General features: G+C 61.7%; 53 protein-coding genes and 1 tRNA gene (2 of these 54 only partly in view). 14 read left to right on the forward strand and 40 right to left on the reverse strand.

Translation table 11 applies throughout. The annotated features are described in order from the left end of the window. The 9 genes from HS961_RS18420 to HS961_RS18460 form a co-directional block, all read right to left on the reverse strand. Nucleotides 1–614: the 5' portion of an efflux RND transporter periplasmic adaptor subunit gene (locus HS961_RS18420; RefSeq protein WP_182324479.1), read on the reverse strand. Its footprint begins 565 nt before the window's first position; 614 of the gene's 1,179 nt are visible here — the first part of the coding sequence; the start codon lies at nucleotides 612–614; its stop codon lies beyond the left edge, outside the window. Nucleotides 615–711: 97 nt separating this feature from the next. Next, nucleotides 712–1,059: a DUF3325 domain-containing protein gene (locus HS961_RS18425; RefSeq protein WP_182324481.1), complete on the reverse strand. Its 348-nt coding sequence runs from the start codon at nucleotides 1,057–1,059 to the stop codon at nucleotides 712–714. After that, nucleotides 1,056–2,756 carry a PepSY-associated TM helix domain-containing protein gene (locus tag HS961_RS18430; RefSeq protein WP_182324483.1) on the reverse strand — a complete coding sequence of 567 codons (1,701 nt, stop codon included), beginning with the start codon at nucleotides 2,754–2,756 and terminating at the stop codon, nucleotides 1,056–1,058. The genes HS961_RS18425 and HS961_RS18430 overlap by 4 nt, the downstream gene beginning before the upstream one ends. 1 nt (nucleotide 2,757) lies before the next feature. Continuing rightward, nucleotides 2,758–3,051, reverse strand: a complete 294-nt coding sequence (locus HS961_RS18435; RefSeq protein WP_238347653.1) for a DUF3649 domain-containing protein — start codon at nucleotides 3,049–3,051, stop codon at nucleotides 2,758–2,760. A 203-nt stretch (nucleotides 3,052–3,254) separates the two neighbouring features. Next, nucleotides 3,255–5,741 (reverse strand): TonB-dependent siderophore receptor, encoded by a 2,487-nt coding sequence (locus HS961_RS18440; RefSeq protein WP_182324487.1) that lies wholly within the window; start codon nucleotides 5,739–5,741, stop codon nucleotides 3,255–3,257. A gap of 136 nt (nucleotides 5,742–5,877) precedes the next feature. After that, nucleotides 5,878–7,239 (reverse strand): sigma-70 family RNA polymerase sigma factor, encoded by a 1,362-nt coding sequence (locus tag HS961_RS18445; RefSeq protein WP_182324489.1) that lies wholly within the window; start codon nucleotides 7,237–7,239, stop codon nucleotides 5,878–5,880. A gap of 97 nt (nucleotides 7,240–7,336) precedes the next feature. Beyond that, a complete protein-coding gene (locus HS961_RS18450) occupies nucleotides 7,337–9,652 on the reverse strand; it encodes a TonB-dependent siderophore receptor (RefSeq protein WP_182328332.1) in 2,316 nt (771 codons plus the stop codon). Nucleotides 9,653–9,916: 264 nt separating this feature from the next. Then, on the reverse strand, nucleotides 9,917–10,924 hold the full coding sequence (locus HS961_RS18455; RefSeq protein ID WP_182324491.1) for a FecR domain-containing protein: 1,008 nt from the start codon (nucleotides 10,922–10,924) through the stop codon (nucleotides 9,917–9,919). Then, nucleotides 10,921–11,430, reverse strand: coding sequence for a sigma-70 family RNA polymerase sigma factor (locus HS961_RS18460; protein ID WP_182324492.1), 510 nt, complete (start codon nucleotides 11,428–11,430; stop codon nucleotides 10,921–10,923). Before HS961_RS18460 ends, HS961_RS18455 begins: the two co-directional genes overlap by 4 nt. 194 nt (nucleotides 11,431–11,624) lie before the next feature. On the opposite strand from HS961_RS18460, the gene HS961_RS18465 reads away from it, so the two are divergent. Then, a complete protein-coding gene (locus HS961_RS18465; protein ID WP_182324493.1) occupies nucleotides 11,625–12,521 on the forward strand; it encodes a LysR family transcriptional regulator in 897 nt (298 codons plus the stop codon). An 86-nt stretch (nucleotides 12,522–12,607) separates the two neighbouring features. On the opposite strand, the gene HS961_RS18470 is transcribed toward HS961_RS18465, so the two are convergent. After that, a complete protein-coding gene (locus HS961_RS18470; protein ID WP_182324494.1) occupies nucleotides 12,608–14,260 on the reverse strand; it encodes a ParB-like protein in 1,653 nt (550 codons plus the stop codon). A 316-nt stretch (nucleotides 14,261–14,576) separates the two neighbouring features. Between HS961_RS18470 and HS961_RS18475 the strand changes: the two genes are divergently transcribed. The 3 genes from HS961_RS18475 to HS961_RS18485 all read left to right on the forward strand — a co-directional run bounded on the left by HS961_RS18475 (nucleotide 14,577) and on the right by HS961_RS18485 (nucleotide 19,687). Then, nucleotides 14,577–15,704 (forward strand): NADH:flavin oxidoreductase/NADH oxidase, encoded by a 1,128-nt coding sequence (locus HS961_RS18475; protein WP_182324495.1) that lies wholly within the window; start codon nucleotides 14,577–14,579, stop codon nucleotides 15,702–15,704. Nucleotides 15,705–16,277: 573 nt separating this feature from the next. After that, on the forward strand, nucleotides 16,278–17,963 hold the full coding sequence (gene aspT, locus HS961_RS18480) for an aspartate-alanine antiporter (RefSeq protein WP_182324496.1): 1,686 nt from the start codon (nucleotides 16,278–16,280) through the stop codon (nucleotides 17,961–17,963). Between the two features lie 122 nt (nucleotides 17,964–18,085). Then, nucleotides 18,086–19,687 (forward strand): bifunctional aspartate transaminase/aspartate 4-decarboxylase, encoded by a 1,602-nt coding sequence (locus tag HS961_RS18485; protein WP_182324497.1) that lies wholly within the window; start codon nucleotides 18,086–18,088, stop codon nucleotides 19,685–19,687. 98 nt (nucleotides 19,688–19,785) lie between these two features. Here HS961_RS18485 and HS961_RS18490 read toward each other — a convergent pair whose 3' ends face one another. The 6 genes from HS961_RS18490 to HS961_RS18515 all read right to left on the reverse strand — a co-directional run bounded on the left by HS961_RS18490 (nucleotide 19,786) and on the right by HS961_RS18515 (nucleotide 25,797). Continuing rightward, nucleotides 19,786–22,194: a DNA polymerase II gene (locus HS961_RS18490; protein ID WP_182324498.1), complete on the reverse strand. Its 2,409-nt coding sequence runs from the start codon at nucleotides 22,192–22,194 to the stop codon at nucleotides 19,786–19,788. A gap of 792 nt (nucleotides 22,195–22,986) precedes the next feature. Then, entirely contained in the window at nucleotides 22,987–23,382 is a 396-nt protein-coding gene (locus HS961_RS18495) for a hypothetical protein (protein ID WP_182324500.1), read from the reverse strand. A gap of 154 nt (nucleotides 23,383–23,536) precedes the next feature. Continuing rightward, on the reverse strand, nucleotides 23,537–23,971 hold the full coding sequence (locus HS961_RS18500) for a hypothetical protein (protein ID WP_182324501.1): 435 nt from the start codon (nucleotides 23,969–23,971) through the stop codon (nucleotides 23,537–23,539). A 26-nt stretch (nucleotides 23,972–23,997) separates the two neighbouring features. Further along, entirely contained in the window at nucleotides 23,998–24,201 is a 204-nt protein-coding gene (locus tag HS961_RS18505; RefSeq protein ID WP_182324503.1) for a hypothetical protein, read from the reverse strand. A 348-nt stretch (nucleotides 24,202–24,549) separates the two neighbouring features. Next, nucleotides 24,550–24,981, reverse strand: coding sequence for a hypothetical protein (locus HS961_RS18510; RefSeq protein WP_182324505.1), 432 nt, complete (start codon nucleotides 24,979–24,981; stop codon nucleotides 24,550–24,552). A 24-nt stretch (nucleotides 24,982–25,005) separates the two neighbouring features. After that, complete coding sequence (locus tag HS961_RS18515) at nucleotides 25,006–25,797, reverse strand: M35 family metallo-endopeptidase (RefSeq protein ID WP_182324507.1); 792 nt, start codon at nucleotides 25,795–25,797, stop codon at nucleotides 25,006–25,008. A 730-nt stretch (nucleotides 25,798–26,527) separates the two neighbouring features. Between HS961_RS18515 and HS961_RS18520 the strand changes: the two genes are divergently transcribed. Beyond that, nucleotides 26,528–26,695 (forward strand): hypothetical protein, encoded by a 168-nt coding sequence (locus tag HS961_RS18520; protein ID WP_182324509.1) that lies wholly within the window; start codon nucleotides 26,528–26,530, stop codon nucleotides 26,693–26,695. Between the two features lie 77 nt (nucleotides 26,696–26,772). Next, nucleotides 26,773–27,741: an acyl-CoA desaturase gene (locus tag HS961_RS18525; RefSeq protein WP_182324511.1), complete on the forward strand. Its 969-nt coding sequence runs from the start codon at nucleotides 26,773–26,775 to the stop codon at nucleotides 27,739–27,741. 190 nt (nucleotides 27,742–27,931) lie between these two features. Here the strand turns inward: HS961_RS18525 and HS961_RS18530 are convergent. From HS961_RS18530 to thrS, 9 genes are all read right to left on the reverse strand, one after another. Continuing rightward, nucleotides 27,932–28,008 (reverse strand) — tRNA-Pro (locus HS961_RS18530). Nucleotides 28,009–28,026: 18 nt separating this feature from the next. Continuing rightward, nucleotides 28,027–28,458 (reverse strand): MerR family transcriptional regulator, encoded by a 432-nt coding sequence (locus HS961_RS18535; protein WP_182324513.1) that lies wholly within the window; start codon nucleotides 28,456–28,458, stop codon nucleotides 28,027–28,029. Nucleotides 28,459–28,570: 112 nt separating this feature from the next. After that, a complete protein-coding gene (locus tag HS961_RS18540; protein ID WP_182324515.1) occupies nucleotides 28,571–28,897 on the reverse strand; it encodes an integration host factor subunit alpha in 327 nt (108 codons plus the stop codon). 22 nt (nucleotides 28,898–28,919) lie between these two features. Next, entirely contained in the window at nucleotides 28,920–31,373 is a 2,454-nt protein-coding gene (gene pheT, locus HS961_RS18545) for a phenylalanine--tRNA ligase subunit beta (RefSeq protein ID WP_182324517.1), read from the reverse strand. A 150-nt stretch (nucleotides 31,374–31,523) separates the two neighbouring features. After that, nucleotides 31,524–32,579, reverse strand: a complete 1,056-nt coding sequence (pheS, locus tag HS961_RS18550) for a phenylalanine--tRNA ligase subunit alpha (protein ID WP_182324519.1) — start codon at nucleotides 32,577–32,579, stop codon at nucleotides 31,524–31,526. Nucleotides 32,580–32,722: 143 nt separating this feature from the next. After that, nucleotides 32,723–33,082, reverse strand: a complete 360-nt coding sequence (gene rplT / locus HS961_RS18555; RefSeq protein WP_021025157.1) for a 50S ribosomal protein L20 — start codon at nucleotides 33,080–33,082, stop codon at nucleotides 32,723–32,725. A 26-nt stretch (nucleotides 33,083–33,108) separates the two neighbouring features. Then, entirely contained in the window at nucleotides 33,109–33,312 is a 204-nt protein-coding gene (rpmI, locus tag HS961_RS18560) for a 50S ribosomal protein L35 (RefSeq protein WP_182324521.1), read from the reverse strand. A gap of 245 nt (nucleotides 33,313–33,557) precedes the next feature. Beyond that, the gene (gene infC, locus HS961_RS18565) at nucleotides 33,558–34,178 is read right to left on the reverse strand and encodes a translation initiation factor IF-3 (protein WP_182324523.1); all 621 of its coding nucleotides are present in this window, start codon (nucleotides 34,176–34,178) and stop codon (nucleotides 33,558–33,560) included. 84 nt (nucleotides 34,179–34,262) lie between these two features. Further along, nucleotides 34,263–36,194 (reverse strand): threonine--tRNA ligase, encoded by a 1,932-nt coding sequence (gene thrS / locus HS961_RS18570; protein WP_182324525.1) that lies wholly within the window; start codon nucleotides 36,192–36,194, stop codon nucleotides 34,263–34,265. A 320-nt stretch (nucleotides 36,195–36,514) separates the two neighbouring features. Here thrS and HS961_RS18575 point away from each other — a divergent pair, with 320 nt between their 5' ends. Beyond that, the gene (locus HS961_RS18575) at nucleotides 36,515–37,267 is read left to right on the forward strand and encodes a hypothetical protein (protein WP_238347654.1); all 753 of its coding nucleotides are present in this window, start codon (nucleotides 36,515–36,517) and stop codon (nucleotides 37,265–37,267) included. A gap of 171 nt (nucleotides 37,268–37,438) precedes the next feature. Here the strand turns inward: HS961_RS18575 and HS961_RS18580 are convergent, their stop codons facing one another. Next, nucleotides 37,439–37,924, reverse strand: coding sequence for an Lrp/AsnC family transcriptional regulator (locus HS961_RS18580; RefSeq protein WP_182324528.1), 486 nt, complete (start codon nucleotides 37,922–37,924; stop codon nucleotides 37,439–37,441). A 101-nt stretch (nucleotides 37,925–38,025) separates the two neighbouring features. Between HS961_RS18580 and HS961_RS18585 the strand changes: the two genes are divergently transcribed. After that, nucleotides 38,026–38,937, forward strand: coding sequence for an EamA family transporter (locus tag HS961_RS18585; RefSeq protein ID WP_182324530.1), 912 nt, complete (start codon nucleotides 38,026–38,028; stop codon nucleotides 38,935–38,937). A 78-nt stretch (nucleotides 38,938–39,015) separates the two neighbouring features. Here HS961_RS18585 and HS961_RS18590 read toward each other — a convergent pair whose 3' ends face one another. Beyond that, complete coding sequence (locus HS961_RS18590) at nucleotides 39,016–40,317, reverse strand: UDP-N-acetylglucosamine 1-carboxyvinyltransferase (protein ID WP_182324532.1); 1,302 nt, start codon at nucleotides 40,315–40,317, stop codon at nucleotides 39,016–39,018. Nucleotides 40,318–40,497: 180 nt separating this feature from the next. Then, nucleotides 40,498–41,286, reverse strand: coding sequence for a MetQ/NlpA family ABC transporter substrate-binding protein (locus HS961_RS18595; RefSeq protein ID WP_182324534.1), 789 nt, complete (start codon nucleotides 41,284–41,286; stop codon nucleotides 40,498–40,500). A 198-nt stretch (nucleotides 41,287–41,484) separates the two neighbouring features. On the opposite strand from HS961_RS18595, the gene HS961_RS18600 reads away from it, so the two are divergent. After that, on the forward strand, nucleotides 41,485–41,739 hold the full coding sequence (locus tag HS961_RS18600) for a DUF3820 family protein (protein WP_182324536.1): 255 nt from the start codon (nucleotides 41,485–41,487) through the stop codon (nucleotides 41,737–41,739). Nucleotides 41,740–41,818: 79 nt separating this feature from the next. Here HS961_RS18600 and HS961_RS18605 read toward each other — a convergent pair whose 3' ends face one another. Further along, the gene (locus HS961_RS18605; protein WP_412101608.1) at nucleotides 41,819–42,328 is read right to left on the reverse strand and encodes an ABC transporter substrate-binding protein; all 510 of its coding nucleotides are present in this window, start codon (nucleotides 42,326–42,328) and stop codon (nucleotides 41,819–41,821) included. A gap of 172 nt (nucleotides 42,329–42,500) precedes the next feature. Beyond that, nucleotides 42,501–43,163, reverse strand: a complete 663-nt coding sequence (locus HS961_RS18610; protein WP_182324539.1) for a LysE/ArgO family amino acid transporter — start codon at nucleotides 43,161–43,163, stop codon at nucleotides 42,501–42,503. Between the two features lie 70 nt (nucleotides 43,164–43,233). Between HS961_RS18610 and HS961_RS18615 the strand changes: the two genes are divergently transcribed. From HS961_RS18615 to HS961_RS18625, 3 genes are all read left to right on the forward strand, one after another. Then, on the forward strand, nucleotides 43,234–44,136 hold the full coding sequence (locus tag HS961_RS18615; RefSeq protein WP_182324541.1) for an HTH-type transcriptional regulator ArgP: 903 nt from the start codon (nucleotides 43,234–43,236) through the stop codon (nucleotides 44,134–44,136). A gap of 106 nt (nucleotides 44,137–44,242) precedes the next feature. Beyond that, nucleotides 44,243–45,229 (forward strand): ABC transporter ATP-binding protein, encoded by a 987-nt coding sequence (locus HS961_RS23540; RefSeq protein WP_202883128.1) that lies wholly within the window; start codon nucleotides 44,243–44,245, stop codon nucleotides 45,227–45,229. After that, nucleotides 45,226–46,593, forward strand: a complete 1,368-nt coding sequence (locus HS961_RS18625) for a hypothetical protein (RefSeq protein WP_182324543.1) — start codon at nucleotides 45,226–45,228, stop codon at nucleotides 46,591–46,593. The genes HS961_RS23540 and HS961_RS18625 overlap by 4 nt, the downstream gene beginning before the upstream one ends. A 17-nt stretch (nucleotides 46,594–46,610) precedes the next feature. Here HS961_RS18625 and HS961_RS18630 read toward each other — a convergent pair whose 3' ends face one another. From HS961_RS18630 to HS961_RS18640, 3 genes are all read right to left on the reverse strand, one after another. Next, complete coding sequence (locus tag HS961_RS18630) at nucleotides 46,611–47,183, reverse strand: DUF2721 domain-containing protein (RefSeq protein ID WP_182324545.1); 573 nt, start codon at nucleotides 47,181–47,183, stop codon at nucleotides 46,611–46,613. A 172-nt stretch (nucleotides 47,184–47,355) separates the two neighbouring features. After that, nucleotides 47,356–47,571: a SlyX family protein gene (locus HS961_RS18635; protein ID WP_182324547.1), complete on the reverse strand. Its 216-nt coding sequence runs from the start codon at nucleotides 47,569–47,571 to the stop codon at nucleotides 47,356–47,358. Nucleotides 47,572–47,664: 93 nt separating this feature from the next. After that, nucleotides 47,665–48,861 (reverse strand): PLP-dependent aminotransferase family protein, encoded by a 1,197-nt coding sequence (locus HS961_RS18640; protein WP_182324549.1) that lies wholly within the window; start codon nucleotides 48,859–48,861, stop codon nucleotides 47,665–47,667. 165 nt (nucleotides 48,862–49,026) lie between these two features. On the opposite strand from HS961_RS18640, the gene HS961_RS18645 reads away from it, so the two are divergent. After that, nucleotides 49,027–50,064, forward strand: a complete 1,038-nt coding sequence (locus HS961_RS18645) for a DUF4105 domain-containing protein (RefSeq protein ID WP_182324551.1) — start codon at nucleotides 49,027–49,029, stop codon at nucleotides 50,062–50,064. 60 nt (nucleotides 50,065–50,124) lie between these two features. Beyond that, entirely contained in the window at nucleotides 50,125–50,778 is a 654-nt protein-coding gene (gene nth, locus HS961_RS18650) for an endonuclease III (RefSeq protein WP_182324553.1), read from the forward strand. Between the two features lie 15 nt (nucleotides 50,779–50,793). Here nth and cobT read toward each other — a convergent pair whose 3' ends face one another. The 7 genes from cobT to cbiB all read right to left on the reverse strand — a co-directional run. Beyond that, the gene (gene cobT, locus HS961_RS18655; RefSeq protein ID WP_182324555.1) at nucleotides 50,794–51,876 is read right to left on the reverse strand and encodes a nicotinate-nucleotide--dimethylbenzimidazole phosphoribosyltransferase; all 1,083 of its coding nucleotides are present in this window, start codon (nucleotides 51,874–51,876) and stop codon (nucleotides 50,794–50,796) included. A gap of 150 nt (nucleotides 51,877–52,026) precedes the next feature. Further along, entirely contained in the window at nucleotides 52,027–52,464 is a 438-nt protein-coding gene (locus tag HS961_RS18660) for a hypothetical protein (RefSeq protein ID WP_182324557.1), read from the reverse strand. 130 nt (nucleotides 52,465–52,594) lie between these two features. Further along, the gene (locus HS961_RS18665; protein ID WP_182324559.1) at nucleotides 52,595–54,049 is read right to left on the reverse strand and encodes a cobyric acid synthase; all 1,455 of its coding nucleotides are present in this window, start codon (nucleotides 54,047–54,049) and stop codon (nucleotides 52,595–52,597) included. Next, entirely contained in the window at nucleotides 54,046–54,450 is a 405-nt protein-coding gene (locus HS961_RS18670; protein ID WP_182324561.1) for a DUF3037 domain-containing protein, read from the reverse strand. The genes HS961_RS18665 and HS961_RS18670 overlap by 4 nt, the downstream gene beginning before the upstream one ends. Next, entirely contained in the window at nucleotides 54,437–55,222 is a 786-nt protein-coding gene (locus HS961_RS18675; RefSeq protein ID WP_182328334.1) for a HipA family kinase, read from the reverse strand. The genes HS961_RS18670 and HS961_RS18675 overlap by 14 nt, the downstream gene beginning before the upstream one ends. A gap of 52 nt (nucleotides 55,223–55,274) precedes the next feature. Next, nucleotides 55,275–56,276 carry an aminotransferase class I/II-fold pyridoxal phosphate-dependent enzyme gene (locus tag HS961_RS18680; protein WP_182324563.1) on the reverse strand — a complete coding sequence of 334 codons (1,002 nt, stop codon included), beginning with the start codon at nucleotides 56,274–56,276 and terminating at the stop codon, nucleotides 55,275–55,277. Further along, nucleotides 56,269–56,661 carry the final stretch of an adenosylcobinamide-phosphate synthase CbiB gene (gene cbiB / locus HS961_RS18685; RefSeq protein WP_182324565.1) on the reverse strand. Its footprint extends 702 nt past the window's final position, so the window shows 393 of its 1,095 coding nt (coding positions 703–1,095); its start codon lies off the right edge, out of view; the stop codon is at nucleotides 56,269–56,271. Before cbiB ends, HS961_RS18680 begins: the two co-directional genes overlap by 8 nt.

The raw sequence follows: 56,661 nt of genomic DNA on the forward strand, positions 1-56,661 counted from the left end.
TAGGTCGCGTTCAGGGTCTGGCCCTCGCGTGCATCAACCGACACCACCGTGCCCGCCATTGGCGCATAGATGCGGGTGTAGCCCAGGCGTGCCTCGTCGGCCTTCAGCGATGCCTGGGTCTGGCTGATCTGGGCCTTCAAGTGGTCCATGCGCGCCACGGCCATGGCCAGGTTGGCCTGGGCGGTCTGCAGGTCTTCCTCGCGTGTTGCCTCGTGCGCGCTTAGCTGCTGCTGGCGTTGCAGCTGCTGGCCCGCCAGCCGGTGCTGGGCCTGCTGCTCGGCCAGCTGGGCGCGCAGCCCCGCCAACGATGCGCGGCCGGCATCTACCGTGGCGCGCTGCACGCTGGGGTCAATCTCCACCAGCAGATCGCCCTTGGCCACCTCGGCACCGGGTTCCACCTTCAGTTTCTGGATCTGGCCTGACACCTGCGCCCCCACATCCACATAGCTGCGCGGCTGCAAGGTGCCAATCGCCGTCACCGTGGCCTCGATATCCTGGCGCGCCACCGGCTCGCTCTGGTAAGCCATAGCCGGGCGGCCCGACCACCACAACACCACCCCGGCCACCACCGCCGCAACGGCGACCACGGTCACTCCCACACGCGACGCCTTCATAAGATATTCCCCTCGGCCACGCCCACCCACTGCTGCTGCTGCACACCCGTCATTGCTTCCCCCACCATAGCTCCCTCACTTATTCATCAGCAGACCGTCAGGCCCACCACCACAAACCCAACAAAGCCAGCGGCGCCAGCGCAGCCGCTGCACGCGCCGCCCAGCGCGGCGCAGCCGCAATCCACAACACTGCTACTAGTGCCCCTGCAGATATCCAACCCAGCCAAGCCACCACGCCCACGGTGGCGCCCCAGCCGCCCACACTGGGCAGCAGGGCTGCTGCCAGCAGCAAGCTGCCCAGCAGGCGCAGCAAGCGGCTGCGCCGCAGCGGTATGTCTCGTTCGCCCGTCAACTGCTCATGGTGGCGGTCCATCGCAAAGGCCAGGGCCGTCATGCCGGCAAAGGCCAGCGCCAATGCGTGTCCGGATGCTTGCCAACTGTTCATGCGCCCACCTGTAGCTTGTTAGCGGTGGAAGATGCTGCCTTGCCCGTCACCAGCGCGCGGCGGCGCCACAGCACACGGCAGGCCCAGACGGCGGCCAGGCCAAAGGCCCAGGCGCCCAGCTCCACGCCAGCGCTTTCCCAATCGCCGCGCAGCAGTTGCGCGGGCCAGTGGTCGCCGACGGTCACGGCATTCAGCACCGGCAGCAGCAGGCACAGGGCAGCCAGCAGCGCCATCTGCTCCAGCCAGGCCTTGGCGGGGGCGCGCAGCAGGCCATGCAGCAGCGCGGCCAGCCACAGGCCAAAAAAGACGCCCAGCTCCCACTGCACGCGGTTCGCCATGCCCAGCGGCAGCAGGCGGTTGGCCCAGAAGTAGCCAATGCAGGCGACGCCCAGGCCGGCAATGGCCGCCACATTCAGCCCCTCGATCAAGCGGTAGACGGTGGCAGTAGCGCTGCCAAACTCGCCCATGTGCTTGCTGCGGCGCTTGACGACAAACAGAATGGCGCCCGTGGCCATCATGGCGGTGCCCGCCAGGCCGCAGAGAAAGTAGACCCACTTCATCGGCCAGCCGCCAAACTTGACCATGTGCAGCCCGCCCATCACCGACTGGGCGAGCGATGCGCCACCGCCTTCGGCCTTGCCGGGCATGCGCAGCTGCAGCAGCTCGCCGCTGGCGGCCGAGAACATGGCCATGCCGGTATTGGGGCTCAGGCGCTTGTCGGCATCGGCATCGCTGTTCCAGCCGTAAATGCCGACGCGGGCCGCTGCATCGCCCGGGTGGTCCACCACCACCGCACGCACCGGCTGGCCCATCAGCGCCTGGCCACGTGCGGCAAAGCTCTCCAGATCGGGCACGGCCATGGCTTGGCCGGACAGCGGCGGCTTGCCGGGCTCACCCAGCTCGGCGGCATAGGTCTGGATGGCATTGGGCGCCGTTCCGTACTGGCTCCAGATACCGGCGGGCATAAAGCTCATCGCCGATATCGCAATGCCGGTGTAGGCAATCATCAGCTGGAACGGCAGGGTCAAAACCGCCACGGCATTGTGCGCATCCAGCCAGCTGCGCTGGCCCTTGCGGGCGCGGAAGGTGAAAAAGTCCTGAAAGATCCGCTTGTGGGTAATCACGCCGCTGATCAGCGCCACCAGCATGGCCATGCCGGCAACACCCACGACCCACAGCCCCGCCTGGCCGGCATGCAGCTCGTAGTGGAAATCGACAAAATGGTGACCGCCTTCGGTGGCACGCGCTGCGCCGTGGTTGCCGTCCGCCATCGGCTCGCCGGTGGCAGTGTCCAGGTCGGCATCGGCGTACTCGCGCTGTTTGTCAAACCAGTACACCTTCAGCTCGCCGCCGCCTTGCGCATCGGTGGGCCAGATCTCCCACATCTCGGCGCCCTGGTGGTACTTCTCCATAAAAGCCGCCCCCCAGGCCAGGCGCTGGCCCCGGCTGGCTACCTGGCCTGCCGCCTGCGCAGCGGCTTGCGCCGCCTCCTGCGCGGCTTCTTCGGCATGGTGCTCGGGCGTCATCCAGTGGGTGATCGCCTCCTGGAACACCGCCAAGGTGCCCGTCAAAAACACCGCATACAGCAGCCAGGAGAACCACAACCCGCACCAGGTATGCAGCCAGGCCTGCGCTTGGCGAAACCCGCCCCGCCCTGCGCCGCTGCCCGGCCGCTTGTCGATCACAGTCTTACCCATGTCAGCGCCCCAACACCAAAGCGCCCGCTGCCAGCAGCGAGGTGGGCAGTGCAATCCCCAGCCAGACCTTGCCCGGCGAGACCGGCGAGAACGCCCACACTGCCGCCAGCGCATGCAGCGCAAAGCTCCACTGCATGCCGGCCAACACGGCCTCGGCCCGGGCAGCCGGCAGCACGGCCGCCAGGAAGACGGCCAAGGCGCTGGCCAACGCATAGCCGCCAACAACGGCGGCCAGCAATCGGCTCAAGACGGACAGGCCCGGGTGGGCGCTGGGGGCGTTAGGAATGGAGTTCATGGATAGGGACATCGTGGTGGTTGCGGGGTAAACAATTTTTGCTGAGCCGATGGGCCTTTTCAGGCCCCTCCTCTTACATGACAAACGAGATGCAAAAAAGGGCCATTTGGTTTGTAAGCACCTGTCGAGGCCCCCCCGCCTGTGGCAGCGGGTGGGCCCTCGAACGGTGATGGTTCAAGCCAGCGGCCCGGCGCTTTTTTTGTTTAGAAGGTCCCCCGCAAAGTCAGCATCGCGCTGCGCGGGCTGCCGTAGTAGTTGCTGCCGCTCGCATAACCCACCGACTGGTAGTAAGTCTTGTCGAACAGGTTGTTGATGTTCAAGGTCAGCGTCCAGCGCGGGTCGACCTTGTACTGCAGCATGGCATTCCATACGGCGTAGCCGCCTTGGCTGAAGTCATAGCTGCGCACCGGGTTCCAGTCCGCGTCATACAAGGTGTCCTTCACATAGTGCTTGCTCTGGATGTGGGCGCTGGCCCCCACGCGCCAGGCAGAGAGCTCGCCCGGCAAGGTGTAGGCGGTGCTCAGCTTGAGCAGATGGCGCGGCGTGATGCTGCTGAAAGGCGCACCCTCGGTTTCATCGCGGGTGGAGACATAGGTGTAGCCCGCAGAGGCTTGCCAGCCCGGGCGCAGCTCGCCACCCACTTCTACATCAAAGCCCCGGCTGGTGACCCGGCCCTGTGGCAGGAAGCAGCAGTTGCCCGACCATTCCTCGTGGTTGCTGGGGTAGCGCGTGTCGAGTACAGCCGTGCCCGTGCGCTCCACATTGAAGACGCTGAAAGTGGCATTGAGCTTGCCCTCCATCAGCTCGCCCTTGAGGCCGGCCTCATAGCTCTTGCCCTTGACAGGTGCCAGCGAATCGCCGGGCGGCGGGCCCGACTTGGACAGTGCCTGCGGCTTGAGGATGGAGGCATAGCTCAGGTAGGCAGACCATTGGTCGTTCAGGTCATAGATCACGCCGCCATAGGGGCTGAACTTGCCCGGCTCAGTGAAGCGGCTGCCCGATGCCAGCTCCCAGTTGCCGGCTGCGTCCATCGACTCATACACCTGGTTGAACTTGTACTTGGCGTAGCGCCCACCCAGGATGACATGCAGCCGGTCCGTAGGGTGCAGGCGCAGCACGCCATAGCCGCCCAGCTGCTTTTGCCCCCAAGGGTTGTAGCGGCGCGAAACCGGGCCCGCCGCCGCTGGCTGCCAGCTGCCGGGGTTGAACACATCAATCGGCACCACGCCCGATGGATCGCTGGAGTAGCCCACATTCCAGAAGCTCTCGACGCTCTGGCGGTCCACGCCCAGCACCAGCTCATGCGTGCGGCCCAGTAGCGAGAAGTTGCCCGACAGGCTGGCATCCACCACGGTCTGGGTGTTCTTGTACAGGTAGTGGCCCCCGCCATTCCAGGTCACGCCGGTGCCCGTCTCGCGGTCCAGTGCGCCATAGCCAAAGGCGGTGGTTCCGTCATAGTCGGACGAGGTGCGGGTCACATTCAGCTTGGCGCGCCAGTTCGGGTTCAGCCTGTGCTCCAGCGCGGCAAACAGCTCGGAGTTCTGCGTGAAGCCGGTGGACCAGGGCTGGGTCAAGCTGGTGTTGCGCGGCAGGCCGATGTTGCTGCCATCGTTGTAGCGGGGCACATCGCCACCGCCCTCGCCGCGCATGCGGATGTTGGCGCGGCTCAGGCCCGCAGTCAGCAAGGTGTCGGGGCTCAGATCGGCCTCGATGATGCCGTAGAACTGGGGCGAGCGTTGGTGCTTGATATCGATGAAGGAGTCACTGTCGGTATAGGACACCACCGCCCGGCCACGCACCCGGCCTTCAAGCGCCAGCGGGCCGGTCACATCGAGCATGCTGCGGTAGTTGTTCCAGCTGCCCAGCGACTGCTGCACCGTCACACGCGGCTCAGCCAAGGGCTTTTTGCGCACGATGTTGATGATGCCGCCCGGATCGCCCACGCCGCCCAGCAGGCCGGATGCGCCCCGCATCACCTCGACCCGGTCGTAGAAATCCATGTTCTGCGCGGCGCTGTAGGTGAAGTTGGAGATGTTCAGCGGCGCGCCACCATCGACCTGCATGCTGTCGATCTGGAAGCCGCGCGAGAAGAAGTTCGCGGCCTCGGCATTGGTCAAGGTCGTTGTGATGCCCGGTGTGGCGGCCAGCGCATCGCGCACCTCGGTCAGGCGTCGGTCATCGAGCTGCGCCCGTGTCACCACCGATACCGACTGCGGAATCTCGCGGAAGGCCAGGTCGGACTTGGAGGCAATGCTGGTCACCCGGCTCGTGTAGGAGCCGGTGTCTTCGGTAGTGCCGTCCACCGCGCGGCGCGCCTGCACCCGCACCTCCGCCAAGGTGCTCTCGCGCGTGGGCGCCGTCTCTACCGTCAAGGTGCCATCCTGCATGCGGCCATGCAGGCCGCTGTTCTTGAGCAGGCTGTCGAGCGCCTCGCGCAGCGGCAGCTGGCCATGCAGCGCTGGCGCCTGGCGGCCGGCGGCCAGCTCGGGCGCAAACACCAGCTGCAGGCCGGCCTGGCGGGCAAACTGGTCCAGCGCAGCGGCCAGCGGCTGGGCGGCCATGTCAAAGCGCTGGGTCTGCGCGGGGTTGGCGGTTTGCGCCAGCGCGCCCTGCAGCGGCAGCGCCAGGCCCAGCAAGAGCGCGGCATGGGCCAGCGGAGTGCGCCGGGCACGGAAAAGCAATGAAGGCATGAAAATCGTCCTCGTGAAGATGGGGTGAAAGCAATCGCTCACCACAAGGACGATTGGCCCTGAAAGTTCCTGAAAAATAATTTGATCGCGGCTGCCGCAGCCCGCATAGTGCAGTGCCATACCGTGCCCTGCTCCATCAAGACCGGCTGCGGCGGCTGAGCAGCAAGCTGCCATCGCTTTGCTGCTGCACCTGCACCGGCAAGGCCCGGGGCAGTGCCTGTATCCACGCCTGGGCCTGCGCAATACGCACCCGGCCGCTGAGCGGCAAGCGCGCTGCATCCGGCGTGGCCTCCATCGCAAACGGCGCATAGCGCGCCAGCCGCTCCAGCGCCTGGCCCAGGGTGGCATGCTGGAACACCAGCTCGCCATGGCGCCAGGAGGCGGCCGACTCCACCGGCGACAGCTCGGGGCTGCGGTCGCCCACCCCCCACTGCAGCGCCTGGCCGGCCTCCAGCGTTTGCACAAAACCGTCATCGCGCGCCGTGGCCGTGGCGCCGTCCTCGGCCATCGGCTCTACGCGCACCCGGCCGGATTCGACCTGCACGCTGACCCGGCTGGGGCCTCGGCCCATCGGCGTGATCTCCACGCCAAAGCGCGTGCCCAGCACGGTGATGCGCAGGCCGGCCGCCTGCACCTCGAACGGCCGGTTCTCATCACGCGCCACCTCAAAAAATGCTGCGCCCTGCAGCAGCTGCACCGATCGGCGCGCCGCAAAATACTGCAGCTGCGCCTGGCTGAGGGCATCGAGCAGCAAGCTGGAGCCATCAGGCAGCGCATGCCGCACCTGCTGGCCGCGCGGGCTCTGCCAACGGGCTTGCCACTGCACATGCTGCTGGCGGTAAAGCTGCCACTGCTGCCAGCCCAGATGGCCGCCCAGACCCACACCGGCAAAACTGAGCAGCGCGGCCAGGCTGCGGCGCCGACCCGCACGCCGGGCGCTGCCCAGGTGGTTGCCGCGCCAGCGCTGCAACGCATCTTCCACACAGGCACTGGCCTGGATCAGATCACGCTCGATGGTGTTCAGCGATACGCCCAAGCGCTCGGCAATCAGCGGCTGCTTGTCGCCATGGATGCGGTGGGCCACAAAGACGGCGCGGCTGCGCTCGGGCAGCCCCGCCAGTGCCGTCTCCAGCACCGCCAGCGCCTGGCGGTACATCACGGAATCGGCCACATCCGGCGCATGGCTGGGCGCCAGCTGCTCCTGCAGCACAGCACCTTCCACATAGCGGCCGTGGCGCTGTCGGCGGCGGTGCGCGTCCAGCGCCAAGTGCTGGGTCATCACCGCCAGGTAGGCCGTCGTGTCATCGGGCTGGTCGCCAGAGGCCTCGGCCTGGCCACTGGCCTGGGCATGCTCGGCCAGCTTCAGCCAGGCCTCATGCACCAGCTCGCCTGCCTCGTCGCGGCTGCCGGTGCTGCGCGTCGCCACCCGCACCAGGTCGGCATAGGCCCGGTCAAAGCCGGTCAATAGCGCGCGGGTGAAGGAGGCTGACAATTCCATGGGGCTGGATCATAAGCCATGAAAGAGAATCATTCTCAATAGCCACACTGATTTTCTGTCCTCTGCACCAGGAACGCGCTTTTATCACTACGCGTACTTAGAAGAAGTACTTGAAGCTCAGCGTCGCCTCGCGGTCTACGCCGCGGAAGATGCCCGCGTAATAGGTCTTGTTGAAGAGGTTGTTGACGTTGAGCGCCACGCGGTATTTAGGTGTTTCATAGGCCAGCGCCAGATCGGCCACGGTCACCGCGTCGTTGTAGTTCAGGCTGCCATTGGAGGCCAGGTTATAGGGCGAGCGGCCCTTGTAGCGCAGGCCAGCTCCCACCATCACGCCCGGCAGGCTGCGCGGGCGGTAGTCCAGCCAGAGGCTGGCCATGTGGCGCGAGGTCTGCAGGGTTTGCTGGCCGATCTCTGCTGGCCGGTTGCTTTGGGTGGTGCGCGGGTCCAGATAGGTATAGCCAAGCATGCCCTGCACTTCTGGCGTGAGGGCCATCTGCGCTTCCAGCTCAAAGCCGGTCGAGCGCACCTCGCCGGTCTGCACGCTGAAGCGCGGGTGGTCTGGGTCCTGGGTGGTCACATTGGTCTGGCGCAGGTCAAACACCGAGGCGGTGACCACGCTCTTGCTGCCGGGCGGCTGGTACTTGATGCCGACCTCGTACTGCTTGCCCTTGCGCGGCGCAAAGGCACTGCCATCAAAGGCCAGGCCGGTGGTCGGGTCGAACGAGCTCGCGTAGCTGGCATACGGCGCCAGACCATTGGCCATCTGGTAGAGCAGGCCCACGCTGCCGGTGGTGGCGTTGTCGCGCATGCGTGGCTGGCTGCTGCTGCTTTGCGTGGTGCGGGCCACATCATGGCGCAGGCTGAGGTTGGCAATCCAGGGCCCGTGTTTGAACTGGTTGAGGGTGTAGATACCGGTCTGGCGCAGGTCGCTGTTGCTGTCTTCGAGCTCAGGCACCTCAATCGACTGGCCATAGACAGGCGCGCTCAGGCTGAGGTTGGGGACATCCCAGCCAAAGCCCAGGCCGCCGCGCTCCTTGTACTTGGTGATATCGACGCCCCAGGCCATGCGGTGCTCCACATCGCCCCAGCGCAGGTCCTTTTGCGCCCGGCTGTCCATCGCCAGGGTCTTGCCCTTGGTGCGCTGGGCCAGGTTGGCGCGGGTCACGCTGTCGCCATCGGCCAGCACATCCATCGCGTAGATGTGGCGGTAGTCGATGTCGATCGTGGAGTAGCGCAGGTTCTGGGCAAAGGTCCAGCCGCTGTCGGTCTGGTGCGAGAACGCATAGCCCAGCGAGCGGGTGTCGCGGTCAAAGCGGTCAAACGCGGGGTCGCCTGCCGTGAGCTTGGGCGACAGCTGCTTGATCTGCGGATAGGTAAACAGGCTGGGCCACCAGGGTTTGGGCGTGCTGCGCTCGCGCGAGTAATTGGCCAGCACTGTCAGCTGGGTCTGGTTGGAAATATTCCACTGCAACGATGGCGCAATGGCCAGGCGGTCGTCGCGCGATCCGATGGCGCGGCCATCGCTGTCACGGCCCTTGAGGTTCAAGCGGTAGAGCAGCTTGCCATCCGCATCCAGCGCGCCGCCGAGATCGGCTGTGAGCTGGGTGCGGTGGTAGCGCCCGTACGAAGCGCCCACGCTGTTGACATGGTCCGCCTCAGGCCGTTTGGACAGCACATGGATGACACCACCGGGCCGGCCCTGGCCAAACAGCATGGAGGCGGGGCCTTTGATGACCTCCAGGCTCTCTATCTCGTCGATCTCGTCATTCCAGGAGCCATAGGTGCCGGCGGCAAACTGGCGCAGCCCATCCTTGTAGTACGAGCTGCCATCGCTGAAGCCCCGGATGATGGCGCCCGTCATGCGCACATCGGCGCCGGTGACCTCGGTGGCCACGCCGGGTGTATAGGACAGCGCCTGCTCGATGCTCTTGGGCGCCTGGGCCTGCAGCTGGGCCTGGCTCACGACCGAGATGCTGCGTGGCGTCTCCATCAGACTGGTGCCCAGCTTGGTGGCAGACACGGGGCCGGGGCTGGCATAGCTCTGCTGTGCCTGGCCGCGCTGCGAGGTCACCGTGACTGCCGGCAGGGTGGTATCGCTCGCCTGGCCAGCGCTGGCAGGCGCCACGGCGGGGCGCGGTGCGGCTTGCAAGATATAGGCGCCAGCGGCGGTGCGCTGCAGGGCCAGGCCGGTGCCGGCCAGCAGGCGCTGCAGCGCTTCATCCGGCGCATAGCTGCCCTGCAGGCCCGCACTGCGCAAGCCCTGGACCTGCGCTTGCGTGAAGGACAGCAGCAGGCCCGATTCGCGCCCAAAGCGGTTCAGCGCATCTTCAAGGGCGCCGGCCGGTATCTGGTAGCTGCGGCTGGCCCCCACGGCCTGCGATGCAGCCGTTGGCTGGGCATGGCTGCTGGCCATGCCGGCACAGGCCAGCGCAAGCACCAGGCTGCGGCAGGCCCAGACATGGGTTGCGGAAGAAGCGCTCAACGCAGACAGCCCGGCAGCGGGAAGGGGGTGGACAGAAGACTTGGCCATGGTGATCACCAACAAAAGAGGACGGGTGGCAGGAGCGCCGTGCAAGACGGCGCCATGCCGCTTTCCTTTGACATGTCCCGCGAGAACGAAAAACAGACCAGGCTGGCTCGAAATTTTTTGAAATTTTTTTGATCGCGTTCTGGATCGCTAGATCGCCTTCTCCACCACCACCTCGCGCTGGCCCCACCAGCGCACCAGATTGCGCACCCGCAAACCTGGCAGAGCATCGAGTGTGGCCAGCACCCGCGCCACATCGGCCAGCGGGTAGCTGCCCGACATGCGCAGGCCCGCCACTGCCGGATCACAGACCAGGCGCTCCACGCTATAGGGCTGCAACGCGGCCAGCATGTCGGCCAGCGGCATGCCGCGCGCCACCAGCATGCCGTCCGTCCAGGCCAGGCTTTCCTCATACACCGCCTGCGGCGTCGATACCGACGCGGCTTGCAGCACGGCGCTAAAGCCAGCTTGCAGCACGGTCCCGGCCCCAGCGCTGTGGGCTGGGGTCAGCCGCACGGCGCCATCAAACACACTGACCAGGCTGCCCCCACCGGCCAGGCTACGCAGCGAAAAACGGGTGCCCAGCGCCTGCGCCAGGCCATCGCGCGTCTGCACGACAAAGTCGCGCGCCGGTTGCTGGGGATCGGCTGCCGTGGTGACCAGCACCTCGCCCTCCACCAGCTGCAGGCGGCGCAGGCCTGCGCTGTAGTCGATGTTCAAGGCCGTCGCGCCGTTCAGCACCAGCTGGGTGCCGTCTTCCAGGCGCATGCGCTTGCGCTCGGCACGGGCCGTGCGCACATCGGCACCCCAACGCCGCCAAGGCAGTTGCTGCTCGGCCTGCCAGACGATGCCCGCGCCAAACACCAGCAGCGCCAAGGTCTGCACCACCTGGCGGCGGCGCGCCGATCCCCGGGGCGCCAACGCCGCCCGCGCCACCTCGGCCGCGCCGCTGCTGCCAGGCGCTGCCAGCGCGCTGAGTTTGTCGTGGACCCGGGCCAGGTGCTGCCAGGCTGTTTCATGCAAAGGGTCCGCACCACGCCAGGCCAGCCAAGCCTGGTGCTGGCCTTCCGTCAGCGCGCCCTCTTGCTGCTGCAGCCACCACTCCACGGCGCTGCGCGCTACCTCGGGCGGTACGGCCAAGGCGCCGGGGCCCGTCATGGCGCCACCGCAAAAAAGCAGCGCATGCCCGCCTGCAGCAGGTAGCGCTTGACGGTGGTGAGCGACAGGCCGAGCGCCTGCGCAATCTCGGTCTGCTTCATGCCATCGAGCTGGGCCATCAAGAACGCGCGGCGCACAGAGGGGGGCAGGCCATCGAGCATGCGATCGATCTCGTCGAGCGCCTCCAAGAGCAGCGCCCGCTCTTCCGGCGAGATGGCCGTGGCCTGTGGCACCTGGGCCAGCGCCTCCAGATAGGCACGTTCCAGCTGCTGGCGGCGGTAGTGGTTGGCCAGCACACGCTGGGCCACTGTCGTCAAAAAGGCCCGGGGTTCGCGCGCCTGCACCGGCTCCTCGCGCGTGAGCAAGCGCATGAAGGTGTCCTGCGCCAGATCGGCCGCCTGGTGTACATCGCCCAGCTTGCGGCGCAACCATCCCTGCAGCCAGCCATGGTGGTCGGCATAGAGCGTGGCAACTTCTGAATGCACAGGGGGTTCGGCGCTGGACATAGGGCTGGGGGCATGCAAGCATGCCCAGAGACAATGCAAATAGGAATTAATCGCATTGTAACCAGTGGTATTTGGCCCTTCTGACATCCGCACCTCGGCGATCCTGTTCTCAGCCCAAACCCGCAATGCCACGCAGGCAAGGCTGAGCGCCGACAATATCAGCCAAATTTAGCTATTCAAAGATTTCGATAAGCATGCGAGATATCAAGAAAATGGACCTCAACCTGCTCAAGGCGCTGGACGCACTGCTCGATGAGCGCAGCGTGACCCGCGCCGCCGGCAGGCTGGGGCTGACCCAGCCGGCGATGAGTGGCATGCTGCAGCGGCTGCGCGAGAGTTTTGCCGACCCCTTGTTTGCACGCGCCCAGCGCGGCATGGTGCCCACCCAGCGCGCGCTGGATCTGGCCTTGCCGATCAAGCAGATGCTGTGCGAGATCGATGCACTGCTGCAGCCACCGGTGTTTGACCCCAGCACTGCCCGGCTCACCTTCCGCATTGCCGCCACCGACTATGCGCTGCGCGCCATCGCCGTGCCTTTTATTGCGGCCTTGAAGCGCCAAGCGCCCTGCATTCGCGTGGCGCTGAGCCCCCTGGAGCCGCGCCTGGTGCAGGGCCAGCTGGAGCGCGGCGATATCGACCTGGCGTTTTTGACGGCCGAGAACACGCCCCAGGACATGCATGCGCGCCAGCTGTTCCAGGAGCACTATGTCTGCGTGATGCGCGAGGGCCACGCCGCTGCGCGCCGCAAGCTCAGCGTCAAGCAGTTCTGCGCTTTGGACCATGCGCTGGTGTCGTATGAGGGCGGCGGCTTCCACGGCGTGGTGGACGAGGCGCTGGAGAAGCTGGGCCAGCGCCGTGATGTGACCTTGTCGCTCAAATGCTTTGTGGTGCTGCCCGATATCCTGCGCTCCAGCGACATGGTCGCCGTGCTGCCCAGCCGCCTGGTCGCTGGCATGGAGGGGCTATCGGTCAGCATGCCGCCGGTAGAGGTGCCGGGCTTTGGGCAGCTGGCCGTCTGGCATGAGCGCAGCCACCATGACCCGGCGCAGCGCTGGCTGCGCGAATTGCTGTTTGCAGCGACCCAGGCATAGGGGGCCCCTTAAGGGCCCTCTGGACTGCCGCATGAGCGCCCAACCCCAAGGTTGCGGCGCTCCAAGGGCTTAGGTGCTGGCTACGCTTATTGCGCTACCCAGGGCGGCGACTGGGTGTAGTTGTTCCAGCATGCAGGCTGCTGCGCTGGAGCGCCTTGGCAGGTACGCCAGCCTACGGCATACCAGGCCTTACCGCCGTTGCGGTAATCGCCTGCTTTTTTGGCGTCACTGCGCCAAACTTCTTTTTCCAGCGTGTCGTTCCAGTCCTTCGTCTTCAAGGGGCTTGTGGTTGGTGTGAGCTGGCCCATGGCCGTGTTGGTCACGCCAGGGAAAATTTCTGTCCCGGGTGCGGCGCTGCGCATTTTGAAAGCAGCATCACGTACAGCGGCGACGTAGCTGACGGTGCTACCTGCGCCTGCCAGTTCAACGCCGCCTTGGACATTGACTTCGGCAGCGTTGAGGTCCTTCAGGTTGTATTTGCTCAGATCGAGTGCAGCTTGGCCAGACGCTGCTTCGCGCAGCCACAGGCCCCAGTAGAACTCGGCAAACTCCTGCACCTGGGCGTTGCTGTAACCCATATCGCGGGTGAGGTAGACCAAGGAGCGATACGGGTCGTCCGCCAGGGCGCCCAGGCCCAAAGAGCTAGGCAATTGTTCTGGCGTGATGGCAGCGCCTGCCTTGTCGAACAGCCAGACGAACTTGTTGGCCTGCATTTTTTGCCAGAAGCTCGTGAGGTCTGGCGTATCGCTGAAATTGCCTGCGACGCGTACATACACCGTCAGGTCTGGGCCGCCATCGGCCAATTCCCACAGGGTCGTGAAGGTGTGGTGGCCGTCGGTCAGGTAGAGCTGGCCATTGGGGCCAACCACCACGGTTTTGAGGCCATCGGGGCTGACATCGCTATCGACTACCGTGCATTTGAAACCTGTTGCCTTGATCAAGGAGACTTCGCCCACCACATAGTCGCTGGCGCTGCCACGGCCCGTGTCTTCACAGTAGTCCTTGGCGCGCTTCAGTTCGGTCGCTTCGGTTTGGTCTTTGAAATTGGTGGATCCAGCCTCAAAGCGTGCCATGTTCGGTTGCTTGCGCGCCAGATGGTAGTAAATCTGGTCGTAGCCCACCGAAGGCTGGGTGGGGTGCAGGTCCTTCAGGTGGACGGCCATCACCTCGCCCGTTTGGCGTGTGAAGTTGTCGGACACCACCACGTCAATCGAACAAGATTGGCCGGCCGCCAAGCTCAGGTCGTTGCGGCAGGCTGGCACCTGGCTGTTATCGCTGGAGGAAAACAAACGCGTGCTGGCGTTGCCGTTCTGGATGCTCAAACCCTGCAGGCGCACTGATTGCTGGGTGGTGTTGCGCACCAATACACGCTCGCTAAAGTCCCGGTCCAGACTGATTTTTGCCGGGCTGGTTTGCAAGTCCAGCGTGCGCTGCACTGCTTCGGCCTGTGTGCTGTCTGCCTGGCTGAAGCCCACCACGGCAAGCATCGCCAGCACGGGCAGGCTCAACCAATGGCCTGCGCCTTTGCGCTTGCCCAGCAGCAGCACCAAGCCAATGGCCAGCACGCTCAACAACACCGCCAGCGGGCCCAATGGCACGGGCACGGCTGCAGCAGCACCTGGGGCCAGGATGGCCACGAACTCCACGACCAGTGAAGCGGTGGTGGTTTGGGCATAGACGGGAGAAGCGGCGGTTGCGACAAGCGCCAGCGTGGCAGTCGGCAAGAATAGACGGTGCATAAATGGGGGGGACAGGTAACAAAATGCTAGGCCGTCACCCTAAGGCCTGAATTTGACAGCATCGTGACAAGACCGGCCATAGCCATCTGTTTTGCGATACATGCAAGGGGCACGCCTGATATCAGCCAGACATATGGCCGCCATAAAAAACCAGCATTTGATTTATAGCTGTAGCGCCTCAATTGCAGGCGATGGACGGCCGAAGCAGCCCCTGTTCGGGCTAACGACCACCGGCGTTGCAGGTGTTTAAAACGATCTGCAGGCAGCGGGTTCGGCGGCCGTTCCATCCCTTTTTTTCCTCACTCCAAGCATTCCCATGTCAGCCCTGTTTACCCCCTTTACCCTCAAAGATGTCACCCTGCGCAACCGCATTGCCGTGCCCCCGATGTGCCAGTACAGCGCCACCGATGGCTTCACCAATGACTGGCACCAGGTGCATTACCCGTCTATCGCCCGGGGCGGCGCGGGCTTGGTGATTGTTGAGGCCACAGGCGTGTCGGCCGACGGCCGTATCAGCCCATCCTGCCTGGGCCTCTGGGATGACGCCCATGTGCCCGGCCTGGCGCGCATTGCTGCGGGTATCGAGGCCGCAGGCGCCGTGCCCGGCATCCAGATTGCGCACGCCGGCCGCAAGGCCAGTGCCAACAGCCCTTGGGAAGGCGACGACCATATCCCCGAGAGCGACCCGCGCGCCTGGCAAACCATTGCGCCTTCGGCCATCGCCTTTGGTGGCGACCTGGGCCGCGTGCCCCGCGAGATGACCTTGGCCGACATCGAACGCGTGAAGGCCGACTTTGTCGCCGCCGCCCGCCGCGCGCTGGCTGCAGGCTTCAAATGGCTGGAGCTGCACTTTGCCCATGGCTACCTGGCGCAGAGCTTTTTCTCGGCCCACTCCAACCAGCGCCAGGATGCCTATGGCGGCAGCTTTGACAACCGCGCCCGCTTTGCGCTGGAGACGCTGGCCGCCGTGCGCGAAGTCTGGCCCGAGAACCTGCCGCTGACCGCCCGCTTTGGCGTCATTGAATACGATGGCCGCGATGAGGAGACTCTGGCTGAATCCATTGAGCTGGTGCGCCGCATGCGCGAAGGCGGTCTGGATCTCCTCAACGTCAGCGTGAACTTTGTCATCCCCGGCGTGCAGATCCCATGGGGCGAGCCCGCCTTCCTGGCCCCGATTGCCGCCCGTGTCAGCCGCGAGGCTGGCCTGCCCGTCGCATCGAGCTGGGGCATTGACGACCCCGAGCTGGCCGAGCGCGTGGTGGCCGAGGGCCAGATGGCCTTGGTGATGATGGGCCGCTCGATGCTGGCCAACCCGCACTACCCCTACACCCTGGCTCAGCAGCTCAAAGCGGCCCGGCCAGACTGGGTGCTGCCTGCCCCTTACGCTCACTGGCTGGAGCGCTACCGTGGTGCCGGCAAGCAGGCGCAAGTGGCTGCCGCTTAAGCGCTAGCTAACGGAGACTGGCCAGGCACCATCTGGCCAGTCTCTGCCTCTCCCTCTCCCACCTCAAAACGCGCTGCCCCGCTGGTCTGTGGTCGTTGCGCCTGGCAAAGATGCGCGTGTCTTGGGCTTCATCCGCACATCCAAAACCTTTCTCGATAAAACCCATCCACCACATCTATAAACGTGGACTAGTGTGTGGCAAGAACACATCAGATCCGCAACATATCTACGCACCAGAAATCAGAACTGACACCTGCAGCCTGCGGTCCAACCCGGGCGTGCATCGCCTACATGCGGGTGTTCGCTCACTAGCCGTCTTGCACAGCGCAAGCATGGGCCCATGCCATCCCATGCCGCTGCTTCAAGCCCTAGATCCTTGAAACCATTCAGCTTCTGATCTGCGACAAGCGCCGCCCCATCTTGCGGCTTCGTCAGTCTTGTCCTACATGCAGATTTCTGCGCACTCGGTTAACGTGGCAGCACCCCATTGCAAACAATTCCTAACAAGCTGTACGCCGGGCGACCTTGAATTTAGCCGGTGGAGCAGCCCTTCTTTTGACCTGAAAGGCTCTTATGGATTGGCTCAAAGGTATCTTGCACCAGGCGCCCGAGATAGCGCTGTTTGCATCGCTGGCACTTGGCTATGGGGTCGGCAAGCTGCGTTTTGGCTCGTTCCAGTTGGGGGGTGTGGCAGGCTCGCTGTTGGCGGCGGTGCTGATCAGCCAGGTGGGGGTGCAGATCGATTCGGGCATCAAGGCGGTGCTGTTTGCGCTGTTCATCTATGCCGTGGGCTTTGAGAGTGGGCCGCAGTTCTTTCGCTCCTTGGGGCGGCAGTCCATCAAAGAGATCTTGATGGCGGCGGTGGTCGCCATCTCCGGCCTGGTGACCGTCGTGGTGTTGGCGCGGGTGTTCAACCTGGACAAGGGCCTGGCAGCGGGCTTGGCCGCTGGCGGCATGACGCAGTCGGCCATCATCGGTACGGCAGGCTCGGCCATCGAGAAACTGGGCCTGGCGGCCGACGAGGTGCAGCGCATGCAGGCCAATGTGGCCATCGGCTATGCGGTGACCTATATCTTTGGCTCCTTCGGCGCCATCTTGCTGTGCGTGAATGTGCTGCAGTGGCTGACCGGCCGCAAGATCCATGACGATGCCATCCAGGCCGAGCAGGAGATGCTCAAGGGCGTGCATGTCTATGGCGCGGGCGAATCGCCTGCGGCGCCTGATCTGGTGGGGCGCATTTTCAAGGTCAAGCAATCGGGCCGGACCGTGGCCGAGCTGGAGGCCAGTGCGCAGCAAGGCCCGGCCACCATTGAGCGCATCCGCCGCAAGAATGCGCTGGTGGGTGTGGACCCGCAGCTGGTGCTGGAGGCCGGCGACATCGTGCTGCTGGTGGGCCGGCGTGCAGCGGTGGTGGCCCTGGGTGCCAGTATCGGTGATGAGCTTCAAAGCGCTGAAGACATGGATGTGGTCATGGTGCGCCGGGATGTGTCCATCACCAACCCGCAGTACCTCAAGCGCAGCGTCAAGGACATCCTGGATAGCCTGACACCTGAGTTCAAGCACGGCGTTTATGCCGTGGCGCTGACGCGCTCGGGCGCGCCCTTGCCGATTACACCCGCCACCCTGATCGTGCCCGGCGATGTGGTGACCCTGTTTGGCACGCCCCAGGATGTGCAAAATGCTGCGCAGTCGGTGGGGCCCATTCTCATCCCCAGCGACAAGACAGACTTTGTCTTCCACGGCCTGGGCATCACCGTCGGGCTGCTGATTGGGCTGCTGGTGGTGCGCATCGGCTCCATCCCCATCACCCTGGGCAGCGGCGGTGGCGCCCTGTTGGCAGGCCTGCTGTTTGGCTGGTGGCGCAGCCGCAAGCACACCCTGGGCAATATGCCCACTGCTGCCTCTGCCCTGCTGCGCGACCTGGGCCTTGCTGGTTTTGTGGCCATGGTCGGCCTGCAATCGGGCCAGCAGGCGGTGAGCACGGTGATGGAGCAAGGCCTGAGCCTGTTCTTGATGGGCGTGGTGGTGACCATCGTGCCGCTGCTGATTGCGATGCTGTTTGGCAAGTATGTCCTGCGCTATGAGAACGTCGCCATTTTTGCCGGCGCGCTGTCGGGCGCGCGCAGTGCCAACCCGGCCTTTGGCGAGGTGCTGGACAAGGCCGGCAACGCCATCCCCACGGTGCCGTTTGCGATCACCTATGCGCTGGCCAATGTGTTTCTGACCCTGCTCGGCCCGCTGGTCATCGCCTTTGCCTGAGCCGCGCTTCTGTTCTGGCTGACCCCATTCGCATAGCGGCGGCACAGCGCCGCCTCCCCTCTTCCCGTTTATCTCGTTTATCTCGTTTAACGCGTTTATCAACGACTGCAAGGAGTTGCACCATGTCTCAGGACTACCAGCGTCTGGCCCATTTGAGCCCGTTTGAGCTTAAAGATGAATTGATCAAGGTGGCATCGGGCAAGGCCAATCGGCTGATGCTCAACGCCGGGCGCGGCAACCCCAACTTTCTGGCCACCACGCCGCGCCGCGCCTTCTTCCGCCTGGGGCTGTTTGCGGCGGCAGAGTCTGAGCTGTCGTATTCGTACATGACGGCAGGCGTCGGTGGCCTGGCCAATATCGAGGGCATCGAGAGCCGGTTTGAGCGCTATACGGCCGAGCACCGCGACCAAGAAGGCGTGCGCTTTCTGGGCAAGTCACTCAGCTATGTGCGCGACCAACTGGGCCTGGACCCTGCGGCCTTTCTGCATGAAATGGTGGACGGCATCCTGGGCTGCAACTACCCGGTGCCGCCGCGCATGCTGAGCGTGAGCGAGCAGATCGTGCGCCAGTACATCGTGCGCGAGATGGCCGGCGGCGCGGTGCCGGTGGAGTCGGTGGACCTGTTTGCGGTGGAAGGTGGCACGGCCGCGATGGCCTATATCTTTGAGAGCCTGCGCATCAGCGGCCTGCTCAAGGCGGGGGACAAGGTCGCCATCGGCATGCCGGTGTTCACGCCGTATATCGAGATCCCCGAGCTGGCCCAGTACGCGCTGGAGGAGGTACCCATCCATGCCGATCCGGACAATGGCTGGCAGTACTCCGACGCCGAGCTGGACAAGCTGCGCGACCCGGCCGTCAAGATCTTCTTCTGCGTCAACCCCAGCAATCCGCCCTCGGTCAAGATGGACCAGCGCAGCCTGGACCGCATCAAGACCATCATTGCCGACCACCGGCCGGATCTGATGGTGCTGACCGACGATGTCTACGGCACCTTTGCCGATGACTTCCAGTCGCTGTTCTCGGTCTGCCCGCACAACACCTTGCTGGTCTATTCGTTCTCCAAGTACTTTGGCGCCACCGGCTGGCGCCTGGGCGTGATTGCCGCGCACAAGGAGAACATCTTTGACAAGGCGCTGGCACAGTTGCCAGAAAGCGCCAAGCAGGTGCTGGACGAGCGCTACCGCTCGCTATTGCCCGATGTGCGATCGCTCAAGTTCATCGACCGGCTGGTGGCTGACAGCCGCGTGGTGGCGCTGAACCACACCGCCGGCTTGTCGACCCCGCAGCAGGTGCAGATGGTGCTGTTCTCGTTGTTTGCGTTGATGGACGAAGCCGATGCCTACAAGCAGGCGCTCAAGCAGCTGATCCGCCGCCGCGAAGCCACCCTGTACCGCGAGCTGGGCATGCCGCCGCTGCACAACCCCAACTCCGTCAACTACTACAGCCTGATCGATCTGCAGAGCGTGACCTGCCGGCTCTATGGCCAGGAGTTCTCGGACTGGGCGGTGCAGCAATCCTCTACCGGCGACATGCTGTTCCGCATTGCCGACGAGACCGGCATTGTGCTGCTGCCGGGCCGGGGCTTTGGCTCTGACCGGCCATCGGGCCGCGCGTCTTTGGCCAACCTGAACGAGTACCAGTACGCTGCCATTGGCCGCGCCTTGCGCAAGATGGTGGACGAGCTGCATGTGCAGTTCCAGGCGCAGTCAGGCGACAAGGGCTGAGCGGGTTAGCGGATTAGCGGCTGAGCAGGTGCAGCGCAGGTACGCCCTGCTCTGCCCTGCCGCCACCTGAGCACATCCGCAGCAGGCCCAGCGGCGCGCTAAAACAGCTCCTGCTGCATGGAGGTCAGGCTGTTGAAATCCTCACCCAGCGGCTGCAAGATGGCATCGGCAATCGGCTGCAGTTGCTTGCTCAGGTAGTGCTCGTAGTCGATGGGCGACTGGCGCACCTCCAAGGGCTCCGGCCCGTTCTTACCCATCACATAGCGGATCCAACCACCACGTTGGTACTGCAGCGGGCGGCCCAGGCGCGCGTTGTAGTCATCGGCCATGCGGGCGGCGCGCACCTGCGGCGGCAGGTTGGCCACATAGGCATCCAGCCGGTGGCGCAGGCGCTTGCGGTAGATCAGCTGGTCGTCCTTTTTGCCGGCCAAGGTGGCCTGCGCATAGTCGATCACAAAGTCGCGGTAGGGCTCGCCCTGGAAGACGCGCGACAGCAGCCCTTCCTGGAACTGGCGCGCCAACGGCGTCCAGTCGCTGCGCGCCATCTCCAGCCCCCGGTAGACCATGGCCTCTTGCCCATCGGCATCCACACTCAGGCCCGCATAGCGCTTTTTGCTGCCCACATCCGAGCCCCGAATGGTGGGCATGAAGAACTTCTTGTAGTGCGTGTCGAACTCAATTTCGAGAAAGCTCTCCAGGTTCTGTTCCTGGCGCAGGCCTTGCGTCCACCAGGCATTGATGTCCTTGACCAGCGATGTGGCGACCGCATGCGCTTCCTGGTTGCTGTGGGCACGGCCCAGCCAGATAAAGATCGAATCCGTATCCCCGTAGATGACCTCGTAGCCGCGCTGCTGCACCAACGCCTTGGTGCGCTTGACCATCTCATGGCCGCGCAAGGTGATCGACGAGATCAGCGCCGGGTTGAAGAAGCGGCATTCCGTCGCACCCAGCACCCCGGCAAAGGAGTTCATCACTAACTTGAGTGCCTGCGACAGCGGCTCGTTCTTGCTGCGCTTGGCCTCATCGCGCGCGCGCCAGAGCGTGGTGACGATCTCGGGCAGGCAGTGCTTGTCGCGCGAGAAGCGCGTGTCCATCGGCCCGCGAATCAGCGATGCGGTATCACTGCCATGCAGGCCTTCGGCCAGGCCTACCGGGTCGACCAGGTAGGTGCGGATGATCGAGGGGTAGAGACTTTTGTAATCGAGCACCACCACCGAGTCATAAAAGCCGGGCCGCGAATCCAGCACATAGCCGCCGGGTGAGGACTTGCCCCGCACATCGCCCACATTGGGTGCCACATAACCCTGGCGGTGCATGCGCGGCAGGTAGTGGTGGCTGAATGCAGCAATCGAGCCGCCAAACTGGTCCAGCTGCAGGCCGGTGGCATGCGCCCGCTCCATCGCAAACTGCAGCAGCTGGGCCTTGTCAAAAATGCGCAGCACCAGCTCGCAATCGCGGATGTTGTAGGTAGCCAGCGCCGGCTTGTCCTCCTGGTAGCGGCGCTCGATCTCGGCCATCTTGTCGTACTCGTCGCCAATGTCCTTGCCCTCGCCCAGCAAGGCCTGAGCCACGTTCTCCAGGCTGAACGACGGAAAGCTCCAGACCGCCGCCCGCAAGGCCTCGATGCCATCGATGACCGCGCGCCCCGGCATCGGCGCGAACCAGTAGTCTTGCTTGCCCGGGTGTGCCCGCCAGGCAATGGGCCGGCCCTCACGCCCCAGCAGCAGCGGGGTGGCACAGTCATCCGCCGTCTTTTGCAGCACCCGCAGGTCGAACTGAATGACATTCCAGCCAACGATGACATCCGGGTCATGGCGCGCAAACCAGGCGTTGAGCTGCTCGATCATCGCCTTGCGGCTGGCGCAATAGATCAGCCGGAAGTCGCTGGTTGGTTCTGAGTCTTCTGTTTGTTCTGTTTGTTTTGCCTGTGCCGTTGGCGCCGGTGCATCGCCCAGCATGAACACCACCCGCTCACCCACGCCATCCAGCGCAATCGAGTACAGATCCTGGTGCTGGCTGGTTTCGATATCAAGCGACACGACTTTGAGCGCAGGCCGGTAGGCAGGCGCGGGCAACAGCCGGCAGTCCACCAGCGCTCCATCCACCGCCTGCCCACCTTCTATCTGGACGCCCGCCGTTATAAAGCGCTCCATCAAATAGCGCTCATGAGGCCGCACATCGGCTTCCAGTAGCGGCACATCAAGCTGCTTCAACCCACGCGTGAGTTTGCCCAGCTGCCGGTAGTGCTTGGCATACACCCCCAGCACCGGCTCCTGCTGAAAACTCTTGAGGGCCAGCTCGCGCAGATCCATATCCGGCATCGCCAGCAACTGCGTCTGCACCACCACCCGGTGCCGCGCCTCCACAAAAGCCACCGACATCTGCCGCGTCAGCAGCACTTTCAATGGGCCGGCCTCCGTCGCCAACCAGTACTCAATCTCCGTGCCCGCAGCCGTGTCCCGCCAATGGCGGGTCAGGATGAAACCTTGTTGGGGGGTGGTGGGCACGGTAGACGAAGCGAACAGAAGGGAGCCGACGGCAGCGCCTTCTATTGTCGTCGTTCAGTGCAGAGATCATGCCCAGCTAGCGGAATTCTCAGACGGCGATGCTCTTTCTCGGTTCCTTTAAGAGAGGAAGTTGCTGAACCTATCCTTCAAGGGTCGCTGGTATGAGGGATATTTCCACAAAAACCGAATTCTTTCACTATCGAAAAATAAAAATGCGCATCATCAAGCCGCCTATCACCGCATATTGCCACCACCGCACGACTGAGTTTCGATGCATTTGGGCTGTATGCTGATTCCCAGTGTATTGAAATAGTACTTTTCAGCTGCTTTTGACTTTGGTTTTTTAGGCCAATTTATATATTCAACTTCAACTCCGTCTCAAACCAATGGAGCGAGCAATTTAGAAATATTCCTCAAACGTTCTGCAGAGACATTTTCAGTATTTTTATCATTTACACTGTAATTTGTAAAAACCAAAACTGAGCTAGTATCATAAAAATCCCTCGAATCAATAAACCATAGCACTACAGTACGCGCGGAGGACTTGCCAATGGTAGTACTTTCCTCCTCGAACTCAATGAACTGCTGCAGACCACCTAGCGTACATGCAACGGCAGGAGAGTTTACGATGAAAGATAAAACAATGGCAATATATCTTATAGCATTTATCATTAATCGTCACTTACAAGACTATAAATACGCATAGAAAATATGTGCCCAGACTCCATTCACAATAATTTCAACAAGTCAAAATGAGTTATGCTTCAAATAACTAGTTTATTAAATTTTGCGTCAACGCATATTACCTCCGCAACAGGAATGCGTTTCAATGCATTTGGGTTGAATACTAATTCCCAACGTATTAAAATAGTAATCATCAACCACTTTTATATCTGATTTTCTGGGTGAATTGACATATTCAATTTTTACCTTATGCATTACAAGAGGAGCAAGCAATCTAGAAATATTATTTAAACGTTCACTTGAGATATTTCGACTTGCATCATCCCCTTCATCATAATCAATATGAACTAAAACTGAACTAATTCCGTCAATATCTCGCCAATCAATAAACCACAATGCAATATTCTTCGCCGTGGAGGCGCCTAGGGTTGCATCACTCTTCACATACTCAACGTACTTCTCTAGACCAAAGGGTTTACATGCCATAGCAGAAAAGCTCATCATCAACAAGGTATTCAGTAGCAAGAGCCTCAAAACTTTCATGCCACACCCTTTGCAATTAGAACGATGAAAGTATGCATAAACTATATAGATTTAATAATCCGTATTAAAAGATTTTACCAATTTCGGAAATGCTTTATTTTTACTTAAATCCCTGTCAACGTCTGTCACCACCACAACATGAATGCGTTTCAATACATTTAGGCTGAATGCTAATTCCCAAAATATTGAAATAGTAATTATCGGCAGTTTTAGAATGTGGCTTTCTGGGCCAATTAACATATTCAATTTTTACATTTTGCGCTACAAGTGGAGCAAGCAACCTAGAAACATTGGTTAAACGTATATTGGAAATATCTTGACTTGCATTAACTTCCTCATTGTAATACGTCATGACCAAAACTGAACTAATGCCATCAATATCTCGCCAATCAATGAACCACAATGCAATATCTTTTGCCCGGGAGGCCCCAATGGTTAAATCTCCCTTATCGAATTCAATAAACTGCTCTAGATTCCCAAGTTTACATGCTACAGCATTAGAATTTACAGTCAAAAAAACAATCATCAATAGATATTTAATAACTCCCATTGCCATCTCCTTGTAAAAAAGAACATTCAAGCTATCGCCAAAATGTATGCCGCCAAGCCATCAGAATTCATCCTCGCTTTGACATCCGCAAAATTTCTAGACTCGCTGTTAACACCAGGGAAATAGTCAATAGAACTTGCAACTCCATGAAAATCCATCACCTCATGAAGAAGTGTCAGCAACTGCGGATCTCTCACTGCAGAACTTTGATTTTCATATAGATAACCCATGCTTTTCCATTAGCAGACGATCTGCTCGGCAATACCAAAACGCTGGGCCGGCACGCTGGTAATCTCATCGCTGGCAGCGATCAGGGCACAGTGCCGTAGTGGTGCGGGCATTCATGTGCAGGGCTATTTGCATATATGGAACCCTAGTCGACTGCAGTGACTGTACAAGCTCACGCAGTACTTCGCGAGCCATGAACAGTCGATATCGGTTTCGTCTATGCAATCATCAGGAATGCGACAACTGTAGATTTGTACAAAAAATATAGACAGCTAATTTTCACCCATAAAAGGCTTCGACAAAACCACCAATTGTTTACGGTTCAAAAATTAAAATATTTTAATTTATTATCAACGCATGTTACCCCCGCAACATGAATCCGTCTCCATGCATTTCGGTTGAATGCTAATTCCTAGCGTATTAAAATAATATTTTTCAGCGGCTTTTGATTTTGGTTTTTTTGGCCAATTAATGAATTCAATGTTGACATCCCCAACCAACGGGGCGAGCAATTTAGAAATATTTCTTAAGCGCTCAGCCGAGATATTTTTAGTATTTATATCATTTACATCGTAATGTGTAAAAACCAAAACCGAGCTAATACCACCAATATCTCTCCGTTCAATAAACCATAGCGCTACACTGCGCGCCGTGGACTTACCTATGGTTGTCTCTCTTTCCTTGAATTCAATGAACTGCTCTAAGCCAGATAGCTTGCATGCAATGACAGGAGAGCTTACGAAAAAAAATAATGCAATCGCAAGATATTTGATGGCGTTCATTCTAACTCTCCAATACTTCAACACTTAATCTATACCCAATATATATGCGGCCAAGCTGTCTGCATTCATTTTAGCTTTAGCGTTACTAACGTTTTGAGATGCATTGAATACGCCATTAAAACTATCGGTGGAACTTGCAACATCATAGAAATGCGTAACTTCATGGATAAGCGTCAACAACTGTGAATCTTTTTGTCCAAAATCAGTACGCCCATAAGAGTAACCCATCTTCGGCACTTCAAAGAATCCCATATTGATGGTTATACGATGCGAAACTATATCTGTTGGGCAAACTGCAGCAAGCACCCCGGTCAATACCAGACCTTGTCCAGGTAAACAACCTGATCCCATTCTATTCTCTTGGGTGTCGTATTCGAAATTCTGAGGCGTGAGGGACTTCAGGACTCTGATGACTGAATCCATTATAGGAAGCAAGTAGTCGCGAATTTCGTCGCTTGAACTGTTGAACCAGCTTTTGGTTCTGGCTTTGCTCATCTCATCCCAACGCGATAGCTCAGCACGTCTGTCTTGTGCGTAACTTATCGCAGAATCCCGCAAGCTCATCATTAGCTCACCAAACTGCTTTCCTTTGACGTCATAGCAAATATTAACGACTCCATCCCATTCAGGAGCGTCTAGAGGAGATTGCTTGTGCGCCATGTGATGAGGCTGCGTGGCATGGTAGGGATCGCAGCCTCCATTGGAGCCACAACTGGGTGCTTGGTGTATTCCATTGACAGCAAATGGATCTCCTCCGAGACCCATTGATCCTGAAACATTCACACCTATAGGACCAGGGACCTTGAAAACTGGCATAACCTCTCCATTGATAAGACGTGAGAAATCTAAAATCATAAACTATTTAAAATCAAAAAAAAGGCCAATCTATGATATAGACAAGACAAAAAAAGTCACAGAAATGGAAAAACGATTTTTTAAGAGCATAATGATTTTTAATCATTTCAACAATATACAATTTACAACAGCACTAAAAGACAGAATGTAAAATTCAAAAAATTGTGTTTTCATTTGATTTAAATAATTATTTATTGATATTTAGAATAAATTGCAAAAATATAAAAAGTTATATCTTTTTCCAATAAAGACATTAGCCAACGTCAACAACATCATATTTAGAAAATTCTCTAAGCGACAGCACGATTAGTGACATATTTTACAAAAATCAAAATGAAATCAACTTATTTTCAGCTCTTCAAAATTTCGATTTCGAACATATGCACCCATGAGAATCGTTATTGCTTCATCCAAATCCAAGCTCTCATAGTTGATGAGACATAAAGTCCAGCGCTACTAAAACTTAATAGCATCCAATTCAACACAAATTATTGAAAATTTTATTTTTTATTCGGGAAGTGAATCTGCATATTGATATCACATGTTATTTGGATTTAGCACTTGTTCCGTCAATGATAATTTTCAAATAATCATTGAAAATGACGGACATTTCAATGCCATTTCCGACGAGCGGGTTCAAATATTGCTTCTTTAATTGCACCTTTGCTTGAAGAGAACATAGAAATAAAATATGACCGAATACTTCATCAGCCTGAAGCAGCCTCAGAAACTGCAGCCACGAATGAAATTCAACTATCTATTTAACTTCAGTGTAAAAGAAGCAAAAACTGCTGTGGAGAAAATAGCAGGTAATCAAAAAATGAGTCCGTTCCCAAGCCTCGACAACACCACGCTTTAGGTCATGGTGACAAGCAACCTCGTTTTTACGGATTCAATCAAGCTGTCCAAAGATGCGTCTAGATCAAGGATAGAGATGTGACTACACTCCTCACGAACCTGAAAAATCATCGAATCCAGGCAGACGATATTGATAGCGTCGTCAATGGCGAAGTGCGTTATTCACCAGCCAAGTCTCTGTGGCTTGGCTCTATGCTGGTCGCTACGCTGACAGGAGGTGTCCTCACATTCAGCTGGAGCGCTTTGTTGGTTTTTCTCATGACAACCGCCGCTGCTCTTTTATTTGGGCATTCTCTTGGAAGCCATCGCAAGCTAATCCACGACAGCTATCAGTGTCCAAGGTGGCTGGAATATGCATTTGTGTATTGCGGCATACAAGTTGGCCTCGCTGGCCCGCTGGGTTTACTGCACCAGCACGATTTACGTGACTATGCGCAACGACTGCCGAAATGCCACGAATACCTTCGCCACGGGAGCCCATTTTGGCGTGATGCATGGTGGCAGCTCCACTGCGATTTGCATTTGAGTAACCCGCCACAGCTAAAGATTGAGTCAAGGATTGCCGACGACCGGTTTTACCAATTTCTCGAGCGAACTTGGATGCTGCAACAGCTGCCTTTAGCATTGCTGCTATATGCATGCGGCGGGTGGGGGTTTGTATTCTGGGGAAGTTGCGCCCGCGTCACTGCAGGCGTCATTGGACACTGGCTGATTGGATACTTTGCTCACAACCATGGCTCAATGCACTATGGCGTTCATGGCGCTGCTGTTCAGGGGCGCAACATACGCTTTACATCCCTGCTCACCATGGGCGAGTCGTGGCACAACAACCACCATGCTTTTCCGGGGTCAGCTCGCCTTGGGTTATTTCCTGGGGAGTGGGATCCCGGCTGGTGGGCGTTAGTGGTACTACAAAAGCTTGGTCTGGTTTGGGAGATACGACTGCCGGCTTCACTTCCCGAACGACCTGAATTGCGAGCCCGCGATGGTGTCGGCGCCATTGAACTGGATCGCCGCCGAAGATCAGCTGCCGGTGAGGACCTATAAGCGCAACCGAATAATTGCCTCACCCATTGCTTGCGGCTTAAGGAAGCCGTAGGACATTTACGCGGACAGGACAAGGTCACGGTTTCCAGCCATGGTATGCACCAATTTCGACCGATTTACCCTATACAGATCCCAAGGTCCGGACAAAAGAAAAAGGACTTAGCTCTTTCAAGCTAAGTCCTTGTCTTTTTGGTCGGAATGGCGGGATTCGAACTCGCGACCCCTTGCACCCCATGCAAGTGCGCTACCAGGCTGCGCTACATTCCGAAGACTTGAATTATATACCTAGTTTTCGGGGTCTCCGGAAAGAATGCGACGAATTTCTTGCAGCTCGATCGCGGCCTGCTGCCAGCTCAGCGGTTCAGCGCTTTCGGGCATGCCAGCAGCCAGGGCATCGTCGCCCTCTTCCTGCTGCGCGAACATGCTGTCGTCTTCCAGTGCATCGACCATGGCCTGGCCGCGCGGTAGCGACTGGAGCTGGTTGCGTGCGCCGCTGATGGTGAAGCCGCGCTCATAGAGCAGCTCACGGATGCGGCGGATCATCAGCACCTCATGGTGCTGGTAGTAGCGGCGGTTGCCCCGGCGCTTGACGGGGCGCAGCTGCGTGAACTCCTGCTCCCAGTAGCGCAGCACATGCGGCTTGACGTCGCACAGCACGGCGACCTCACCGATGGTGAAGTAGCGCTTGGCAGGAATGGGTGGCAGCTGTTTTTCCATGGACAAATTGTAAACAGCCGCGAAAGCGGCCGTGTTGCATATAGGCGAAAGCGGACGACGGCTTGACTGGCAGCGGGTGAGCACTGCCAGTCGCGACGCCTGCAGGCTGGCCTTATGCCATGTCTGCAGGCGCCTGCACCGAGTCCTTGAGCTTGCCGCTGGCGTGGAAGGTGACCACGCGGCGGGCCTCGATCGGCACCTCTTCGCCGGTGCGCGGGTTGCGGCCGGGGCGGGCCTTTTTCATGCGCACCTGAAAATTGCCAAAGCTCGACAGCTTCACATCTTCGCCCTTGATCAAGCTCTCCGAGATCAGGTCGAAAAAGGCATCGACCATGTCCTTGGCTTCGCGCTTGTTCAGGCCAATGTTGTCAAACAGCATATCGGCCAGCTGCGCCTTGGTCAGCGCAGGTTGTTCCAGGCTCTCGACGGTGAATTCCATATAGCAATCCTCGCGTAAGGGATCAGCGCAGACGCGCACCCAGGCTTTGTTTGAGTTGTTCCACCACGGCCTGCATGGCCGCTTCGATCTCGGTGTCTTCCAGCGCGCGCTCGTCCAGACCCAGGCTCAGACGCACGGCCAGGCTCTTCTCGTCCTGGGCCAGGCTGCCAGCAGCGGCTTCTTCGCCGGCCTTGAGCTTCTTGGGCCGGAACACGTCGAACAGCACGGCGTTGCGCAGGATAGCACCTGCGCTGGCGGCCGTGATGGCCTGCATGATCTGGGCATGGGTGACGGCTTCCTTGACCACGACGGCAATGTCGCGCTCCACCATCTGGTGCTTGGCCACCGGGGCGAACACGGGCACTTGGCGTGCCAGCACGGCATCCAGGGCCAGCTCGAACATCACCGGCGCTTGCGCCAGATCCCATTCCTGGCGCCACTGGGGGTGCAGCTCGCCAACAAAGCCGATGGCCTTGCCATCGACCAACACACGGGCGCAGCGGCCGGGGTGCAGTGCGGGGTGCTCAGCGGCTTCAAACACGGGCTTGATCGGGGCCAGCAGCGCCTCGACATCGCCCTTGATGTCGTAGAAATCAACCTTGGCTTCAGCACTGCCCCATTGCAGCTGGTCAGCCGCGCCGTAGGCCAGGCCGGCCACGCGCATAGGCTGGTGGAAGCCCTTCACGGTGGTGTCGGATTCGACGACCGCGTCGTCCTTGAAGAACACGCGGCCCAGCTCAAACACGCGCACGCGCTGGGCCTTGCGGTCCACATTGAACTTGAGCACCTGCAGCAGCGAGCCCAGCAACGACGAGCGCATGACGCTCAGATGGCTGGCGATGGGGTTGAGCAGCTTGATGGCATCTTGGTTGCCAGCCAGCTCTTGCTCCCACTTTTCTTCGACAAAGCTGAAGTTGATCGTCTCCTGGTAGCCCAGGCCTGCCAGCGCATGGCGCACGGCATAGGGGCTGCGGGAGTTTTCGGCACGCAGCTTGGGCGAGATGGGCGCGAGCGGCTTGGTGGTGGGCAGGTTCTCGTAGCCCATCATCCGCGCGATTTCTTCAACCAGGTCTTCTTCCAAGTTGATGTCGAAGCGGAAGGTGGGCGCGGTCACGCTGATCACGCCTTCTTGCGCGACGGTGGCAGGCAAGCCCAGGCCGTTCAAGGCATCCAGGCATTGCTGCTGGGTCACCGGCATGCCGATGACCTTGGCCGCACGCGCTACGCGCAGCTGCACCGTCTTGGGCGCTGGCATATTGGGCTGCTGGTCGTCCATCACCGCAACCTGAGTCTCAGGCGTGCCGCAAATGTCCAGCACCAACTGGGTGATGCGCTCGATGTGCTCGGTGGTGAACTGCGGATCGACACCGCGCTCGAAGCGGTGGCCCGCATCGGTCGAGAAGTTGAAGTGGCGCGAGCGACCGGCTACCGCCTTGGGGAACCAGAAGGCCGCTTCGATGTAGATGTTCTTGGTGTCGTCCGACACGGCGGTGGCATCGCCACCCATGATGCCGGCGAGCGACTCCAGGCCATGCGCATCGGCGATCACACCGACCTGGGGCACAGCGCTGATCTCGATGGTGCTGCCATTGAGCAGCTTGAGGGTTTCGCCCTGCTTGCCCCAGCGCACGCTCAGGCCACCGCTGATCTTGTCCAGATCAAAGATGTGGCTGGGACGGCCCAGCTCGAACATCACGTAGTTGGAGATGTCGACCAGCGGGCTGACGGCGCGTTGGCCGCAGCGGGCCAGGCGGTCCAGCATCCACTGCGGGGTCTTCACCTGGGTGTTGACGTTGCGCACGATGCGGCCGGAGAAGCGACCGCAGAGATCAGTCGCCTCGATCTTGACGGGCAGCTTGTCTTGCGAGGCCACGGCAGCGGCCGGGAAGGACAGCGCCTTGAGCGGTGTGCCGGTCAGCGCCGAGAGCTCGCGCGCCACGCCATAGACCGACAGGCAATGCGCCAGGTTGGGCGTGAGCTTGAGGGTGAACAAGGTGTCGTCCAGGTTCAGGTACTCGCGCACGTTCTGGCCCAGCGGCGCATCAGCGGGCAGCTCCAGCAGGCCGCCGTGGTCGTCGGCAATGCCCAGCTCCTTGGCCGAGCACAGCATGCCATAGCTCTCCACACCGCGCAGCTTGCCGATCTTGATCTTGAAGGGCTTGCCATCCGCACCGGGCGGCAGCTCGGCGCCCACGGTGGCGCAAGGGATGCGGATGCCCACGCGCGCATTGGGCGCGCCGCAGACGATGTTCAGCAACGCGGGGCCACCCACATCGACCTGGCAGATGCGCAGGCGATCGGCGTCGGGGTGCTGCACGGCTTCCTTGATCTCGCCGACCACAATGCCGGTGAAGGGAGGTGCCACGGGGTCGAGCTCTTCGACCTCCAGGCCTGCCATGGTCAAGGTATCGGCCAGCTCTTGGGTGGTCAGCGACGGGTTGCAGTATTCGCGCAACCAGGATTCAGGAAATTGCATAGTCGGACTCGTTGGCGTTCAAGGCTGCTGCGCCATCTGGGGCATCGGCAGACCGGGCGTTCTGGCATTGAAAGGGCGAGCGGTTGGCGCTGTGCGCCATCTGGCGGCGTGGAACCTGATCGGTACCAAACACGGCCAGCCGCTCCATCTTCAAGCCTGAAACTGCGAGAGGAAACGGATGTCACCGTCAAAGAACAGGCGCAGGTCATTGACGCCATAACGCAGCATGGTCAAGCGGTCAGGGCCCATGCCAAAGGCAAAGCCAATGTATTTCTCGGGGTCCAGGCCCATGTTGCGCACCACGTTGGGGTGCACCTGGCCGGCGCCCGATACTTCCAGCCAGCGGCCGGCGAGCGGGCCGCTTTGGAACTGGATGTCGATCTCGGCCGAGGGCTCGGTGAACGGGAAAAAGCTGGGGCGGAAGCGCAGCACCAGGTCTTCCTGCTCGAAGAAGGTCTTGCAGAAATCGGTGAACACGACCTTGAGGTCCTTGAAGCTCACGTTCTCACCGATCCACAGGCCTTCGCACTGGTGGAACATCGGCGAGTGGGTGGCGTCGGAATCCACGCGGTAGGTGCGGCCTGGCGCAATCACGCGAATCTCGGGCATGGTCTGGCCGGCATCAAGCAGGTTGCGGTAGCGCTTGACGTGCTGGACGGCGTGGCGCACCTGCATGGGGCTGGTGTGCGTGCGCAGCAGATTGGGCGCTTGCGGCGTGCCGCCTTCTACATAGAAGGTGTCGTGCATCGAGCGCGCAGGATGGTCTTCCGGCGTGTTGAGCGCGGTGAAGTTGAACCAGTCGGATTCGATCTCGGGGCCTTCGGCAACATCGAAACCCATGGAGCCGAAGATGCCTTCGATGCGCTCCATCGTGATGGATACCGGGTGCAGGCCACCACTGCCACGGCGGCGGCCGGGCAAGGTCACATCCAGCACTTCGGCCTTCAGGTGGGCTTGCAGTTCGGCATCGGCCAGCGCCTTGCGGCGGGCGGTCAGTGCCGCTTCAATCGCCTGCTTGGTCACGTTGATGGCCGCACCGCGCGATTTTTTCTCTTCGACGGAAAGCTGGGCCATGCCCTTCATGAGCTCGGTCATCTTGCCCGACTTGCCCAGAAACTGCGCCTTGGCGTTTTCCAGATCAGCAGGGGTATGGGCCTGCGCAAACAGCTGTTGCGCGCTTTCGACCAGAGAATCCAACTCGTTCATATCGACTCTTATCGGCTTGGATGCCGAGGCTGCAAAAAACAGCCTGGCGATAAAAAAACAAGGGCTAGCGCCTTTTCAAGCCCTAGCCCTTGCTGTGTGTGCACCAGCAGCTACTAAATCAACAGTAACTACCGATCGTGACCTTAGGCAGCCAGCTTGGCCTTGACTTGGTCGACGATAGCTGCAAAAGCAGCCTTGTCGTGCACGGCGATATCGGCCAGCATCTTGCGGTCGATCTCAATGGCAGCCTTCTTCAGGCCGTTGGCGAACTGGCTGTAGGTCAGGCCCAGTTCACGGGAAGCGGCATTGATACGAGCGATCCACAATTGGCGGAACACGCGCTTCTTGGTACGACGGTCACGGTAGGCGTATTGGCCTGCCTTCATTACCGCTTGCTTAGCAACGCGGAAGACGTTACCACGGCGACCGCGGAAACCCTTAGCAAGGGCCAGAACTTTTTTGTGACGGGCGCGTGCCGTTACACCACGTTTGACGCGAGGCATGTGTTTTCTCCTAGTTCGTCAGTGAATTACAGGCCCATGCCGGGCAACATTTGTGCGATGTGACCCATATTGGTCTCATGCACAGCGGTTGCACCACGCAGATGGCGCTTGTTCTTGGTGCTCTTCTTGGTCAAGATGTGACGCTTGAAGGCTTGACCGCGCTTGACGGTACCACCTGGACGAACGCGAAAACGCTTCTTCGCGCTGCTTTTGGTCTTCATTTTGGGCATATTAATGCTCCTTATGTTTGTGCTCGTGAGGCGTTCCATCACACGACGGAACTTGTTTTGGCCCCGAGCCACTTTTGTGACAGACCTAGATTAAATCTACGCTATCAATTCGCAAGGTGTTGGCTGCTACGTCCCAAGCGCCAAGGCCGTAAGCCCCCAGGCTTGGGCAGCAGCTTCCGCTACCCTGCTAAAAACCGAAAGCGGCCTAAGCCGCTTGTCGGTAATCCGGTATTCTAACCGCTTCTTTAAGCCGTGGCTACTGGGGCGGAATTCCCCTCGCCCACAGGCTTGGTGGTCGCAGGGCCACCGGGCTTCTTGCGCGCCGGGGCGATCATCATGATCATCTGGCGGCCTTCCAGCTTGGGGAACTGCTCCACCTGGATCAGGTCGACCAGCTCGTCGCGGATGCGGTTGAGCAGATCCATACCCAGATTTTGGTGGGTAATTTCACGACCACGGAAGCGCAAGGTCACCTTGACCTTGTCGCCTTCAGCCAGGAAGCGGCGGATATTGCGCATCTTGACGTTGTAGTCGCCATCATCGGTACCAGGACGGAATTTGACTTCCTTGATTTCGATGACGGTTTGCTTGGCCTTGGCCTCTGCCGCCTTCTTTTGTTCCAGGTACTTGAACTTGCCGTAGTCCATCAAACGGCAGACTGGTGGCGAAGCGGTGGCAACGATTTCCACCAGGTCAACGTCCAGCTCTCCGGCCATGCGCAGCGCTTCCATCAACGGAACGATACCCATGGGTTCATTTTCAGGACCGGACAGACGCACTTCTTGCGCCTGAATCTCACGGTTCAGGCGGTGTTTGCGTTCTTCACGGTGGCGACGATCACGGAATTCAGTAGCTATGGCTTTCACCCTAATAATTTAAAAGCTACGACAGCGTAGCTGCTAATGACGCAGTCCACGCTGTCCAAAGCTTCAAGTGCCTGAGAAGGCTATTTACGCTTTAGCGGCGATGTCCTTGGCAATCAGTTCGACGAATGCATCAACGGACATCACACCGAGGTCTTTACCGCCCCGGGCGCGCACTGCTACGGCTCCGGCTGCCTTTTCCTTGTCGCCAGCGACAAGAATATAGGGCAGCTTTTGCATCGAATGCTCCCGTATTTTATACGTAATCTTCTCGTTGCGCAGATCGGTAACCACACGCAGCCCTTGGAACGGCAAGGCCTTACGCAGTTTGTCGGCCACTTCCTGCACGTAGGCGCCTTGCGCATCGGTGATGTTGAGCACCGCAATCTGCGTAGGCGCCAGCCAGGCGGGCAGCGCGCCGGCGTGCTGCTCGATCAGGATGCCGATGAAGCGCTCCAGCGAGCCAACGATGGCGCGGTGCAGCATGATCGGGCGGTGGCGCTCGCCATCTTCGCCGACAAACTCGGCATCCAGGCGCTCGGGCAGGTTCGGATCGACCTGGATCGTGCCGCACTGCCATTCACGGCCCAGTGCGTCCTTCAAGGTGTACTCGATCTTGGGGCCGTAGAACGCGCCCTCACCGGGCAGGTATTCAAACTCGCAACCCGACGCCCGCAGACCTTCGGCCAGTGCAGCTTCGGCCGCATCCCAGCTCTCATCGGAGCCGATGCGCTTTTCAGGGCGGGTCGACAGGCGGTAGAGGATGTTGTGGAAGCCAAAATCGGCATACACCTTTTGCAGCAGCGCGGTGAACGCGGTCACCTCGGCTTGGATCTGGTCGGGCATGCAGAAGATGTGGCCGTCATCTTGCGTGAAGGCGCGCACGCGCATGATGCCGTGCAGCGAACCGGTGGGCTCGTTGCGGTGGCAGGCGCCAAACTCACCAAAACGCAGTGGCAGATCGCGGTAGCTCTTGATGCCTTGCTTATAGATGAGGATGTGGCCGGGGCAGTTCATCGGCTTGAGCGCGTACTCGCGCTTTTCCGACTCGGTCGTGAACATGTTCTCACGGTACTTGTCCCAGTGGCCCGTCTTCTCCCACAAGGTCTTGTCCAAAATCTGGGGACCCTTGACCTCTTGGTAGCCGTTGTCGCGGTAGACCTGGCGCATGTACTGCTCCACCTCTTGCCAGATGCTCCAGCCCTTGGGGTGCCAGAACACGGTGCCGGGTGAATGCTCGTCGATGTGGAACAGGTCCAGCTCACGGCCCAGCTTGCGGTGGTCGCGCTTCTCGGCCTCTTCCAGCATGGTCAGGTACTGCTGCAGCTCGTCCTTGCTGGTCCAGGCCGTGCCATAGATGCGTTGCAGCATCTCGTTATTGTGGTCACCGCGCCAGTAAGCGCCCGCCACCTTCATCAGCTTGAAGTGCTTGAGCTTGCCGGTGCTGGGCACGTGGGGGCCACGGCACAGGTCTTCAAACGCGCCTTCGCGGTAGAGGCTCACATCTTCATTGCTGGGGATGGAGGCAATGATCTCGGCCTTGTAGTTCTCGCCCAGGCCTTTGAAGTAAGCCACGGCTTCGTCACGCGGCAGCACGCGGCGCACGATGGTCTCGTCCTTGCTGGCCAGCTCGGTCATGCGCTTCTCAATCGCCACCAGGTCCTCTGGCGTGAAGGGGCGCTTGTAGGCAAAGTCGTAGTAGAAGCCGTTTTCAATCACCGGGCCAATCGTCACCTGGGCTTCAGGGAACAGCTCCTTGACGGCATAGGCCAGCAAGTGGGCGGTGGAGTGGCGGATCACCTCCAGGCCATCGGCGTCCTTGGCCGTCACGATCGCCAGCGGCATATCGCGGTCGATGACAAAGCTGGTGTCCACCACCTTGGCGTTGTCACCCAAACCGACCTTGCCAGCCAGCGCGGCCTTGGCCAGGCCGGCGCCAATCGATGCAGCGACCTCCGCCACCGACACGGGGCCGGGATAGTCGCGCTTGGAGCCATCGGGGAGCGTAATTTGAACCATGAGAAATCCTAAATATTCGTGAGCAAAGACCCAGCCGCGCCGCCCAAAAAGCAAAAAGCGCGGAGCTTGTCCGCGCTTTGGTGTGAGGAGACGAAATCGTCGTACAGGCGCGAACCACCGGCCTTATTGGCCAGTCAAACCCCAAGTGGTTGTAGTTCGCGGTGTCATAACCGATGTTGCCTTTCTCGCTCTTAACAGTGGATGCAATCTAAAACGACTGTCATTTTCCCACATTCTGATGCAATCTGCTGGCCTTCCGGCAATCCAGGCGCCGGGAGGCTTGCCATAATCAAAACGATAGCAGACCATGACGATTAGATATGCCCTATCGCTACGCCCGATCTGTTGGAATGTCCGCCTGCCTGGCTGCGCTATTGCTGCAAGGGGGCTGCACCAGCACCCCGCCCACCCGTGGCAAAGTCCCCGAACGCGACATGCAGGCGCAGGAATGGGGCCAATCCGACGTGAACCGCATGGCCACCTTGAGCATGCGCGCCAACCTGCAGAGCCTGTATGCGCTGATGGACAAACTCTACCGCCGCAACCCCCAGGAATGGCGCAAAGGCGGCTTTGACAACCGCGAGGCAGCGATGAAAGCGGTGCGCGAAGCGGTAGAAAACCAACAACCCTGGCCTGAACTGTTGGATCAACGCGACATTGCCGGCATGAGCATGGCGCTGGCGCCCGAGTTTGCCGGTGACCGGGTCGCCGCCTTCACCTGGGCCACCGCCGATATGCTGGTCACCGCCTATGGCGGCCGCACCACCTTCTATTTGATCCATGGGCTCGATGCCCAGGCTGTCTACAACGCATCGCGCAATCTGGAGATTGCCAATTGGATGCTCACCCACCGCAAGCTGGCCAACGGCCAGGCCATGCTGCTGAGCAACGAGCTGAACACCAACGAGCGCAACCTGAGCTTTGAGCGCGAATTTGGCAAGATGATTGCCCGCAATGACCTGATGGCCGATGTTGTGTCTGAGAAATACCGCCGCGCAGTGATTGGCTATGTGCAAGGCATTGCCGGCGGCAGCTTGCTACAGTTTTTGCCAGTGCAAGCGGTGGCGCATTGAGCGCTGCAGGCCCTGACCTTTAGAGCCGGTAACACGACCCAGCAAACCGCAGGTTTGCGGTTGAGACTAGGCGTCCCCGACTAGGCGTCAAGCCGCAGGCGGTACAGGCGTACGACAAGGCTTGGTGCGGCCGGCCAGGCAACGACGTATCAAGGGTTGTGTTGGCGGTTCTTAACGCAGAGGCAATGTCTGGGGCAGCGGCAGATGCAAGCTGCGCTTGAGCGTCGCCAGCGCAATCGACGTGTTGAAGCGCTGCACATTCTGGTCGCCATCAAATAAGCGCTGGGTGATGGCCTGGTACTCCTGCATGTCGCGGGCGGTCACCACCAGCAGGTAGTCGGTCTGGCCGGTCACCGCATAGCACTGCTGCACCGCAGTTTCGGCCGCCACCCGGGCACGGAACCCCTGGGTCAGCGCATCCAACTCATTGACCAGTTGCACCTCGATAAAAATCGTCAGCGGCCGGCCCACCGCCTCGGGGCTTAGCTGCGCCGTATTGGCTGCAATCACACCGCTCTCTTGCAGGCGGCGGATGCGGCGCTGCACGGCAGCCGGCGACAGGTTCACCTGCTCGGCCACCTCGCGCTGGGGACGCAGGTTGTCGCGCTGCAAGATGGCCAGAATGGCCAGGTCAAAGGCATCAAGTTCAGTGTTCATCGCAAGGGCCTGAAGGAGAAGCGTGCAGCAAGAGCGAAACTTGCATTTGGCAGTGATTTTTCGCGCAATTTACTTGGTGCATCTGCAATATTATCTCGCCCATGCAAGATTCTCTCTGGCAGCGGCTGCTGCCCTCTTTGGCCGTACTAGGCTCCGTCAGTGCGCTGTGCCTGGGCACCAGCTTTGCCAAACACCTGTTCCCCGTTGTTGGCGCCCAGGGCACCACGGCCTTGCGCGTGGGCTTTTCGGCGCTGTTGCTGCTGCTCATCTGGCGCCCTTGGCGCTTTAGGCCCACCAAGGCCAATCTGGGGCAGATTGCGGTATTTGGCGTGGTGCTGGGGCTCATGAACCTGCTGTTCTACATGGCGATCAAGCGCCTGCCGTTTGGCGTGACAGTGGCGATTGAGTTCGTCGGCCCGCTGTCGGTGGCGGTCTGGACCTCGCGCCGGCTGCTCGATCTGGTGTGGCTGGGCCTGGCGGCCTTGGGGCTGTTCTTGCTGCTGGTGCTGCCGATGTTTGGCGTGCAGACCAACACCCTCGACCCGGTGGGCCTGTGCTACGCCATCCTGGCCTCTGCCTGCTGGGCTGGCTACATTGTGCTGGGCAAGCGTGCCGGCCATATGCATGGCGGCATGGTGGTGTCGCTGGCCTTGCTGACTGCTGCCGTGGTGGTCGTGCCCTTTGGCATTGCCGAGGCGGGTGCCAAGCTGCTGCAGCCCTCCATCCTGCTCTATGGGCTGGCGGTGGCCGCCATCTCCAGCGCGCTGCCCTATACCTTGGAGATGTTTGCGCTCAAGCGCCTCAGCTCCGGCGCTTTCTCGACCATGCTGGCGACCGAGCCCGCCATTGCGGCCATTGCCGGCATGCTGGTGCTGGGCGAGCTGCTCACCGCCACGCAGTGGTCTGCGATTGGGCTGATCATGTTTGCAGCCATGGGCAGCGCGCTGACGGCCAAACCCTCCGCTCCGCCGCAGCCAGCGGCCGCCAAGGCAGAGGAACCAGCCGTCGCCTGAGCCTGTGCCCAGCCGATAAAAAAGCGCCTGCCGTCTACTACACGGCAAGCGCTTTTTTTGTGGGTAGCAGGCGGCGGCTTAGTTCTCGCCCGCCCACTCCACCTTGGCGCCCAGGCTCTGCAGGTTCTCTACAAAACGGGGGTGGGCGCGCTTGATGGGTGCGGCATTGCGGATCTCGGAGCGGCCTTCGATGCTGGCGGCCACCATGAACAAGGCAATGGCCACGCGGATGATGTAGGGGCTCTCGACCACGGCGGGGGTCAGCGGGTTGCCGCCCAGGGTGACGATGCGGTGCGGATCGGACGAGAACACATGGGCGCCGAACTTGGACAGCTCACCGGTCCAACCCAAAGCGCCGTCATAAACCTTGTTCCAGAACATCGCATTGCCCTCGGCGCGCACGCCCAGCGCGATAAAGATCGGCAGCAGATCGACCGGGAAGTAAGGCCAAGGCGCCGCCTCGACCTTGGTCAGCACATTGCGGGTGAAAGGCGTTTCGACCTTCAGCGGGCCCTTGCGGATGGCACGCGACCAGCCGTCTTTGTGCTCTATCTGCACGCCAAACTTGGCAAAAGTGCGGTCAATCAGCGGGAAGTTGTCGGGGGTACGGTTGCGCACCTGCACATCGCCACCGGTAATGGCACCCAGCGCCAGGAAGGTGGTGATCTCGTGGAAGTCTTCCTCGAAGTGGAACTCACCGCCGCCGAGGTTGCCAACGCCATGCACCGTCAGGCGCGAGGTGCCAATGCCCTCGATCTTGGCGCCCAGCATGGCCATGAAACGGCAGAACTCCTGCACATGCGGCTCGCAGGCGGCATTGGTCAGCACCGAGCTGCCCTGGCCGGTGGCGGCGCACAGCACAAAGTTCTCGGTGGTGGTAACAGAGGCATAGTCCAGCCAGTGCTGGGTGGCCTGCAGCGGGCCATCACAGCGCACGATCAGCGAGCCCTCGCCATGCTCAACCCGGCCACCAAAGCGGCGGAACACTTCGATGTGCGGATCAATTTCGCGCACGCCCAGGGTGCAGCCCTTGACGTTGTCCTCCAGTCGCGCCACGCCAAAGCGGGCCAGCAGCGGCGGCACCAGCATGATGGACGAGCGCATTTCCTCGGGCAGGTGGTGCTTGCAGGCATCAAAGTGCGTATCACGGTGGTGCAGCTGGAGCACGCCGCTGGCGTAATCCATTTGCACGCTGGAGCCGAGCTTGCCGAAGATGTCCAGAATCTTGCGCACATCGGTGATGTCGGGCACGCCGTGGAGCACCAAAGGCTGGTCCGTCAACAAAGTGGCGCACAGCACGGGCAAAACTGCATTCTTGTTGGACGAAGGAATGATGCGGCCCTGCAAAGGGGTGCCGCCGTGCACGATGAGTTTGGACATGGATGGGGGGAGGTCGCGAATTCTGGAGTGGCCCGGGGCAGTGTGCGCTATCCGGGCTGACCCTGCATGTTACAGCGTCAAAAACAACAAAAGGCACTCGGTGAGAGTGCCTTTTGTAAATACCCGTCAACAAAATACGCGGGATGCTGCTAGGCCCTGCCCGGGCAGCTTGCTAGCCGATCAGAACGCGGGAACCACGGCGCCCTTGTACTTTTCCAGGATGAATTTCTTCACATCGTCGCCATGCAGCGCGCGGGTCAGCTTGGCAATCGCCTCGTCATTGGCGCGGTCAGCACGGGCGGCAATGATGTTGGTGTAGGGCGAATCCGCACCTTCGATGAACAGCGCATCCTTGGTCGGGTTGAGCTTGGCTTCGATCGCGTAGTTGGTGTTGATCAGCGCCAGATCCACATCACCGAGCGCGCGGGGCAGCAGGGGAGCTTCGAGTTCCTTGAACTTCAGCTTCTTGGGGTTCTTGGCGATATCCAGCGGGGTGGAGGTCAGCTTGGCGCTGTCCTTGAGCTCAATCAGGCCATGCTTTTGCAGCAGCAGCAAGGCGCGGCCGCCGTTGGAAGGGTCATTGGGGATAGCCACGGTGGCGCCGTCCTTCAAGTCCTTGATATTCTTGATCTTGCTGGAGTAAGCACCAAAGGGCTCCACATGCACCTTGCCATTGGGCACTTGCACCAGGGAGCTCTTGCGGTCCTTGTTGTAGCTGTCCAGGTAGGGCTGGTGCTGGAAGAAGTTGGCATCGAGCTGCTTGTCTTCCACTGCCGCATTGGGCTGGATGTAGTCGCTGAATTCGCGCACTTGCAGATCCACGCCTTCGGCCTTCAGCTTGGGCTTGATGAAATTCAGAATCTCGGCATGTGGCACCGGCGAGGCCGCCACTTTCAGCACTACATCAGCAGCGTGGGCAGACACGGCCAGGGCCGCGATGGCAAGAACGGAAAGCGTTTTTTTGAACATGGTTTTTGTAACAAATGAGAAAGACCAGCCCGGGCAACACAGCTATTTTGTCTTGGTGGGACTGAACCAAGATGGTGCAAGTTTAGCCGTCTTCGGTATATCGATCAAAGAATATAAAGAGATTTAGTTATAAAGAAATTGATCTTTATACGGTATCGCGACAGTCAGTGGCTGGCGCTGGCGCGCTATGCTTTGCCCATGTCCACCCCATTTGACCCCGAGCAGCTGCTGCGCCTGCTCACCACCCCCATGCCCTTTGGCAAACACCAGGGCCGGGCGATTGCCGATCTGCCCGGCAACTACCTGAATTGGTTTGCCCGCGAAGGCTTCCCCAAAGGCGATCTCGGCCGGCTGCTGGCGCTGATGCACGAGATCGACCACAACGGCCTGGGCGAACTGCTGCAGCCTTTGCGGGCCAGCCTGGGCTCTGCATCCCTGCCCCCACGCCGATAAAAAAACCCGCAGCGCGGCAAGCCGTTGCGGGTGGAGGTTGCAGGGCCAGCGCTTGTGCAGCGCGGGCCTTGGCAGTTTTTTAGTTGGTGGCAGCGCGTGCAGCTGCGGCCTTGGCCTTGGCGTCATCCGCCTGCTTTTGCAGTGCAGCGGCTTCGGTTTCTGCCTTCTTGGCTTCGGCTTCCTTGGCAGCAGCCTCTTCCTTGGACTTGTCACCGCCCATGGCGCCCGCCATGGCGCTACCGGCCATGGTGCCAGCGACGGCGCCGACAGCTGCAGCACCCATGGTGCCCATCATGCCGGAGCCGCCCGCGGCCGGTGCCGCAGCGGCAGGAGCTGCTGCGGCCGGAGCTGCCGCAGGTGCAGCGGCGGCTGGCGTAGCAGGCTTGGCTGCTGGTGCAGGCGCTGCCTTTTGCGTAGCTGCAGGGCGCTTGACACCGCCACCCATGCGCTTGGCGTGGGCCAGGCCTGGCAGAACCAGACCGGCGATGGTCAAAGCGAGAACGGATGCAGAGGTGCGAAAAGAGGGGTTCACAACGAATTTCCAGATAAAAGGCCAGGGCTGCAGGCGTGGTGCCTGCGTGCCTACCATGGGTACATGAGGGGAAGCGCAGCAAATTCAAGTGCTTGGAAGCACCGCTTGCAGCGGTATGGCTCGGCTTTGGTTATTCGTTATGCGTAGCGCGCAGCTACAAATATTGTAGAGCAAGCGCCTGGCCTGGCCACAGTTACAAGACCTTGGTCACCGTCAGCGATCACAGAGGTCATGCGGCGCCTATGCTGTCCAGGCCGCTGTACACCCACCAGGCCAGCGCCAGCATCATCACGCCGGTAAAGCCATCCATCACGCGCCAGGCCTGGGGCTTGGCAAACAGGGTTTGCAGGCGCCGACCGGCGCTCGCCAGCATCACAAACCAGGCCAGGCTGGCGCAGGCAGCGCCCAGCACAAAGATCCATTTCAGGCTGCCATCCTGGCGCGCACCGATTGAGCCGACCAGTACCACGGTATCCAGGTAGACGTGGGGGTTGAACAAGGTGATGACGACCAGTGCACCCAGCACACGCCACAAACCCCGCTGCGCTGCATTGGAAGGTGCTGCAGTGCCGTCCGCAGCCGGTGCAGCGCCAGCGGGCATGGCCGCACGCCACAGCGCCATCAAGCCATAGGCGAGCAAAAACAGCGCGCCGCCCAAGGTCAGGTAGTAGGCCAAGGTGGGCGAGTCGCCCAGCACCTGGGCCATTCCGGCCACGCCAATACCAATCAGCAGGGCATCGCTGACGACGCACCAGGCCACGCAGGCGCGCACATGCTCGCCGCTCACCGCTTGGCGCAGCACATACAGGTTCTGCGCGCCGATCGAGACGATCAAAGAAAGGCAGACGGTAAATCCGGCCAGCCAGGTAGAAGTCATGCTTGTAGTCCACATGGCGGCTATTGTGCGGCGCACCAATAAATAAGTAAAATTAAACAATCTTAGTCAAATGAAGCAAAACTAAATGCTCGACTACCTGGGACTGGCCGCACTGGCGGCGGTGGTGCGCGAAGGCAGCTTTGAACGCGCCGCCAAAAAACTCCATGTCACGCCGTCTGCCGTGTCACAGCGCATCAAGCAGCTGGAGGAGCGCACTGGCCAGGTGCTGGTGCAGCGCGGCAACCCCTGCACGGGCACCGAGGCCGGCCAGCGCCTCTGCCTGCATCTGGAGCAGGTGGCCTTGCTGGAAAACGCCCTGCGCCGCAGCAACCCTGATCTGCTGCCCGATGCGCCGGTCGCCCCCACGATCAAGCTGGCGGTGAATGCCGATTCGCTCTCTACCTGGTTCATGGATGCGATGGCTGAGTTCACCGCCAGCGGCAATGAGCTGCTGGACCTGCGGGTGGACGACCAGGACCACACCGCCCAGGCGTTGCGCGAAGGCGCGGTACTGGGCGCCGTGACAGGCACCAGTGGTCAGATCCCCGGCTGCAACAGCTGGCCGCTGGGGACGATGCGCTATGTGGCTGCGGCCAGCCCCGGCTTTATGGCGCGCTATTTTGCACAGGGTGTGAGCACCCAAACCCTCGCCCAAGCGCCCATCATGACCTTTGACCGCAAGGACCGGCTGCAGGATCAGTGGATGCAGGCCCAGGGCCTCGCCTCGCGGGGCAGCGGCCCCCGGCATTTTTTGCCATCCAACCAAGGCTATGTGCGCGCCTGCGAGATCGGTATGGGCTGGGGCATGCACCCCTCGGTGCTGATTGCCGAACAGCTGGCGCGCGGAATCCTGGTGCCCTTGGTGCCCGATACCCCGTTGGATGTGCCGCTCTTCTGGGCCTTGCCGCGCAGCGCGCAGACCAGCCTCGCCAGGCTCACCGACTGCGTGATGCGCGCCGCCGGCCGGGTGCTCACACCCGCCGCCTGAGTTTCTTCAAACTGTCAGCCCAGCGCAGGCCACTGCACCTATGATGCGGGAGGGCATAGCAGCCGCAGAGGGAGGCATTCATGGTTTTCATTAGAAAGAACGCAGCATGATTGAGGTGCAGGATCTCATCGTCGACTACCCCGGCCACCGCGCGCTGCATGGCGTCAGCCTGCAGATCGAGGCGGGCACCGTCACCGCCTTGGTGGGGCCCAACGGGGCGGGCAAATCCACTCTGCTGCGCTGTATCACCGGGCTCGAATCCCCGCTGAGCGGAAGCACCCGGGTAGCGGGCATCGATGTACAGCAGGAGCCCCGCCGCGCCCACGAGCGAATGGGCTATCTGTCCGATTTCTTCGGGCTCTACGAAACGCTGAGCGTGGCGCAATGCCTGCAATATGCGGCCGAGAGCCAGGGCCTGAGCCGCAAAGCCGCCACCTCACGCGTGCATGCGGTGGCCGAGCAGCTGGCGCTGACCGCCAAGCTGGGCAATGCGACGCGCAACCTCTCGCGCGGCCAGCGTCAGCGGGTCGCCATTGGCCAGGCCATCATCCACGAGCCGCAGGTGCTGCTGCTTGATGAGCCGGCCAGCGGGCTCGACCCCGAGGCGCGCAGCAGCCTCTCCACGCTTTTCCGCCAGCTGCAGGCCCAGGGCATGACCCTGGTCGTCTCCAGCCACATCCTGAGCGAGCTCGATGAGTACTGCAGCCATATCCTGTCGATCCGCGAGGGCCGCATCACCAGCCATGGCCCCTTGAAGGGCGTCGTGGGTGCCGCTGGCGCGGCCGCGCTGCCGTCCGAGCTGGTGATGCAGGTGGAGCTGGCCGCGCCGCTGGCCCAGCCCGATGCAGCGCTGGCCGGCTACCGCCTGGTCGACATGCGTGCCGGCCGGGAGGGCAGCGCCAACCACATTCTGTGGATTGGCATGCCCGCGCATGACAACAGCGCCCGGGTGCAGCTGCTGCAGCAACTGGTGGCCCATGGCGCGCAGGTGCTGGGCTACCAAGAGGCACGCACCAGCCTGCAAGAGCGCTACCAGCAAAGCCTGGAAGCACCCGTCGATCCCCAAGCGCTGTTTGCCGAGGAGTGGCCATGAATCCGGAATTTCGCCGACAGCTCAGTCTGGAGCTGAGCCCTGCGCGCCTGGTGCTGATGCCCGCCATCTTGTTGATGCTGGCCATCTGCGTCTTCGTGATCGAGGGCAAGGAGCCGCTGGTCTACATCCACAAAGGCGCCCTCACCCTGGCCGCCCTGCTCTCGGCCTGCGTGGGCACCTTCACCGCGCTGTCCAGCATCAACGATGAGCTGAGCGAGCGCACTTGGGACCAGCAGCGCATGAGCGCCATGGGCCCCTGGCGCATGGCCTGGGGCAAGCTGCTGGGCGGCCCCAGCTATGCCTGGTATGGCGCGCTGCTCTGTGCTGCCGCAGCCTTGCTCTGCGGCTTCTGGCTGGGCGAGACGGCCGATACCGTGCTGGCCTTGTTCTTGACCATTGTCGGCGCCGCTGCGCTGCACAGCGCGATGATGGCCAGCCGCCTCTACAGCATGGACCCCAACAAGCCGGCGACCAGCCGCAGCATCTGGGTGCTGGTGGTGCTGGTGTTCTTGCTGCTGCAACTGGTCAGCGGCCTGGTGGTCGGCCTGGGTGATCTGCTGGGCGGCGAGCACGGCGGCGCCTGGTGGGGCCTGCCGTTGAATTCGGGCAGCTTGCTGTTGGTCTTTGCGGTGGCCAGCCTGCTGCTGGGCCTGCTGGCACTGTGGCGGGCCATGTCGATGCAGCTGTCGGTGCCCACCACGCCCTGGGCCTGGGCGCTGGGCAATGTGGCCTGCTGCCTGCTGCTGGTGGGCCTGGTGCCCAGCGGCACCGGCCGCGCGCTGACGGCCATGCTGCTGCTGGCCCTCGCTACCTACTACGCCGCCGCACTGGAGAACCAGGTCGCCCAGCGCTGGCGCACCTTGATCTACAGCGCGCAGCACGGTCAGTGGCGGCGCTTTTGGCAGAACATGCCGCTGTGGCCCGTCAGCTGGTGCCTGGCGTTTGCGATCTTGCTGCCCGCCTATTTGCTGTGGAATGCCGATCCGCTGTCCAACCGCGGCCAACTGGGCCCGCTGGCCTACATGGTGCTGCTGCATGTGCTGCGCGACTGCGGCATCTACCTGGTGTTCTCGCTGCGCAAAAGCAACCGCTCGCCGCTGGGCATGACCTTGCTGGTGGTGTTTGTGCTGAGCGCCCTCTTGCCGGCCATGTTCTGGTCGCTGGGCCTCGCGCCACTGTTCGAGCCGCTGTTTGGTGCCTTTGATGCGCGCCTGTCAGCCAACTTCCAGCGAGCGCCGGCCTTGGGCTGGCTGGCTTGGGTGGGCATGGCCGCGCAGCTGGCGGTGCTGGCCGTGGCGCTGGTGTGGCGCTTCAAGGCCATCACGCCGCGCACGGGCGGCAAGGACGATATCTTTGCGCTGTAGCCTCGCCGCCAACTGCCTCAGACCTGGGGCATGAATCCTTCTTGGCGCCCTGCATCTGCCGCCGTTTTGCGCGGCGGCGCAGCGGCAGGGCTGGCTGGCATATTGGCTGCCACCTGGCTGGCCACGCTGGCCGGATGGCGCAGCGGGTGAAAGTTCAGCAGCTGGGTCGCCATCATGGTCTCCACCATGAAGCAGCACAACGCTGACACAAAGCTCACCACCCCCATGCCAAAGCTGAACATCGCTGCCAGCGACCAGCTGTTGGCGTCGATCTCGGTCTTGGTGGTCTGGCCGATAAACAGCAAGATGATGGTCAGCGCAATCAAGGCACCACACAAGGTCAGCAAGCCAATGCAGAGGTTGGCCAGGCGACCGCGCCGGCGCAGAAAGTTCAGCTCCAGCAAGGAGCGCTGCACATACTCCTCGTCCTTGGAGGCCATCATGCGGTCCTCCAGCACCCGGCCCCGGTCGATGATTCGTGCCAGCCGGCCGGCAACGGCGCCGATCATGCCTGCCACCCCGGTGAGAAAGAAAACCGGAGCCACAGCTAGCTGGATGCTGTGGGTGATGTTGCTGACGTCGATGGACATGGTGTTAGGGCAGAGATGGTTGACAAACTGCGCTGCAGCACAGGCCTTGTGCAGGCTGCGGCGCCTGCAATGAACACTGCAAAATTCAAGCCAACATTCTCGCACCAAATAGGTGCAAACCCTAATACCTTTTCTGCCCTGTTTCTGGGCTGATTTGCAGCAAATTGTGTTCTCAGTAGTGCGGCGGGAGTTCGTCGCGTGCACCTGACGCAACACTGCCTGCTTCGGGCATGCGCTGCTGCAGGTCTTTGACGACATGCATCAGGCGGTCGATCTGCTGCTGTTGCTTGTAGATGGTCAGGTTCAGCTCTTCGAGCAGGTCATCGGCATAGGCGGCCTTGATCTCCAAGGCTTCAAGGCGCTGCTGCAGGGGTTCGAGGGTGGACATGGCGGATCCTGGCAAAAAAAGGGGCGGGAGAGACAAAGAATAACGCCGGCATGTGACAGCGCACATGCCGGCGTTGGGAGCTAACAATCGGGTTTACAGCGCCTTGGCCAGGCGGGCAATGCCCTCTTCGATGCGGGCAATATCGGCCGTGGCAAAGGACAGGCGCAGGGTCGAGGTGTCCGGGTTCTGCGCAAAGAACGGGGTACCGGGCACAAAGGCCACGCCCTGCTCGATGGCGCGCTTGGCCAGCGCGTTGCCATCCGTCTCCTGGCCACGGGCGCCCGTCAGCTGCACCCAGATGAACATGCCACCCGCTGGCTGCACAAAACGCACCGCATCGCCCAACTGGCTGCGCAGGCCGTCGCCCATGGCCTTGCTGCGCGCCGCATAGGTGGTGCGCACGCGGTCCAGGGTGGCGGGCATGCGGCCGGCCTTCAGGTACTGGGCCGCGGTGGCCTGGCTGAAGGTGCTGGTATGCGCATCGCTGAACTGCTTGCACATGACGCAGCGGGACAGCAGCTCGGCCGGCGCAATCAGCCAGCCCAGGCGCAGGCCGGGGCTGAGCACCTTGCTCATGCTGCCGCAGTGCGCCAGGTAGTCACGGCTGCCGGGCACGCTGTCCGACAGCGCCAGCATGCTGGGGGGTGGCGGCACATCAAAGTACAGGTCGCCATAGGGGTCATCCTCGACGACCAGGGTATGGTGGCGCACGGCCATGTCCAGAATCTGGCGGCGGCGCTCCAGGTTCAGCAGCACGCCGCTGGGGTTGCCAAAGGTGGGAATCAGGTAGACCAGCTTGGGCTGGTGCTCGGCAATCAGCTGCTCCAGCGCTTCGGGGATAACGCCGTTCTCATCGGTGGGCGCGCTGATGACTTCGGCGCCGTAGAGACGGAAGCACTGGATGGTGGCCAGAAAGGTCGGGCCTTCGACGATCACCTTGTCGCCGGGCGAGATCATCGTCTTGCCCAGCAGGTCCAGCGCCTGCTGGCTGCCGGTGGTGACGATCAGCTGCTCAGGCGCCAGCGACTGCACGCCCTTGGCCGCCATCAGGCCGACGATCTGCTCGCGGAAAGGCTGATAGCCCTCGGTCGCGCCGTACTGCAAGGCGGCGCCTGGCTCCTCGGTCAGCGCTGCGTTGGCGGCCTCGCGCACCCCTTCCACATCAAACATCGCTGCATCCGGAAAGCCCCCGGCAAAACTGATGATGCCGGGCTTGCCCAGCAGTTTGAACAGTTCACGGATGGCGGACGTCTCGACATTGTCGAGGCGGGAGGCAAAGCGCAGTGTCATGGAAGGTTCTCTCAAATCAAAAAAGCGCAGCCAGGTCGCGGTCAACCGGCGGCCCTGGCATTTTGCTACTTTTTACCGGCCCCATGCGTCGCTCTGGCATCGCCAGCGGCCCGCCAAATGCCTGCGCCTATCGACTATGCTTGCGCCCTAAAGGATTCTTACAACATGCGCATCGCCGCTTTCTTCATTGTTTTGCTCAAGTTGCTGGCCTCGTTGCTCATGCTGCTGGGTGTCGTCTGGGCCTGTGGTGCGCTGTGGTTTCAGCTGGCGCAGTCGGTCAAATCGGGCTCGGCCCGGGGCCTGCTGCTGGGGGTGTGGGTGGGGGTGGGCCTGTACTGCGTCTACCTGCTGTGGCAGCAGCGCGCGGCCAAGGGCCTGTTGATCTACGGGCTGCTGTTGGCGGGCATCCTCGCCTGGTGGGCCAGCATCCAGCCATCCAACACGCGCCAATGGGCGCCGGATGTGGCCCAGCAGCTGTCGGGCACGGTGCAGGGCGACGTGGTGCAGCTGCACAATGTGCGCAATTTTGAATGGCAAACCGCCAGCAAAGCCACGGCCCGCTGGGAAGACCGACGCTATGACCTGGGCCAGCTCGTCTCGGTAGATATGGCCACCTCGTACTGGATGGGGCCGGCCATTGCCCACACCTTGGTGTCTTTTGGCTTCGACGATGGCAAGGCGCCGCGCCGCTACCTGACCTTTTCGGTAGAGATCCGCAAGGAACGCAGCGAGCAGTTCTCGGCCGTGGGCGGCTTCTTCAAGCAGTTCGAGCTCAGCCTGGTGGCCGCTGAAGAGCGCGACATCCTGCGCGTACGCAGCAATATGCGCGGGGAAGAGGTCTATCTGTACAGCGTGGCCATGCCGCGCGCTGCCATGCGCTCGCTGTTCATCGCCTATGTAGACAAAGCCAATGCGCTGATCGAGACGCCGCAGTTTTACCACACGCTGTTTGCCAACTGCACCACCATCGTGTTCGACATGGTGCGCAGCATTGTGCCCGGCCTGCCGATGGACTGGCGCCTGCTGGCCAGCGGCTACCTGCCCCAGTATGTGGACAGCCTGGGCGCCCTCGCCCGGCCCAACGACTTTGAGGCCATCCAGGCGGCGGCGCATATCAATGCCCGCGCCAAGGCAGTGCGCCCGGATGCAGATTTCTCATCCGCCATCCGCCAGGGCGTGCCGCAGGCGCCGCTACAGCCCTGATGCAGGGACCCAGGCTCGGACCTTGCCAGATAATGGCAGCCGAGCCTGCACAACAACACGATGAAAACCGCTGATATCCAACCCTTCTTCGCCACCTTGAAGGCGGCCAATCCCTCGCCCCAAACCGAGCTGGAATACACCTCCGTCTTCGAGCTGCTTGCCGCCGTGCTGCTGTCCGCCCAGGCGACCGATGTGGGGGTCAACAAGGCCACCCGCAAGCTCTTCCCGGTGGCCAACACCCCACAGGCCATCCTGGCGCTGGGGCTGGAAAGTCTGGAGGGATATATCAAGACCATCGGTCTGTTTCGCAGCAAGGCCAAGCATTTGATGGAGACCTGCCGCATCCTGGTGGAGCGCCATGATGGCCAAGTGCCCGACACGCGCGAGGCGCTGGAAGCCCTGCCCGGCGTGGGCCGCAAAACCGCCAATGTGGTGCTGAATGTGGCCTTTGGCCAGCCCACGATGGCGGTGGACACCCACATCTTCCGCGTCAGTAACCGCACCGGCCTGGCGCCCGGCAAGAACCCGCTGGAAGTGGAAAAGCAGCTGATGCGGCGCGTGCCGGGCGACTATGCGGTCGATTCGCACCACTGGCTGATCCTGCTGGGCCGCTATGTCTGCCAGGCCCGCAAACCGCGCTGCTGGGAATGCCTGGTCAGCAGCTACTGCGATTACTCGCCGAAGACGCCGCCGCCCCAAGGCTCGCTGCGCTAATCGCAGCGGCTGGCATCAAGCGTTGCTCTGGGTGCTGACACCCGCAGATGCAAAGCTGGCCATGTCGCGCAGCATCGCGCAGGCCGACTCCAGCAGCGGCCAGGCCAGCGCCGCGCCCGATCCTTCGCCCAGGCGCAGCTGCCAATCGAGCAAGGGCTGGGCCTGCAAGGCGGCCAGCAAATGGCTGTGGCCCGGCTCGCCCGAGCGGTGGGCATACACGCAGCGCTCCAGCACGGCAGGCTGCAGCCGCGATGCCACCAGCACCGCAGCGCTGGTGATAAAGCCATCGACCACAATCACACGCCGCTCCAGCGCGGCCTGCAGCACCGCGCCCACCATGGTGGCCACCTCCAGCCCGCCCATCGCCGCCAGCACAGCCAGCGGCTCTTGCACATCGGCATGGCGTGCCAGCACCCGGCGCAGCACGGCAGCCTTGCGTGCCACGCCCTCGCCGCTCAAGCCCGTGCCCGCGCCGGTGACGGTTTCCACATCCAGGTTGCACAGCCGCGCCAACAGCAGCGATGCGCTGGAGGTATTGCCAATGCCCATCTCGCCTAGCAGCAAGGCATTGCCCGGCAAGGCCTGCAGCAGCGCGCGGCCATTGGCAATGGCGGCCTCGCACTGCGCCATAGTCATTGCGGGGCCCAGGCTGCTGTCTTGTGTGCCGGGGGCAATCTTGCGCAGCCAGAGGCGGGGTGCGCCTGGGGGCAGCGCATCGGCCTGGGGTTCAAAATCACGGGCCACGCCGCAATCGACCACATTCAGCGCCACGCCATGCTGGCGCGACAGCACGCTCACCGCAGCGCCACCGGCCAGAAAATTGCCCACCATCTGCCAGGTCACATCGGCCGGGTAGGCTGAGACGCCCTGCGCCACCAGGCCATGGTCGGCCGCAAACACCACCATTTGCGGATCGACCAAGCGCGGCTGCGTGCTACCCAGAATGCAGGCGATGCGCAGCGCCAGCGATTCGAGCAGGCCCAACGAGCCCAGCGGCTTGGTCTTGTTGTCCAGCAGCTGCTGCACTTGATGGCGGAAGGCGGCGTCGTCGATAGAGGCGATGGGGGGGATAAGTGGGGAGAACGAGGTGTCAGACATGGTCAAGCTACGGAGCGGGGGCACGGCGATATGCCAAGCCGCCAGTATCGCGCTGCCCACACAGGTTTGCAGCGCCCAGCGCGCAAACCAATAAAAAACGCTCTGCGCAGCAAAAGCTGGGCAGAGCGTCGGTGACCGGAGTCAGCGAACTTACTTGGCAGGCACCGTGTAGGTGTACTCGCGCAAGATGCCGCCGCCTTGCACCGAGCCGCTGTCCTGGCCCTGGGCGACACGGCCTACGCAGGCACGGCGGTCTTCGTCAGTCTTGAAGACGGCGCAGCGCGCGGTGGCGTTTTCGCGGAAGCTGGAGCCTGGATCGGTCAGCTGGCCTTGGCGCGAAGCCTGGCGCGCAGCAGCGGCTTCGCGGGCATTGGAGCTGCCTTCGGCCACATCGGCATTGGCGCGGGCATCACCACGCATTTCGCCACGCTTATGGTGGGCACCGTGCGGGCCATGCGGCATGGGCTTCATGTGCTTGGCAGGGGGGGGTGGGGGTGGCGGTGCAGATTGGGCGCTGGCAAAACCAGCGGTGCCCAGAGCGAGGGCCATGGCGGCCAATTGCAAAGTCTGGCGGAACGTATTTTTCATAGCGATCATCCTTATCGGTGATGGGAATCAACACAAACAGCATGCCTGCGATGCCAGTCTACCCGTATCGGCCCGATCCACCAGTGCTTGCCATATTTGGCCTACAGGCAGGCGCAGGGGTCGAGGCAGATCAAGGCAGCTGATCGCCAAACCACTCGCCCACCCCCCGGACCATGCGCGCAAACACCTCGTTGAGGCTCGGCGCATCATGGCCAAACAGTGCATGGATGACGGCTGCGTTCTCGAACAACCCATGCACATAGCTACCCAGAACCTGGGGCGCACCGCCCTGCCACAGCAGGCCCGGCAGCAGCTCTTGCGCGGGCTGGGCGGCACCCGCCTGCATATCGGCGCGCAGCTGGGTCTGGCCGTGGTGGATTTCATAACCGCTCACCTCCAGCCCGCTCAGCGCCTGCCAGGGTGCCTGTACCTCAGGCAGCACCAGGCGTGTGGGTTGCACCTGCTTGTGCTGCGCAAACAAGGTCACCAGCGGCAGCAGGCCCAGGCCGGCGGCATTGCCGTCCACCCCATGCAGATCGACCAGCGCCTCGCCCAGCATCTGCAGGCCGCCACAAATGCCCAGCACCCGTTTGCCAGCCTGCGCATGGCGGGCAACTGCCGCATCCAGGCCCTGCTGTCGCATCCAGACCAGGTCGGCAGCGCTGGCCTTGCTGCCGGGCAGGATCACCCAATCGGCATCGCTCAGCTGTGCAGGTGTGCGGGCCCAGACCACGCGCACACCGGGCAGCTGCAACAGTGGCTGGAACTCATCGAGATTGCTGATGCGCGGGTAGGCGACGATGGCAATGCAGGTGTGTACCGCCTGTCCCTGCCCGCCGCTGCCCCGGTCATCAAACACGCCATCTTCCTCGGGCAGGCCGTGCTGGAACTGCATCGGAATGCAGGCCACCGTCGGCACGCCGGTCTTTTCTTGCAGCATCTGCGGCGCCGGCGCCAGCAAGGCCGCGTCGCCGCGGAACTTGTTGAGCACAAAGCCCTTGATGAGGCTTTGCTCCTCGGGCGGCAGCAGCGCCCAAGTGCCGTAGAGGTGGGCAAAGGCCCCGCCCCGGTCGATATCGGCCACCAGCAGGCAATGGGCATTGCAGTGGCGCGCCACGCGCATATTGACCACGTCGCTGCTGTGCAGGTTGATCTCGGCGGGCGATCCCGCGCCCTCGATCACCACCACATCGTTCTCAGCGCGGAGCGCATCCAGCGCCTGCGCAATCTGCGGCCAGACTTTGAGGCTGCGGCCCCGCCAAGGCATTTTTGACAGCGCCTCGTCCACCTGGCCAAACAGCACCACCTGGCTGCGGGTGTCGGCCTCGGGCTTGAGCAGCAGCGGGTTCATACGCACATCGGGCACGGCGCCAGCGGCAAGCGCCTGCAGGTACTGGGCAGTGCCGATCTCGCCCCACTGGCCATCGGGCGTGGCCACCACGCGGGCGTTGTTGCTCATGTTCTGCGCCTTGAAGGGGGCCACCTTGTAGCCCTGGGCGCGGTACCAGGCGCACAGCGCCGTGGCCACCCAGCTTTTGCCGGCGCCACTGCTGGTGCCCAGCACCATGATGCAGCGCGCGCTCATCGCGGTGCGCTGCCCAGCGGCAGCACCATGCGCGCCATGATGCGCTCCAGCGCCGAGCCCGCATCGGTACACAGCCCCGTGTGTACCGGCGAGGTCTGGATCATGCTGCTGCGCTTGGCCGTCAGCCAGTGGAAGCGTGCGCGGTACGGCAGCTGACCAATGGGCCCCGCCTCAGGTACGCCGGCGCAGATCGCCACAATGCTGCCCAGGTGGCGGTAGACCAGCTGCAGATCGACCTGCGGATCGAGCGCCAACAGGCGCGCCTCATCCAGCGCAATCGCTGCTTGCAGGTAGCCACTGCGCTGGCAAGACACAATCACCCCCGCGTTGATAAATTCCTCTCGCTCGACCCGGGGCATCACGCGCACGATCGCGTAGTCATACACATCATGCGCGTGCATCGATGGCTCCTTGCAACCAACGGCCACGCGCTTGCAGGCGGGCCAGAAAATAATTCACATAAGCGGCGCGGTGCGCCTGCGGATCGGCCAGCAACGGGCTGTTGCGGTCCTCAGCGGCCTTGGCCAAAAAGCAGTCAGGCACGGTGGCCAGAATCGCTTCGAGCACCGGCTGCGTCAGCGTGGCGGCCATGCCCGCATCCACCTCGGCCAGCGCGCTGGCCTGGGGCAGCAGCACATGGTCGGCAATCGGGGCAAAGGGCTTGGCCGGGTCGGCCACCGTGCCATCCCAGGCATGGTGGAAGGTCAGGGTCGCGCCATGGTCAATCAACCAGGGCTTGCGCTGCCACATCAGCATATTGGTGTTGCGGGCCGTACGGTCCACATTGCTGACCAGCGTATCGAACCAGACCAGGCGCGATGCGAAGTCGTCGCTCACCGCATCCACGGCAGGATCAAAATTGACCGAGCCGGGCAGGTAATCCAGCCCCACATTGAGGCCATCGCTGGCACGGATCAGGTCCTGGATCTCGGGATCGGGCTCGGTCTGCGCGAGCTTGGCGTGCAGCTGGGCCAGCACGATCTCGGGCAAAGGCAGGCCCAGCGCACGGGCGATGCCGCCGCAGATGAGCTCACCCATCAGCGCGCGCACGCCCTGGCCGGCACCCCGGAACTTGAGCACATACATGCCCAGATCGTCCGCCTCAACGACGGCCGGCATCGAGCCGCCCTCGCGCAGCGGCGTGACATAGCGCTCCACCAAGACGGTGCGCAGTTGGAAAGTTTGTAAATCCATACCAAATGGTAGCGGTTGCCGCATGTCCTCGCTACGCATCTGCCAGCGACAGCCAGGCCCGCGCCAGCGCCGCCTGCGCCACCGGCGCCATCACGCCCATCCTCACATGACCAGGCAGGCCAAAGCTGCGGGCATCGCGCAGCTTGATGCCCTGGCTGCGCAGGGCAGCCAGGCGCGCAGCCATATCCGCCTGGGCCAACGGCAGGCGCGCGACAAAATAATTGGCCTGGTGGCCGGGCAGCACCGCCCAGCCCAGGCGCTCGCACAGCGCCAGTTGCCGGCCCTTCCAGTGGCGCAAGGTCTCCAGGCTGCGGGCCAGCCAGGCCTGCACCTCGGGCGTCACCCAGGCCTGCAGCATGGCCACGCCATGGGCACCCACGACCCATGAAGGCGCCAGTGCCCGCAGCGCATTGATCTGCGCCTGCGCCGTGCCCTCGGGCGCAATCGCATAGGCAGCCCGCACTCCCGTCATGCCCAGCGCCTTGTTGGGCGTCCACAGCTGCCAGAGCGCAGCCATATCGCGTGGTGGCGCAGGGCCTTCCAGCCACAGCGGGCGGTAGGCGCAATCGAGCACCAGGCCGTGGTGGCAGGCATCCGCAGGCAAGCCTTGCCAGATGTCCTCTTCCCGTCCCAGCGGGCTGGAGGGTTCGCAGGCCCAGTGCAGGCCGTCACCCCATGGCGTATTGCGGCTGCTGCGACGCAGCCCCCACACCTCTGCCGCCTGGGCGTAGTCGCCATAGCAATGTCTGGGCAGGCTCACCTGCGTGGCTCCCTGGCGCAGCGCATGCTGGGTCAGGCGGTGGATCAGCTCGCTGCTGCTGCCGCCGATGACCAGGCGCTCAGGGGCGACCGCATGGAAGGCCGCCAGCTGCAAGCGCAGCGCCGTGTACTGCGGATCAGGGTACTGTGCCAGGTGCGCCGCCTGCAAGGCGGTCACCGCCTCTGGGCAGGGGCCGCAGGCATTGCGGTTAGTGGAAAAATCATGCGCCGGCACGCCCAAGGCATCGGTGCCACCATGCTCGTTATCAACCATGGGCCAAGGCTCCTTGCGCCATCGAGGCGATTGCTATCTTTGCCGCCAAACCCAGGGCCAGCAGCAAGGCGCAGAGCGCCTGCGCCCACACCACGCGGCCCGCCAAGACCAGCGCCCGCTGCACATCCTGGGCCTGCGGCGGCCGGCCTTGCGAGTTGAGCTGGTACACGCCGGGTTTGGAGAGGTGCACGCCCAGCGCCCGCGCCATCGCACCCATGGGCCAGCCGCCATTGGGCGATGGCGTTACCGCCGCATCGCGCCGCAAGCCGGACCAGGACAGCCCCCCGGCCAGCAGCGCCAGCCATGCCGCTGTGATGCGGGCCGGCAACCAGTTCAGCACATCATCGGCCCGGGCGGCCCATTTGCCGGCCCATTGCCAGTGGCG

Origin of the sequence: Comamonas piscis, from assembly GCF_014109725.1 — a bacterium.
GTDB lineage: Bacteria > Pseudomonadota > Gammaproteobacteria > Burkholderiales > Burkholderiaceae_C > Comamonas > Comamonas piscis.

Coding starts and splice junctions, on each gene's coding strand:
- HS961_RS18505 (WP_182324503.1), bottom strand. CDS start 24,201: ATGGGTTATCTATATGAAAATCAAAGTTCTGCAGTGAGAGATCCGCAG.
- thrS (WP_182324525.1), bottom strand. CDS start 36,194: ATGGTTCAAATTACGCTCCCCGATGGCTCCAAGCGCGACTATCCCGGC.
- HS961_RS18625 (WP_182324543.1), top strand. CDS start 45,226: ATGAATCCGGAATTTCGCCGACAGCTCAGTCTGGAGCTGAGCCCTGCG.
- HS961_RS18635 (WP_182324547.1), bottom strand. CDS start 47,571: ATGTCCACCCTCGAACCCCTGCAGCAGCGCCTTGAAGCCTTGGAGATC.
- HS961_RS18610 (WP_182324539.1), bottom strand. CDS start 43,163: ATGTGGACTACAAGCATGACTTCTACCTGGCTGGCCGGATTTACCGTC.
- HS961_RS18425 (WP_182324481.1), bottom strand. CDS start 1,059: ATGAACAGTTGGCAAGCATCCGGACACGCATTGGCGCTGGCCTTTGCC.
- HS961_RS18460 (WP_182324492.1), bottom strand. CDS start 11,430: ATGTCCAGCGCCGAACCCCCTGTGCATTCAGAAGTTGCCACGCTCTAT.
- HS961_RS18445 (WP_182324489.1), bottom strand. CDS start 7,239: ATGGAATTGTCAGCCTCCTTCACCCGCGCGCTATTGACCGGCTTTGAC.
- HS961_RS18450 (WP_182328332.1), bottom strand. CDS start 9,652: ATGGCCAGCAGCCATGCCCAGCCAACGGCTGCATCGCAGGCCGTGGGG.
- HS961_RS18630 (WP_182324545.1), bottom strand. CDS start 47,183: ATGTCCATCGACGTCAGCAACATCACCCACAGCATCCAGCTAGCTGTG.
- HS961_RS18435 (WP_238347653.1), bottom strand. CDS start 3,051: ATGAACTCCATTCCTAACGCCCCCAGCGCCCACCCGGGCCTGTCCGTC.
- HS961_RS18585 (WP_182324530.1), top strand. CDS start 38,026: ATGCAAGATTCTCTCTGGCAGCGGCTGCTGCCCTCTTTGGCCGTACTA.
- HS961_RS18440 (WP_182324487.1), bottom strand. CDS start 5,741: ATGCCTTCATTGCTTTTCCGTGCCCGGCGCACTCCGCTGGCCCATGCC.
- HS961_RS18510 (WP_182324505.1), bottom strand. CDS start 24,981: ATGAACGCCATCAAATATCTTGCGATTGCATTATTTTTTTTCGTAAGC.
- cobT (WP_182324555.1), bottom strand. CDS start 51,876: ATGTCTGACACCTCGTTCTCCCCACTTATCCCCCCCATCGCCTCTATC.
- HS961_RS23540 (WP_202883128.1), top strand. CDS start 44,243: ATGATTGAGGTGCAGGATCTCATCGTCGACTACCCCGGCCACCGCGCG.
- HS961_RS18670 (WP_182324561.1), bottom strand. CDS start 54,450: ATGCACGCGCATGATGTGTATGACTACGCGATCGTGCGCGTGATGCCC.
- rpmI (WP_182324521.1), bottom strand. CDS start 33,312: ATGCCCAAAATGAAGACCAAAAGCAGCGCGAAGAAGCGTTTTCGCGTT.
- HS961_RS18660 (WP_182324557.1), bottom strand. CDS start 52,464: ATGAAAAATACGTTCCGCCAGACTTTGCAATTGGCCGCCATGGCCCTC.
- HS961_RS18430 (WP_182324483.1), bottom strand. CDS start 2,756: ATGGGTAAGACTGTGATCGACAAGCGGCCGGGCAGCGGCGCAGGGCGG.
- HS961_RS18475 (WP_182324495.1), top strand. CDS start 14,577: ATGTCAGCCCTGTTTACCCCCTTTACCCTCAAAGATGTCACCCTGCGC.
- HS961_RS18455 (WP_182324491.1), bottom strand. CDS start 10,924: ATGACGGGCCCCGGCGCCTTGGCCGTACCGCCCGAGGTAGCGCGCAGC.
- HS961_RS18595 (WP_182324534.1), bottom strand. CDS start 41,286: ATGTTCAAAAAAACGCTTTCCGTTCTTGCCATCGCGGCCCTGGCCGTG.
- HS961_RS18680 (WP_182324563.1), bottom strand. CDS start 56,276: ATGGTTGATAACGAGCATGGTGGCACCGATGCCTTGGGCGTGCCGGCG.
- HS961_RS18515 (WP_182324507.1), bottom strand. CDS start 25,797: ATGCCAGTTTTCAAGGTCCCTGGTCCTATAGGTGTGAATGTTTCAGGA.
- HS961_RS18535 (WP_182324513.1), bottom strand. CDS start 28,458: ATGGAAAAACAGCTGCCACCCATTCCTGCCAAGCGCTACTTCACCATC.
- aspT (WP_182324496.1), top strand. CDS start 16,278: ATGGATTGGCTCAAAGGTATCTTGCACCAGGCGCCCGAGATAGCGCTG.
- HS961_RS18615 (WP_182324541.1), top strand. CDS start 43,234: ATGCTCGACTACCTGGGACTGGCCGCACTGGCGGCGGTGGTGCGCGAA.
- HS961_RS18605 (WP_412101608.1), bottom strand. CDS start 42,328: ATGGTAGGCACGCAGGCACCACGCCTGCAGCCCTGGCCTTTTATCTGG.
- HS961_RS18470 (WP_182324494.1), bottom strand. CDS start 14,260: ATGCACCGTCTATTCTTGCCGACTGCCACGCTGGCGCTTGTCGCAACC.
- HS961_RS18640 (WP_182324549.1), bottom strand. CDS start 48,861: ATGACACTGCGCTTTGCCTCCCGCCTCGACAATGTCGAGACGTCCGCC.
- HS961_RS18540 (WP_182324515.1), bottom strand. CDS start 28,897: ATGGAATTCACCGTCGAGAGCCTGGAACAACCTGCGCTGACCAAGGCG.
- HS961_RS18465 (WP_182324493.1), top strand. CDS start 11,625: ATGCGAGATATCAAGAAAATGGACCTCAACCTGCTCAAGGCGCTGGAC.
- HS961_RS18500 (WP_182324501.1), bottom strand. CDS start 23,971: ATGGGAGTTATTAAATATCTATTGATGATTGTTTTTTTGACTGTAAAT.
- pheT (WP_182324517.1), bottom strand. CDS start 31,373: ATGCAATTTCCTGAATCCTGGTTGCGCGAATACTGCAACCCGTCGCTG.
- HS961_RS18520 (WP_182324509.1), top strand. CDS start 26,528: ATGACCGAATACTTCATCAGCCTGAAGCAGCCTCAGAAACTGCAGCCA.
- nth (WP_182324553.1), top strand. CDS start 50,125: ATGAAAACCGCTGATATCCAACCCTTCTTCGCCACCTTGAAGGCGGCC.
- HS961_RS18600 (WP_182324536.1), top strand. CDS start 41,485: ATGTCCACCCCATTTGACCCCGAGCAGCTGCTGCGCCTGCTCACCACC.
- HS961_RS18645 (WP_182324551.1), top strand. CDS start 49,027: ATGCGCATCGCCGCTTTCTTCATTGTTTTGCTCAAGTTGCTGGCCTCG.
- HS961_RS18580 (WP_182324528.1), bottom strand. CDS start 37,924: ATGAACACTGAACTTGATGCCTTTGACCTGGCCATTCTGGCCATCTTG.
- pheS (WP_182324519.1), bottom strand. CDS start 32,579: ATGAACGAGTTGGATTCTCTGGTCGAAAGCGCGCAACAGCTGTTTGCG.
- HS961_RS18665 (WP_182324559.1), bottom strand. CDS start 54,049: ATGAGCGCGCGCTGCATCATGGTGCTGGGCACCAGCAGTGGCGCCGGC.
- HS961_RS18495 (WP_182324500.1), bottom strand. CDS start 23,382: ATGATGAGCTTTTCTGCTATGGCATGTAAACCCTTTGGTCTAGAGAAG.
- HS961_RS18590 (WP_182324532.1), bottom strand. CDS start 40,317: ATGTCCAAACTCATCGTGCACGGCGGCACCCCTTTGCAGGGCCGCATC.
- HS961_RS18575 (WP_238347654.1), top strand. CDS start 36,515: ATGCCCTATCGCTACGCCCGATCTGTTGGAATGTCCGCCTGCCTGGCT.
- rplT (WP_021025157.1), bottom strand. CDS start 33,082: ATGCCTCGCGTCAAACGTGGTGTAACGGCACGCGCCCGTCACAAAAAA.
- HS961_RS18485 (WP_182324497.1), top strand. CDS start 18,086: ATGTCTCAGGACTACCAGCGTCTGGCCCATTTGAGCCCGTTTGAGCTT.